The sequence below is a fragment of the Yeguia hominis genome, from assembly GCF_014384705.1.
In the GTDB taxonomy this organism is placed as follows: Bacteria; Bacillota; Clostridia; order Oscillospirales; family Acutalibacteraceae; genus Yeguia; species Yeguia hominis.
In genome coordinates, this window is sequence record NZ_JACRSN010000017.1 from 1 (window position 1) to 57,671 (window position 57,671).

The following is a 57,671-nucleotide window of genomic DNA, read 5'->3' on the forward strand; positions in this document are numbered from 1 at the left end:
GATCCCGGGGCACGGATATCTCCGCATCGCCGAAGCCGGTGCGCAGCGTTTTGCTGCTGTGCCCGTTCCGGCTGTTGCCCGTGTCCTTGGTTTTATAGCCGTACCTGCTGCAGCCCAGCTCGTCGTCCAGCTCCGCATCGAGGCCGTTTTCCATGAATTCGGCAATCGTCTCCTTGAACAGGCTTTGAATGTCGTCCATGCTGCCGATGTTCGCCATCTGCAGCAGCTCTCTGATCTTTTCCCTGCGGGCATTTTCTTCCGGGGTGCGTTCCTTTCTTGCCATTGTAAAACCTCCAATGTGGTGCTTCTATTATACACCACATTGGAGGTTTACACAAAGTATGGGATGGTCTCGCGAAACGCTCGATCACCCGGTATTTCAGCTTCACCTCCTCCCAGCTTCGGACAGAAAATTTCGCAGCAGCTCCACCTGCATCCGCAGCTCAATCAGTTCGTTGTTCCTTTTTTGTTCTTCGCTGAGCGCCTCTACTTTCGTATATCCTCTCAACATGACTGCACCTCCTGTTGTAGCTTCTATTCTTAGGGATGAGCAAAACGCAAGTTTTGCAAAGCCGAATCACAATATATAGGATTCAAGCAAGATAGATGGAACTATATATTGTTTGGACTTGTGAGTAAATCGGAGTTTTGCTCATCTCTAAGCTTCTATTCTACAACAGGAGGTGCTTTTTTCACGGTCCGTTTTCTTGGGTGCAGTCCACATCGGTTCGCATCTGAGGATTTTTTCATTGCAGCCCGAAAGCCGGTGCGTCTCTAGGCATTCAAGGCGCGCTTTACAAAAACTTTCGAATCTCTATCGTGAGTTCTTCTTCCAAATTGATGAGTCGTTTTGTAATGTCTTTGGAAACCTCATCTGCCGCCTCGTACTGATTTAAATACTTATTTAAGGATTTCACGCCCATATTGCATCCGTCTGTCATCAGATCCGCGATTGTCTGGTCAGAATGATCCATTTCCATCTTCATGTTTGTTTTCATCCAGGACATCCCTTTGGCAATCGGATTCGGCTCTTTTCCGTCATCATGATACTGATCCAGCAGCTTTTGAACCTCATTTTTCAGTTTCTCGTGTTCCTGTTTGCACTTGCTCAGCTTCTCCCGAAGGTCCTTGTTCTGCACCCGATCGAGAACATCGTCAATCGCTGCCGTCCCCATCTTAATTCCTGCGTCACATTCCCGCAGTAATCGGATGGTATCCTGTTCAATCATAAAAATCCCAGCCTCCTTCCAAAGATAACGGTAGTCTGTGCGGATTTCTATGAATTATTCTGGAAAGCATCATTCTGCAAAATACCGGTTTATTGTTCGCCGAAATATCATTTTTAAAATTTTAATCGGCAGTGATTTTGACGGCCAGAAAGCAAAAAAGCCGCCGGATAAACCGGCAGCTTCTGCAAATCAGGTCTTATTTTTGGGAATCGCGATGTCCTTCCGGAAGAAGATCCGTCATACTCTTTAAGCTGATTCCAAGGGTTGAAGCATTATGGAAAAGTGCCGAAGTGGTGGGCTGGATCACACCCGATACCCCCAGAAGAATCAGCATCAGATTAAACCCGACAATGAACCGGTAATTTCGGTCAATTCTGGACATCAGTGCAGACGCTAAACGCCGCAGTGCAACCAGACAGAACAGATCTTCCGACGAAACGGTAATATCCGCAATTTCTTTTGCGATCGCGGCTCCGGTATTGATGGCAACCCCGACGTCCGCTTCGGACAAAGCCGGCGTGTCATTTACCCCGTCGCCGATCATCATCACCGTGCGTCCCGCCGCGCGTTGCGCTCGGACAAATTCTGCCTTATCCTCGGGCAAAACGCCGGCATGGTATTCATCCACACAAACCGCTTCCGCCACTGCTTCCGCTGTTTTTTCGTTGTCACCGGTCATCATCACGATTTTGTCGATTCCGAGATCGTGCAAAGCCTGAATTGCCGCCTTGGCCTCCGCGCGCAGCGGATCATAGATGCAGATGACTGCGACAAGTACCCCGGATACCGCAAGATAGAGATGGGAATATTCCGGCTGGATAGAGGAAAATTTTTCCTCTTCCCCTGCAGGCACGACACAGTGTTCGTCCTCAAAGACAAAATGGTAGCTGCCAATAACGACCTTCTGGTTTTCTACCATACTGGAAATCCCGTGTGCGACCACGTACTCCACGCTGGAGTGATATTCTTCGTGACGCAGGCCTCTGCGCTTTGCTTCTTCTACCACCGCATTGGCGAGCGAATGCGGATAATGTTCCTCCAGACAAGCCGCTAAACGCAGCATGTCCGCTTCATTTTGGCCGCGGAATGCAACAATTTTGGCAACCTGCGGCGTGGCATAGGTCAGTGTTCCGGTTTTATCAAACACAACCGTGTCTGCTTTCGCGACAGCCTCTAAGAACCGGCCGCCTTTTACCGAAATTCCGTGCTGTCCGCCTTCGCGCATTGCGGAGAGAACCGCAATCGGCATCGCCAGTTTCAGCGCACAGGAGAAATCGACCATCAGCACAGCAAGCATTTTCGTAATATTTCGCGTCAGGAGATAAACAAGCGCCGTTGCACCAAGGGTATACGGAACAAGCTTGTCAGAAAGCTGTGAAGCCTTATTTTCAGCAGTGGATTTCAGCTTTTCTGATTCCTCAATCATTTTTACAATCCGGTCATACCGGCCGCCGCCCATTGCCTTCTCTACTGCGATTACACACTCGCCTTCCTCGACAACGGTCCCGGCATACGCATAGCTTCCGGAAATCTTCCGGACAGGCAAAGACTCTCCGGTCATGGAAGACTGATTGACGCTTGCTTCGCCTTCAACCACCTTGCCGTCGAGCGGGATCACATTTCCCGTGCGCACAACAATACGGTCGCCTTCTTGAACTTCGTTTACGCCGACCAGTGTCTCGCTGTCTCCGGTTTTCATCCATACTTTATCGACATGCAACGACATCACGCCCGCAAGGTCGTTGATGGACTTTTTGTGTGTCCAGTTTTCAAGCAGTTCACCGAGCCCAAGCATAAACATAATCGATCCTGCGGTATCGAAATCGCCGCGGATGATCGACACGCCAACTGCTGTTGCATCCAATACGGACACCGAGAGTTTTCCGTGGATCAGCGCGGAAAGTCCTGCTTTCAGATATTTGATAGAGCGTATGATTGCGAGTATAGAACGTACAGGGAACGGCAAAAACAGTTTTACTGCCATTCGCTGCAGCACCGAAAACACAAGCTTGTCCTCAAACTCCCGGTTGAGCGCTCTTCCGGTATGTTCCGGAACCAGCCCGAGAGCCTCGGCCTGTTCAAACGAAAATGCAGAAAGCGCGGAGAGAATTTCTTCCCGTTTGGCCGTATGATACAGAATGATAAGATCGCACGTCCGGTCATAGACTTTGACATCCGAAACCCCATCGAGCCGTTTCAGATAATACTCTGCCAGATCTGCCTGTTTTAATGTCATGCGGCGCATACAAAAATGCACGCGCATCCTGCCGCGTGATTCATGCAGCAAGCTACATTTCATAAAAAAAGACCCCCCATAAAAAGGCCGCGCTGCTTTCGCGGCGCGGCGCTTTGCTCTGTTATTCTGCTTCCGCTTCCGCGTTATCGCACGCACAGTCTTCGATCACTTCGGGTTCTGCCTCTGCTGCGCGTTTTTCGTTGATCTCTTTTGCGTCTGCCAGAACGTCACCCGCATTTTCTTTGACTGTGGTTACTGCCGTCATAATTCCGTCTTTTATGCGGAGCGCTGCCGCAGTCGCATGCGTATATATCTTTTTCGCGTCTTTACTGGAAAGCAATTTAATGCCTGCTGTTCCGAAAAGAACACCGCCAGCGAAAAGTCCTAATTTTCCAAATGCACATTTCATACTTAAGACCTCCTGTGATCATTTTTTGACATTATTTTACTACAATTTTACCGACAAGTCAAATCAAAACAAAACTTATTCGGTGGATTTTTCTTTGACGAAATACCAGCGTCAATCTGTCCGATCGCTGTCCGTTTCCCGCACGGTTCCAAAAGCAGAAGTGTAGAAACAAATCCTATCCGGTTCTCCGAGCTCCTTTCGAACCCGTACGCTACAGATGCTGTTACATTTCCGGGAGTCCTTTGTCAGAAGCGTTCTATAATCAGCCATAACTATAGACATGTGTTTGTGCTTTCCCGCACAGAAAAGGCGCTATGCGTGATATGTCTTGTTGCACGAAAGTCGCGCTGCGAAATCGTTTTGCGCATCTTTCAATTCTATCAAAACACAACCGCAGCCTTTCTTTGGAAAAAGAAAGGTCATCGCGAAATCCAATTTATTTTTTACAAAAAGTGAAAACAAAGCAAACGCTCCACTGATGCGTCTGCCTTTTAGAAATTGAGATGCGTTTGAACACTACCTCAAAAAAGCCGCAAAACAAAAACAGCAGCCGCAAATTGCTGACTGCTAGCTTTTGAAAGGACTATAAAAACAAGTTTTTTAAGATTCTTGCGAATCAGCAAAAGTTCCGCAGATAAAATGGGTCGTTCATGCAGGGAACCTGTTGCAAACGCGTTTTGGAACGAGTGCGCAACTGACACATACGATGTCACGAAATGGCGCGCGACGGCGTGGAGGACGCTGATTTCTTTCCAAAAATTCACCGCGGAAATGAGAAAAAATAAAATCGGCAAGCACCATACGGTACTTGCCGATTTTGGTCGAGGTGACAGGACTTGAACCTGCGACTTCTGCGTCCCGAACGCAGCGCTCTACCAAACTGAGCCACACCTCGAAAAATATAACCCCATTGGGGTTATATGGCTGCGGTGCTAGGATTTGAACCCAGACAAACAGAGTCAGAGTCTGCCGTGCTACCATTACACAACACCGCATCAGGAACGCTGTCATATGTCAGACAGCGTTATTTATTATACCGTATTTTCAAAAAATGTCAAGCCCTTTTTCAAAAAAAATTGGAAAAATATCGAACATCCTGTATTTTCTTCGGTTTGGCATCTACAGATGGTATGCATTGGCAAGCGCAGCAAACACTTTGGCGCATGGAGAACCTTCACTTGCAATCCGTTCATCCGCTAGTACCGTGATCGTATATTGCGGATTTTCCTTTGGGAAATAACCGGTGTACCACAGATCCAAAACCTCTTCCCCGCTGCGATATCGTCCGGTTTGTGCCGTGCCAGTTTTGGCGCCGGCGCCGCCGGACATCGGCTTTCCGTTTGCCGCCGTTCCGCTTTCGACCGCCTCCTCCATAAACGCCTGCAGCTGCGCCGCCGTATCGGCGCTCAGAATGCGTTTCGGACTCTTTTTCACTTCTGCTGCCGTCCAGGTCCCGTCAGCGTCTACAAACCCTTCTATCAGGGAAAGCTCCGTGCAAATTCCGCCAGATGCAATGATATTCGTCAACGACGCAATCTGTAATGGAGACGCCGTCAGTTCTCCCTGTCCGAATGAAAAATTTGCCAGCGCCCGCGAAATCTGCAGCTCTGATTTTTCCGGTAAAACACCGGGTGCAGATACCATTCCCTTTGCCAGCTGCATTTTTTGCCCAAACCCAAACGACTGGGCTGTTTTAAGGAACACTGGAACCGGAACGTCCTGCATCAAATCGATAAAATAGCCGTTGCAGGACGCAGCAATGGCGCCGCGCATATTGAGCGTTCCGTGGGCAATTCCATCAAAGCAGTGAAACACAGCGCCGGACACGGTAAGACCGCCTGTGCAGGTATATTCTCGCAAAGGGGAAATTCCGGATTCAAGCGCTGCAGCAGCGGACACCAGCTTGAACACAGACCCAACCGGGTAAGCCTCCAAAGCGCGGTTAAGAAGCGGTGCTGCCTCCTGATCTTCCAGCGCTGCTGCAACATTCTCCGGTGAAAAGTCCGGCAGACTGACCAGCGCGCGGAGCTTTCCTGTCGCAACCTCTGTCACCACAATCGCGCCGCTTTGCAGATGACGTTTTGCGATCCGTTCCGCCGTTCTCTGCAGATCTTGGTCGAGTGTCAGAACGACGCCGCCGCGGCTTTTGGAAAGCGTATCGGCGACAAGCCGGTCTTCCGGCGACAGGACATGACCGAGCGCGTCTACCGGATACTGCACGGTCGCCTTCCCGTCATACTCGCGCAGCACGTCGTCAAAAGCCATTTCAATTCCGGCAACCCCGATCCCGTCTGCGTCCAAATATCCAATGGTATGCACGGCAATCGGCTCTTCTCCATACCGATTGGGAACAGAAAAAAGATCGATTCCTGCTCCGGACAATGCGGTCTCCTTTGGAACCGTCAAAAGAAATGGTGTTCCAGCGGAGAGCATCGAATAAAATGAGGAACCTGTTTCCGAAGAAAACGCCGCGGTAATGGCATTTGCCGCATCCGGTGACGGCGCAACCGCCGCAACTGTTTGGGATGTTGCATTGATAAGCGGCTGCAAATTGGTATCATAAATAGTCCCGCGGGACACGCCGGCCGTAATGGTATAGGTACTCTGCTGCGTTGCTGCCTCTTGATACTGTCTGGATCCGGACGCCACATACAAACTGACAATTACCACCAGAATGCCCATCGCCAGAAACAAGAACACCGCTGCAATCCGTTTTTCACTGCACGTCGTTTTTTCGGCATCGTCTTCTTTTCCAAAAATCCGCAAAAAACCGCCTCCCGCACTTATTGTAGCCAAGGCGGAGGCGGTTTAGTCCTATTTTAGTTATATAAATCTTCCTCATCCATCAAACCGGCTTCCACCAGGTTCTCTCGATGCTCATAGAACGAAGAGGCGTAATAAGGCGTTCCCTCTGCATCGTGACAGAAATAGTAGTAGCTGGTATCGGCTGGATTCAGGACCGCTTCGATGGCGTCAAGACCGGGGTTGCAAATAGGTCCGCCCGGCAGTCCCTTCACGGTATAGGTGTTGTAATCGCTGAGATATCCCGCCTTGTCCGACGGAACATCCGCTTTCGTGCGGTATGGGTAGTACATAGTTGAGTCGAGATCTAGGGTGTAAATATCGTACTCTGCGCCATCTGCAAGACGGTTTTGAATAATCGAGGCGATATACTTCATGTCCTCCTTGTTCGACGCTTCTGCCTGCACCAAAGATGCCATGACGATCACCTCGTCGATCGACATCTCTTTCTCTTCCGCTTTTCTGCGGAGTTTCTTGGAAATTCGCGTGTCGCAGGTGTAAATCATTTTGGAAAGCGCGTCGACCGGGTCTTCGCCCTTATAGAACTCGTACGTATCCGGGAACAAATAGCCCTCGAGTTTATAATAGCGGCCTTTGGAAGGCGCTGCGGCAATCAGATCGTAATCATCGAAATCGGAAGAATTCGCCACAGCCAGAACATCTTTGGCCGAGCAAACTCCATTTTCTTCCAGACGCTGCGCAACTTCCAAAATGTTTCCGCCTTCCGGAAACATGATCTCTACCGTATCGATCCGGTTGCTGTTGGAAAGCAGATAGTTGATAATGCCTTCGTAGTCCATATTGGTCGGAATTTCAAATTCTCCGCGCCCAAACTGGTCGGCACTTGTCAGCGTACAGTAGAGTTTAAAGAATTGTTTGTCCCCGATCACCTTTCCGTCATAAAGGATGTTCGTCACATCGTCGAGCGTCGCTTTTTCCGGGATCGTGATATCGGCAGTCAGATTTTTGGTGCGGTCCATCGCAAAGACATCCCCGGCGCCTGCCGCAAGATATTCCCCGAGTGTCACCGCAATTAAAACTACCATCACAAGCCATACAGAAAAAAATACACGGCGGTTTCGTTTGGCTTTGATCCGGTTGCGGCGCTTGTATTCTTTTTTCTCAAGCTTGGCGCTCTTTTTTTTGTTGCGTTCCGCTTCGGCCGAGACAAAGCGATTTTCGGCAGAATGGCTGCGCATCTCGCGTTCGCCCAGTTCTGATGCCGGCGCTTCTTCCGGATCTTGGCCAAAGATCACATAGCCCGTATTTTCAATACTGCGCTGGACATAGCCCGGATATTCCGACAAATCCCGAAGCGGCCGGGTGTTGCCGTCAACATCATCTTCCGGAGCAGAAGATTTCATCTGATCGGAATGCGAGTAATATTCCTCGGTCGGCGCAATCCGTTCTCCGCGCCGGACATAGGAATATCCGCTGGAGCTGGAATCTGTATATCCGCCGTAAGAAGAAATCTCATTGCCGCTTTCTTCCGCGCCCTGCCCATAACTGTACCCCGCATCATCCGGCTGCTGCGCAAGGTCGTCCGGCTGTTGATCGCGCCGACTGTACGCATCGAGCCACGCGGCATAATTTCTGCGGTCGGTGTCGTAAGAATCCCAGCTGTTATTTGAATTGTTCGGAATGTCGTCACGCATCGCGATACCTCCCAAATCTTCACAAGGTGTACCGTTTACCGATGTAACCGGTGAATATATTTTTCCGTTACCATAATATCTGCACAGCGGTCAAAATAGCCATGCGGCAACACGTCAACCACAAAAGAAGTATAACAGATTCCGGCCGATGATCCGGAAAACGCCGATAAAAACCGGTCATAATACCCTTTTCCGTATCCGAGCCGATAGCCTTGCCGGTCAAAACAAAATCCCGGCAGAATACAAAGCCCGGAAGAAAGATCCGTTACTTTCTGACAGACCTCTGTCTTCGGCTCCAACAGGCCAAAACTGCCCGGGGCAAGATCATCGAGCGAGTGAATTTCGTAAAAATCCATGTAGGGCGTTCCGGGAATACAGTGCGGAACCGCCAAACGCCGCCCGGAAGAAAGTGTATGTTCCAAAATCGGAATCGTATTCACTTCAAATTCCTTTGAGACATAACAGAACACAGTGGAAGCCCGCTCATATTCCCGCAATGTCAGAAGTTTCTGAAGAATCATCCGATCCAGCTTTTTCTTTTTTTCCTGCGGAAATGCCTCCCGCAGCGCACGATATTCGCTGCGCAGCGCGGCTTTTTCCGCTTTGATGTTTTTATGTTTCAGCGACATTGAATTTCTTTACGGATACGCTCCGCTGTTTCCTTTCCTTTGAGCATCTCTGTCAGCGTCAGCGCAAATTCAAGCGCAACGCCTGCGCCTTTGGCCGTAAGAATCTGTCCGTCCCGGCAGACCGGCTGTGCGGAAAGGGTTGCACCGTGCAATTCCGATTCAAAGCCCGGATAGCAAATGGCTTCTTTGCCTTCCAGCAGGCCCCATTTTCCGAGGATATACGGCGCCGCGCAAATTGCAGCAACAGGCAGATTTTCCTGAACGCAATGAAAGACGCAATTGCGTACCAAGCCGGACTGCTCAAGATTTCTTGCGCCAGGCATTCCGCCCGGCAAAACCACTGCTTCGAGCGTTTCCGGACGAACCTCGCCGGCACGCAGGTCTGTCAGAACCTTCAGGCCATGGGTCGATGTAATGACCTCACCGCCAATTCCGACTGTTTTTACCGCACAGCCTGCGCGATGCAAAATATCGAGCGTTGTCAGCGCTTCGATCTCTTCAAATCCGTCTGCTAAAAATATCGATATCATAAAAGCCGCTTCCTTTCATGCTTGATGCGTTCATTTTAGACTGATTTTTCTATTCAAGCGCCAATCCAAGATAAGCACTGGCGCCCTTCGGAAACGGCGCCGTTCCCAAAGGTTTGAGCATGCCGTGGTGCCGAAGGTTCCCTTCGCCTCGGCTCAAGGCTTCCGGCAGATGGAACTGATACGTCTGCGCCGAAAAAGACGCACAGATTTTGGGGATCAGTGCATGTGCGGTCTTGCCTTCTTTTGCAAAGAGTTCCCGAACAAGCATCGTTCCGTTTTCTATCGGTTCACAAAATGCGTAGGCCTCTCCGTCCGTCCAGACTGATCCGCCATATACCCGATAAAAATGCTGCGCAAGCGCAACATGCGCCCGACTCCATAACACAACACCGTCTTTTGCACAGCACCATTCGATACCGGAACGGATTGCACAGATTTCATCTAAATCCGCCATGCGGAGAAGCCCTTCTCGGGATGGTTCCCGGGAAACCGTCTGTACGCGTTCAGAAAAGGCCGTCTGATAACCTTTTCCGGCATAAAATGCATAGAGACTCTCCTCGGAAGGCAGCAAAATGGAATACGCATCTCCGCGCTTTTCGCCGACACGCGCCGCAGCTTGTAAAAGAAGATCCATATATCCGCGCGAACGGTACGCAGGCGCTGTGGCTGCAGCGTAAATATAATGTGCCTGCTTTCTGGCGGTTCCATCAAAAAAGGTCGCAGGCAGCAAATAAAGCGCCGAAACAATCTGACCGTCCGCTGACAGGGTCAGCGTCTGGTCCGGGGAAAACACCGTGTCAAAAAAGAATTTGAGCGTCTCCGGCGAATCGCCGAATACCTCCGACCAAAGCCGGATGAGTGTATCGCGCGATTCCCACCGGGCAAATTCAGCCTGCGGCATCTGCTGCCTCCTCTTTCAGAACGGCGGCGTGCTTTTCGAGAAGCACAGCCGGATAATAGGAAAGCTTCGCCTTCCGGAGTCCTTCTGACCCCATATCTTCCTCACGGTTGATATACTGATATTTTCCAAGCAAATTGGCGGCAAATTCCTGGTTGATTGCGGCATAAAGCCCTTCATAACCGCTGAGCGCTTTTTCAAAATGAAGATCAATGGTATCCGGATTCAGCGCTTCTCCAATCACAAACGAAACCGGTGCGCCGTCGATCCGGATCAGTCCGCCCTCCAGATGCAAGGCATCAAATTCGCGAAGCGCCTTTGCAATCGCACAGTTTTCCATTCGCAGCTCTTCCCCGCATCCGTTTTCACAGCACCACTGCCGGGCGACCGGCAGACAGTCTGCAAGATTGCCTGCGTGAAGCAGCTCAAACGTATAAGAAGGATACATCTTCCGGAAGCGCGCCAAATGGTTTCGCTTGCTGTGATATTTCCGTCCTTTCAGTTCCGCGAGATCTTCTGTGCGGTATACATAGTCAAAGTGATCCCGTTCCGGATAATAGAAAAATCTTCCCGGTTCCGACGCTTCTACCAGCGGCATTTCCGCGTCGGTAATCCCCCAGAGCCGGTACTTTTTGCCGTGCGCCTGGGCGTCTGCAATTGTCGCTTCGATCATCTCGTGCAGATCTCCATCCCCAACCGGCACATCATAGGCATAGGTTTCTTCGTCGCTGTAACGGATAATCAGAGAATTTCGATATCGGCAGATTTGGGTATCATAGGTGCTGCTCCAAAGATACAGGGTGCCAAATCCCATTTCGCTCGGAGCAGGTCCGCCGGACTGCATGGTTTGCAGTACCGCTCGTGCCCACTGCGCGTCCTCCAGCGTTGGACGCCTAAAGTCTAACATATCGGATTCAAAACCTCCTGTGTTTTTTTCAAGATCATTTGGTGGACTTCTTCGATTGGCAGCGGAGCATCCCCGTCAAAACACGGAATCAACGTCCATCCGCATGCTTTTGCCGCGCCGGCAGCACACATCCGGCATGCAGCAAGATATTGGGAATCTTTTTCGTGGATGTCCTTCTTTTGGCTGTCTCCGCCATAGCGTTTTAAAAGAAGCTGCTGCGAAATCTCCGGAAGCATATCAAGATAAAAGACCGCATCCGGCTTGGGCAGCTGAAATTTGTCAAACTCCAAATCAGAAAGCCACCGGTAGAACGCATTTCTGGATTCTTCCGGCAGTTTTTCCGCCTGGTAGATCATATTGGAAGTCGTATAGCGGTCGGCAAGAATCACCTCTCCGGCCTGATAGGCGTCCTTCCAAAACCGCTGATAGCTTGCAAACCGGTCAACCGCATAAAATGCGGAAGCAGCATAGGGGCTGACCTGTGCAGGGTCTTCTCCAAACGCACCGTCCAGATACATCCGCACAAGCGCAGAAGAGGGCTCGCGATAATCCGGAAACGAAATTTTCCGAACCGAATATCCCTGCTTTATTAGGGCTTCAAAGAGCAGCGCCGTCTGCGTGCCCTTTCCGCTTCCGTCAAGGCCCTCGAGAACGATCAAACTCACAGGACCGCCTCCTCGTCCGTACCGAGAAATTCTTTCCGCAGCTGCGCCGCCTTTCCGCAGGACATCTTGCCTTCCGGACAGGCACCGCGCAAACAGGCTGGACCGGCGCTATGAAACAGATGCGGCGCCTGCTCTTTGACAAGCCGCAGCATCTCACAGGCAACCTCGCGAATTTCCCACTGCGCCCGGCTGCAGCAGCGCAATGCAAAAAAGTTCATCAGCGATCTTGCATTAAACGTGCAGATTATTTTCGTTTCGCAGGCATTCGGCAGCACGAATCTGGCGTCTTCAATCGCCTTCTTTTCCGCCGCGCGAGCCGCCGCCTTCTCTTCCATGCCGTTTGCAAGGAAGGTTTCGAGATGGCGTTTTTTGAGAACCGCCGTTAGCGATTCATAGTGGAGCTGGTCTTCCTGCATCGCACGGAGATATTCTTCCTTTGCCTCCGGAATGGCGGCAATCTCCGGCGGAACCACATAGGAAAACTGCTTTTCCACCACGTACCGCTGGCTCTGCACGCTGAAGGACGCAATCCGGTGACGTGTAATCTGTGCAAGCAGCGCCCGGGAAACCCCTTCAATACCAAAGGTAAAGGAAACGTGCTCAATCGGGCTTTGATGGCCGATTTCTGTCAGCATATCGATAAAACGATCGGTTTTTTCCGACGTCAGGCCGTCCATCACCGTGTTAATTGAGGCGGGAGAATAACAAAGCTTTGCAGCGGAGGCAATCAATTTTTCCGGCATCTCCGTACAGGCTAACAGGGTCACTTTGGGCATCATACCACCTCATTTTACAAATTCTATTTTATTATAACAAACTTCCGCCTCTTTTGCAAATCTATCCGAAGTGGAAAGCTTTAATATTTTCTTAGAATTTGCGCTTTTTCATTGCATATCCCAAGCCGGTTCTTTCGTATAGTAGTTACCGGACGATTCTTTTTTGAATTTTGGTGTGCCGGAAAGGACAGATGCAGATGGAAACCTATCCGTTTGAAGTAAAACCGCTTCCCTACCCGATTCACGCATTAGAACCGCAGCTTGACGCCAGAACCATGACCCTGCACCACGATAAACATTATGCGTCTTATGTGGACACCTTAAACCATACGCTGCAAAAATTTCCGCGTTATCAGGGTTTTAGTCTGACACAGCTGCTCAGCTGCTGCCTCAAGCTGCCGCAGGAGGCGCAAAGAGCCGTCCGGCGCAGCGCCGGCGGGGTCTATAATCACGAACTCTATTTCGCAGGAATGGCGCCGCACTCGAACCGAAACGCATTTTGCGCACTTTCTATCGCAATCGACCAGTGCTTTGGCAGCTTTGAGCGGTTTCACAAACAATTTACCGAAGCCGGAAAAGCTGTGTTCGGATCCGGTTGGGTCAGTCTTTCTGCCGCACAAAACGGACGGCTTTTTTTAGAACAGCTGCCGAATCAGGATACCAGCGCCGCGCACAGGGCAACGTCCATTTTGCTTTTAGACTGTTGGGAGCATGCGTATTATTTAGAGTACCAAAACCGGCGCGCGGAATACATCGAAGCCTGGTTTTCGATCATTTCTTGGGAACAGGCTGAACGCCGCTATCTTGCTGCAAGAATTTATCCGGGCCAGGAAGCCGACCGGCCTTAACTGCCTGCGGCGCCACAGGCACTGTTCAGCACCGCGAAAAATTTTCCGGCTTGCAAAAATCAAACGGCTTGCCGCCTGTTTTTACAGATGGCAAGCCGTTTTGTATATTGTATTTTAGGGCAGTTTTTCTGATGGCGCCAGATTTCTCATACGAACTGGTTTTCATCGCATGCATAGCCGGTATTTTCTGATCCTGCAAAACGGAGACCACGGTTTCACCCCTTTCAAAAAGCCAAACCGTATTTTGCAAAACAAGTCTTATTCCGTCAAAATCCGAACCCCAAACGGCGGCAACGTCAGCTTGGAAACCGGCTCTCCGGTCATGACATCCCGCATTTCGCTCGGCAGCACCATCGAAGCTTCGCTGTCATTGTAATTCTCCACAAAAACAAGATCCTGTTCTCCGGTCCGCCGGTGCGCCGTCACGCCATAAGGCAGGTCAATTGCAAGCGCACGGGAAAGCTTGAGCTTATCCGCCAGGAACGAATAGAACGAACGATAGAAGCTCGATTCCAGACGCGCCGCAATATAATAAGCGCGCCCCTTTCCATAGTGGTTGAGCGTAAATGCCGGCGATCCTTTATAATAATCGTCTCCGTAAACGGCGAGCGCCTTTGCACCGTTGAGATGGACAACATCGCAAAGCTCTGTGACCTCATAGCTTTTTTGCAGCATGAAGTCGTTGCTGGTCACCATAAAGTTTTTCTGGCCGTCATAAAGCGCATCGGTCTCTTCAATCACCAGTCCAAACACATCGCTCATACCGTCGCCGGGCGTTTTCCCGAGGTAACAAAGATCCGTATCATTGACGATACCGCTCCAGTAGGTTCCGACCAGTGTTCCGCCGTTTTCGACAAACTGTTTGAGTTTTTCTGCAATGGACCCGCGGTAGAGATAAAGCATCGGGGCAACAATCAGCCGATACTGAGAAAGATCCGCATCCATATCCGGCAAATCGACCTGAATACCCTGTTCCCAGAATGCGCGGTGATGTTTGACGACTGTTTCCAGATAATGGATTCCGCAATTGCGCGGCCCGCGGGATTCTTCGATCGCCCAGCGGTTTTCCCAGTCGTACAGCACCGCGACTTCCGGCATTACTTCCGTTTTAAGAACCAGCGGATCGAGCTTTTCCAGATAAGAGCCAACCTGTGTAACCTCTCGGAAGACACGCGTATCCGCAGTTCCGTCATGACCGACGACTGCGCCGTGGAATTTTTCAAAAGAGCCGCGGCTTTTTCTCCACTGGAAGTACATCACAGAGTCTGCGCCGTGCGCTACCGCCTGCATGGAAGACAAAAGATGCATACCCGGGCGTTTCTGCTTGGAGACATCGGTCCAGTTCATCACGCTCGGCGAGCTTTCCATCAGCAAAAACGGCTGCCGCTTAATGGACCGCATCAGATCGTGGCTGCACGCCGCAAAGGACGCAACACCGATCGGGTCGTTGTTGTGCCAGAGCGGATAGTTATCCCAGGAAACAATATCGAGTGCATCGGCAAATTTATGATAGTCAAGGCCGTCGTAAAATCCCATCAGATTCGTCGTTACCGGAAGATCCGGTTCGACCGACTTGACGGCGTCGATTTCGCCCTTCATAAAATTGACCGTCTGATGCGTTACAAAGCGTTTCCAGTCCAGAACCAGTCCGTGAACACTCATTTCTCCGTTCGGAACCGGTGCATGGATCTGTTCCCAGTCGGTATACTGATGGCTCCAGAAATACGTCCACCAGGCATGGTTGAGGTTCTCAAGGGAACCGTATTTTTTCTTCAGCCATTTCCGGAATGCCGCCTGACAGAGCGGACAGTAGCACTCCCCGCCGTATTCGTTGGAAATGTGCCAGAGGATTACACCCGGATGCGCTGCATAACGCTGCGCAAGCATCCGGTCGAGTTTCTGCACCTTCTCGCGGTAAACCGGCGAGGTATAGCAGTGATTGTGCCGCTCGCCGCTCAAATCGCGAACCAGATTTTTCGAAACCCGGCGGACTTCCGGATATTTTTCGCTCAGCCAAAGCGGTTTGGCGCCGCTCGGCGTAGCGAGATTTACCCGAATTCCGGCATAATACAGCCGGTCGATCGTCTCGTCCATCCACTGAAAATCATATTCGCCCTCCTTGGGCTCCAGTGCTGCCCAGGAAAAAATCCCCAACGAAACGCAGTTGATGCCGGCTTTCTGCATCAGCTCGATATCCTCTTTTTGGACAATATCCGGATACCGAAGCCACTGCTCCGGATTATAATCTGCGCCGTGCAGCAGATGCGGAAATTTGGAAATCACAGAATGGTTCATAAATACAGTCCTCCTAACGGTTCCATATGATTATAAAAGCTGCCGGTGCAGCTCCGTATAGGTTAGAATTCCATTCCGGCGTTCAGAGCACATCAGGCTGTACGAAGAAACCGGAATCTCCATCGGCGGCAAGAGGTCTGCGCACGCTGAAAATGCAGCGTCCGTAAGCCGCATGCCGCGGCCAAGCGTCAGGTGCGGCCGAAATGCACGGGATTCGATTGGAAATCCGGAAGCGCGCAACGCTTTGCAAAGCATGGCTCGCAGCTTTTGCAGTTCCGGATTCGGCATGACACCAGCCCAATAAAGATCTCCCTGCGGCCGGCGAAAGCGTCCGATAGACGCCGCAGTAAGCGAAAATCCAGACGCCGAATGCATGGCACTTTGGATTGCCGGAACCCGATCCGGCGGAACCTCTCCCAAAAAGACCAGCGTCAAATGAAAATTCTCCCGCCGGGTTATGCTGCCGCTGCCAGCCATTTCCCGCAGCGCACAGGCAGCAGAAAAAAGCCGGTCTTTGACTGTCTCAGGAAAATTAATTGCTAAAAACAGACGCATTGCTCATTCCTCTTCTTTGGGAAAAGTCTCGAAAATAACGGCGTCATAAAACGCAGGAACTGCCGCCCGTTCTTTGTCGCCGCGTGCTGTCCAGGCCACAAGAATCGGCCGGAAAAATGTCCGGCAAAACCAGAATCCAAACGTATCGGCTTTAAAATCAAATGCGATAAAGTCGGGTCTTCCGAGACAATTCACCAGAAGATTACGCAGTGCAAACGCTTCATACCCCTTTAGGCCTTCTTCTCCTTTGCGTGCATTGGCCGACAGCTGTCCGCGCAAATTTGCGGGACGGTTTTTCCGAAACCAGCGCACCGCAAACGGAGAAAACGATTCGTAGCACACGTTTCCGGGATAACGGTCAAACTGCTCTGCGGTTTTCTGACAAAGCAGCGGCAGATCTTTTCCGGCATAAGGCTTGATCTCACAGACAACCGGAAGATCTCCCAAAACTGGAAGCACTTCCTCGAGCAGCGGAATCCGCTCGCTGGTCCCGGCAAGAGAACAGGTACGCACTTCTTCATACGTACACGCTGCCACCGGACGGTCTACGCCGCACATCCGCAGAAGCGTACGGTCATGAAAGACCACCAATTTTCCGTCCTTTGTAAACTGCACATCGAGCTCCACCCCGACGCCTTTTTCGCGTGCTGCCCGAAATGCGGCCAACGAATTCTCAGGAATTTCGCCGCCATGCAGTCCGCGGTGGGCAAATTCCCGCACCCATCCGGCCTCGCGCCTTGCGCCCGGATGAATCAGATAAAGCAGCAGGATCAGACATCCTACGAGTACATCAAACAGGATCCACAAAATCCACACGGTTTATTCCTCCACATCCAGCATCTCAAGCTTATCCTTAGGCAAAACCGGCCTGCTGTCTCCGTGCCGGACACCGCACATCGTGCAAAAGGCAATCGTGACAAATAAAACCGCATACGGGAACAGCGTCCAATAGCCGACATATTGCAGCAAAAATCCCGAAAGAATCGGCGTTAAAATCTGCGCCGCCATAGAAAACGCGTAGTAATATCCCGTATATCTGCCGACATCCGACCCTTTTGCCATTTCCACTACCATCGGATAAGAGTTGACGTTGATCGAGGCCCAGCCGATTCCGGTTAAAATAAAGAGCACAATCATAAACCAGTGGTACCGCGTAAATGCAAAAGCAGCGCCAAACGAGACAAACAACAGCGCAACACCGATGAGAATCGTCTTTTTCCGGCCAATTCGGGTTGCAAGGAATCCGACCGGCAAATACGAGAGTACCGCCGCAACCGTTGCGACCATCATCAGCGAAGCAAAACCGCCGCCTTCAATCTGCAGATAATCCTGCGCATATTTTGAAAACGACGTCGTGACCGCATTATATCCCATGTACCACATGGTAACGGATATGAGAATTAAGATGAGACTTTTCCGCACGTCGCGCGGCATTTTTTCATCAGACTCTGCAGCTGGTTCGTCGGAAGACTCCAAAGCTTCCATTGCAGCCACTTCACCGGCGAGTTTCTTTTCGCGGATCGTCAGCACCAGCACCAACACAGATAGCAGCATCAGTCCGGCAACAATCGCATAAATTGGAAAATAATCCGGTTTTTCGGATTTGGGAACCAAAACGGCAATCAATGCAAGAGAAATCACGCTGCCAACTGCGCCCATCAGATTGATCACCGCATTCGCCTTTGAGCGGAGCGGCTTCGGCGTAAGATCCGGCATCAGCGCAACCGCCGGAGAACGATAGGTGCTCATGAAGAGCAGCGTTGCCATCAGCGCAAGGAAAAAGAGAATTGGCCGGACAAGATGATCCGCCACCGGGATCAGCAGCATGAAAATCACCGCACCGATGGTTCCAAAAAGGATATATGGCGTCCGTCGGCCAAGGCGCGTATTGGTTTTATCGGAGAGCGTTCCAAACAGCGGCAGCAAGAACAGCGCAAGCACATTGTCAAGCGCCATAATCACGCCCGACCAGGTATGGTCAATCTGAAACGTATTCTTTAGAATCAATGGAATGATGCTGTCATAAAGCTGCCAGAATGCACAGATCGAAAGAAACGCCAGTCCGACAAAAAACGTCCGCTTATAATTCAGCTTCATCACACCTTCCTCCAACAGACAAAATCAGTTTAAAAAATATTTCATTTTCCGCGCCTTCGTTTTCCGTGCCATAGAAGGCTTTCTTGCAGATTTTGGAAAAATACGGTATCATAAATACAAGATACAAACCTGTGTTTTTACACATTATGCATTCACGCATTCTGAAAATAAAAAAACATCTAGCCTTGGATCTCTTCCGTACCAAACAGAACCCATTCATCGGGTTTTGGCTTTCCGTACAACATTCGATTCGGCACGACCCGTATGTCGATATATCGCCTTTCTGTACCGTTTGCGGCGCTGCTGTCAAATCTGGGGGTTTTTATATTATTAACCAGACTGTGCAAAGCGGTCTCCGGGCCTTGCAAAAGCGGTTCCGAACCTGTATCATGCAACATTTAACCGCATCTGTCAGGCACATACAGCGTTCTGTGCGCTTTATTAGGAGAATCCGCCACAATCTCAGGGGTATTATAGCACAATTCCATAGGAATTTCCATAAAAACTTTAGTAAATCCAGGAAAAATCCATCCGCAACGCAGGACGGCAAACGGTAGTGTCAAATGTTCCGCGATTGTTTTCCCGCACTTCCAGTCTATTGGGGTTGGATTTTATCGCATAAGTCCTTCTAATTTTCAAGCCTTTTCAAGCCGGAAATTTCGGCCAAATGTTTGGACATTCCCGATTCCTATTTTATTCTCAGACCGATTGGCACTCCGTCATGACAACAAACAAGGAGAGATTTTGATGAACACAACCGTTTCGATGATTCTGGCTTCTGCTTCGCCGCGGCGGAAAGAGTTGCTGCGCTATCTGGTGCCGCATTTTGAGGTGATGCCCGCCGATATCGATGAAGAAACGCTTCCAACAACATGCTCGCTTTTTGAGCAGCCGCTCTATCTTGCTGAAAAGAAAGCAGCGGCACTTGCCACCCAGCACCCGGATGCCCTGATTCTCGGCTGCGACACCGCTGTTTTTGCCAGCGGCGTGATCCTTGGAAAGCCAAAATCCGAGCGCGATGCCTTCCGGATGCTGCGGATGCTCTCCGGAAAAACGCACACAGTAGTAACCGGATGTTGTCTGCAGCAAAACAACCGCAAACGTGTGTTTTGTGAAAAAACAGCCGTGACTTTTTATCCGCTTACAGATACCGAAATAGACGCCTATCTTGCAACCGGAGAACCGTTTGATAAGGCCGGCGCATACGGAATTCAGGGGTATGGGCGCTGTCTGGTCCGGGAAATTCACGGATGTTATGATAACGTGGTCGGACTGCCTGTCGCGCGTTTAAAGCGGGAACTCGAGGCGTTTCTCTCTTCGATTGATGTAAATTTTTAAACGTCAGCCGTCTTCACACGCGGGTTGCGCCTGCTCTGAACGGCCCGGTTCCTCCGTCCGGTTTCGCGATGCTTTTCTACACTCTTGCGTGTTTGTCCCTCCGGCTGTCCAATGTCCGGTGCCAGTTCGTGTAAAAATCCGCTTTGTAAAGTAACAACCCGTCAATTCAAATAGAACGCCGATTTCACGTCTGGTCTGTCTGGAAGTCTTTCGCCGGAAAACTGCCTCGCTGCACATTTCGGGGGATATGCTCTAAATCTGACGGCGCCTTCTGTTGCGATTTTCATGCTGCAACAGGAGGCGCTTTTTTCACGTTTCTCCGAAATCCTTCATTGCTTCTGCAGAACGGCTTTTTTCGTGCATTCCCTTTTGGCATATTTTATGAAAGCGGCCGGCAACCTTTGCTGCAGAAATGCAAGTTCACTGTCTCCTGCCATTTGCACTACACTTTTCCGGTTTCATCCAATCATATGATGCGAGGGACCATGCCAAAAAAGGCTGTATTTTCTAGGAGATATTTTAACGATACAAAAATTTTTAAAACGCAGCAGAATATGGATTCCGGATAGGAACCGTCCATTCACAACACGGTTTTGATGCGTTGAAACACGCCCATCCCCCATGCGGCCTCTTGGCAATATCGGCGGAATGCTCTGCGGTCTTTTCCTGGCATTTCCGGCAAAATTGCGCGCACCTGTCGGCGACAAATTTTCGAATAATAATGTCTTTCGGATGCAGGCTTACTGGTACAAGCAAAGGCGAAAAGGACAACTATCCGCCGGCGCCCAAATGGGCGTGTTGGTCCTTAGAAACAGTACCGCACAGTGGGATCCTGCCGCTTTGCGCCGATCGATCTTTCCAAAAAAGATCACATCGTTTTAGATCGGAGTTGCAGGCCAGGATCATCCTGAGAATCCGTCCGAAACCCAAAAAGCAAAAAGCAGGACCGCCTCCGGTGCGTACCGGGGACGATCCTGCTAAAAAATATCATTCCGTATAAAGTTTTTCGCTGTAATGGTGCGCCTGCTCCAACATCATATCCTTAACCTTCATCAAGCGAATCTGCGTACTCCGCTCGTTTTCATCGAGCTTCATCGTAATATACTTGATGTTCTTCTGGGTTTCCGGGATAATCACATGCTCAAGCGCATTGACGCGCCGGCGCGTTTTTTCAATTTCACTCGCCATCAGCTGGCAGGACTTTTCACACTCTGCCAGGCGCAGCATATCCGGCAGGATATCGGCAAGCGACTTGACCGCACCGTCGAGGTCACCGGAGGTAAACGCAAAACCGTAGGAATAAATATCGTTGCTGTCGGCTGTCCGGGTTTTGTATTCAAACACGGGGATATCGACACTCATGATATTTTTCGTATCGGTATTCAGGAAAACCTCCTGCTTCGGCGCCATCAGCGCAACATTGAGAATTTCCTCAGACATTCCGGCCTTGGCAATGACAAAGTTTTTGTTTGCCGAACGGATGCCTGCTTCTACTTTTTCGCGAAGCGCCATATTTTCCCGGACAAGATCCAGAAATTGACGCATCAGCTCGTCGCGCTTATCCTTCAAAAGCTTGTGTCCGCGGACAGCGGTTGCCAGCTTCTTTTTCAGACGCGTCAGTTCCATCCGGGTAGGATTTACCTGTGTGGACGCCAAATGGGATCACTCCTTTCCGCATTGATTTGCCGAATCGGTCTTATTTGCCGTAATACAGATCGAGGTACTTGTCGTCGATACGCTTGAGTTCCCCGCGCGGCAAAATGGAAAGCAGTTTCCAACCAATGTTCAGCGTTTCTTCGATATCGCGGTTGGTGGTGTAACCCTGCGAGACATATTCTTTTTCGAATGCATCCGCAAATTTGGCGTAGATCAGGTCGGTATCCGAAAGCGCAGCTTCACCCAGGATGACCATGAGTTCCTTCGCTTCTTTTCCGCGTGCATAGGCGGCAAAGAGCTGGTTGAGGGTGTTAGCATGATCCGCACGGGTTTTTCCCTCGCCGATTCCCTTATCTTTCAGACGCGAAAGCGACGGAAGAACGTCGATCGGCGGTGTAATGCCCTTGCGGTAAAGCTCACGGCTTAAGATAATCTGACCCTCTGTGATATACCCGGTCAAGTCCGGAATCGGGTGCGTCTTGTCATCTTCCGGCATGGTCAGGATCGGAATCATCGTAATGCTGCCGCTCTTGCCCTTCTGCCGACCGGCACGCTCATAGAGCGTCGCAAGGTCCGTATAGAGATAACCCGGATATCCGCGGCGGCCCGGAACTTCTTTCCGCGCAGCCGAAACTTCACGCAGTGCATCGGCGTAGTTCGTAATATCCGTCAAGATTACGAGAACATGCATGCCTTTTTCGAAAGCAAGATACTCCGCAGCCGTCAGCGCCATACGCGGCGTCGCGATACGCTCAACAGCGGGGTCGTTTGCGAGGTTGATAAAGAGCACGGTCCGGTCGATGGCGCCGGTTTCCTTAAAGCTCTCGATAAAGAAGTTCGACTCTTCGAACGTGATACCCATTGCTGCAAAAACAACGGCGAACGGCTCATCGGTTCCGCGAACCTTTGCCTGTCTTGCAATCTGCGCGCCCAGGTTGGCATGCGGCAGACCGGAAGCCGAGAAAATCGGCAGCTTCTGGCCACGAACCAGCGTATTTAGGCCGTCAATCGCAGAAATACCGGTCTGGATAAATTCCTCCGGATAGCTGCGCGCGGCCGGATTCATCGGAAGGCCATTGATGTCCCGACGCTCTTCCGGCAGGATTTCCGGACCGTTATCAATCGGACGGCCCAGTCCGTCGAAAACGCGGCCGAGCATATCCTCGGAAACGCCGAGCTCCATGGTGCGTCCCAGGAAGCGAACCTTACTGTTGGAAAGGTTAATTCCGGTGGAGTTTTCAAAGAGCTGAACCAGCGCGTTGCCGCCGTCAATTTCGAGAACCTTGCAGCGGCGGGTCTCGCCGGAAGCAAGTTCAATTTCGCCGAGTTCATCATAGGTGACATTTTCAACACCCTTGACAAGCATAAGAGGGCCGGCGACCTCCTGAATAGTACGATACTCTTTTGGCATTAGAAGTCCTCCTTCCCTACGACCTCAGCGATTTCAGAAGCCAATTCCTTATTGATTGCCTCATAAGCGCTCTCAATTTCATCGTTTACCGTGTATTTGTAACGGCCGATCTTCTCGCGGACAGGCAGCTTAATGAGATCTTCCACCTGTGCGCCCTTGGAAAGCGCTTCGACAGAGAGATCATAATAAGCCAGAACCAGACGCATCATAAAGAGCTGCTTTTCGAGGGAAGTGTAGGTATCAATCTCATGGAAGGAGTTCTGATGCAGGAAGTCCTCACGAATCGAGCGGGCAGCCTCCATTTTGAGACGATCCGGCGCAGAAAGCGCATCCATACCGACCATCTTGACGATTTCTTCGAGTTCCGCTTCGTTCTGCAGGAGGGTCATCAGGTGCTGCCGCAGCTGCATCCAGTCCTCGGAAACGTTCTCCGTAAACCAGTTGGCCATATTATCGACATAGAGCGAATAGCTGTTGAGCCAGTTGATGGCCGGGAAATGACGCTTATACGCAAGCGCGGAATCCAGTCCCCAGAACACCTTGACAATTCGCAGGGTTGCCTGCGAAACCGGCTCGGAAATATCGCCGCCCGGAGGCGACACAGCGCCGATTACGGAAAGTGCGCCAATGCGGCCGTCTTTGCCGAGCGAAACCACGCGGCCCGCGCGCTCATAGAACTGCGCCAGACGGGAACCGAGGTATGCAGGATAGCCTTCTTCACCGGGCATCTCTTCGAGCCGGCCGGACATTTCACGCAGCGCCTCTGCCCAGCGGGAAGTCGAGTCTGCCATCAGCGCGACAGAATATCCCATATCACGGAAATATTCCGCAATGGTGATACCGGTATAAATGGACGCTTCGCGCGCCGCAACCGGCATATCCGAAGTATTGGCAATCAAAACGGTCCGTTCCATCAGAGATTCACCGGTTTTCGGGTCTTTCAGTTCCGGGAACTCGTTGAGAACGTCCGTCATTTCGTTTCCGCGCTCACCGCAGCCAATATAAACCACGATATCTGCCTCAGCCCATTTTGCAAGCTGATGCTGAATAACAGTTTTGCCGGAACCGAACGGACCGGGAACGGCAGCCACACCGCCTTTGGCAATCGGGAACAATGCGTCAATCACGCGCTGGCCGGTAATCAGCGGCATTGCGGGCGGCAGCTTCTCCTGGTACGGGCGTCCGCGGCGAACCGGCCACTTCTGCATCAGCGTCAGCGGGCGGTCACCGGTTTCGGTTTCGATCACCGCAACGGTTTCCTCAACAGTAAACTCGCCGGCAGTAATCTCCTTCACCGTACCTTTTACGCCATACGGCACCATGATTCGCTGCTCGACAATCACGGTTTCCTGTACCGTTCCGATGATGTCTCCGGCTTCCACCGAATCCCCCACCTTCACGGTCGGTACAAATTTCCACTTGATATCGCGCTTGAGAGAAGGAACCTCAACACCGCGTTTGAGGTTATTTCCGGAAGCTTTCATAATATCGTCCAGCGGACGCTGGATGCCGTCGTAAATGCTGGAAATCAGGCCCGGCCCGAGTTCCACAGAGAGCGGCATATCCATCGATTCCACCGGTTCGCCCGGTCCAAGGCCGGAGGTCTCTTCATAAACCTGCACAGAAGCCTCATCGCCATGAATCTCAATAATTTCCCCGATCAGGCGCTGGCTGCTGACGCGGACGACGTCGTACATATTGGCATCGCGCATTCCCTCGGCAATAACGAGCGGACCCGCGACTTTTTTAATAACACCTTTGCTCATGGGACGAATCACCCACCTTTCTTAATGATTGCTGAAAAGAATATCAGAACCGACTGCCTGTTCAACGGAGCGTTTCACGCCGGCAACGCCCTCCCCGGTATTGCCGGAAACGCCCGGAATCAGAATCACAGCGGGCAGGACCTGTCCCTGATATTGTTTCATTTTTTCCCCGATTGCCGCAGCGGCTGCTTCCGTCACATAAATCACGGCGTAGTCGCTTCCGGCAAGCCGGTGCAACAGTTTGGCAGACTCCTCCGGTTCCGATACGGGAAAGATATCCAGCCCAAGCACTGCAAAACCGTAAATGCTGTCGTAGTCGCCAAGCACTGCGATCTTATACATACATATCCCTTACCCTTTCCCGGATGGAAGCCTCCGGCATCTCATTGAGCTTGCCGGTAAGAATAATCCGAACTGTTTTAATTTCATTTTCCCGTGCAAGCAGATACGCAAACAGCGGTCCCACGGAAAACGAATTGTATTTTTGCGGTGCGATTGTCCGGATGATCCGGTTGTCGCACCAGCGCTCAAAAGCAGAGGGAGACTGCGCCATTGCCTGGGCGCCCTCTGCGTAATCGGTTCCGGAAAGATAATCCCGGAGCGCTGCGTCGCCGCTCACTGCAGCACGGGCCAGCGAATCCACAGAAAGGGTTTCGCACGGCGCCATCGCGCGTTTCATAAACTCCAGGGATTTTCCCGTCTTTTGCGCGCGGACTGCAATTTTAATATCGGCGATGGCAACGGTGGATTCCGCATACTCGCGAATAATCGCATCATCGGCATCTTTTCCGGCAGCCAGGATGGCTTCGAGCGCTGCGCGGTCCAAAATGACATCGCAAAGCTGTCCGTCCCGGGTATGCAGAAGCGTGGTATAAGCCTCTTCCGCAGCGGCCGCCATGCTCTCCGGCAAATCGCCAAAGGCTTTTTCCCGAATCAGTTCCAGAAGCGCTCCCCGTTTCAGGGAGGCATCCTCATAATAGAGATTCGCCGTCAACGCTTTTTCGGTGGAGCAGGCCTCTTTGATTGCCGCTTTCAGATTATGAAATTCTTTCGAATAGGAAAGAACGTCAAACACGGAAAGATCCGGCGCCAATTCCCGGATGATTTCCCAGGTTTTTTCCCGTTCTGCAGCCAGAAGCGACTCTGCAGTTTCGTCTGCCTCTGCGCTTCCCCATCCTTTTTCTTTCAAGAACCGGATGGCTTCTTCATAGCTCTTGCAGCCCAAAAGCTGCTCAATCACCGCGCCGGAAAACAGCGTCGTCTCTTTTGCCCGGATCCGCGCAACCGCGTAGGTATATTCCATACTATTAGACATGCTATCCCTCTCTTTCGCGGAAACAGGCGTCACTGAAACAACAGTGCATAGATTTTATCCTGGAGGTCGTCCTTTTGTGCGCGGAAAATCGCTTCAAAAGAGCAGTTTTCTTCTACGCCGCCATAAACAAGGACAAACCCGCCGTCAATGGATTTCGGTTCTTTTGAAAGCTGTAAAGAACCGCCTTTTTCTTCGGCAATTGCGTTTGCTTTTTCAACAAATCCAGCCGGAAGCCGCGCAAGATCCTTTTGCGAAAGGCAAAGTTCTCCTGCCATCGGCAGAGAAAACTTCTGCATCATTTTTTCCAGCATGGCAAAATAGGCGTCATCGTCCAGCGAAACAGCTGCCCGATAGGCCTTTGTAAGCGTTTCAGAAAGAATTTCCTGCTTGGCTTTGAGCAGGGCTTTCCGTTTTAAGAGATCCGCAGAAGACGCCGTGCGATCCAGGTAATTCTGAACCTCCAGTTCCGATTTCCGCGCGACATTGTCGCAGAGCGACTGCGTCTGCGCAAGAGAATCCGCCTTGATCTTCTCTGCTTCTTCCCTCGCTTCCTGTAAATTCTGATCCGCCGTCTGTTTGGCATCTTCCAAAATCCGGCCGACCATCTTTTCAAGTCCGGTCATATCTCCGCTCTCCTTCTGTTTGATAGGGGCGTAATACCCAGATTAAAGCTTAATCGCCGTTACAGCAAGGATCGAGATCAGCAATGCCAGAATCGCATAGGTTTCAACCATTGCCGGGAACAGCATTGCTTTACCGAACTGCTCCGGTTTCTTTGCAACGATTCCAATACTTGCAACAGAGGTTTTGCCCTGGTGCATTGCAGAAACCAGACCGACAATGCCGATCGGCAGGCAGGCAGCCAGAATCATCAGACCGTTTGCAAGAGAGATCTCCTTCGGCGCACCGCTGAGCAAACCCGTGTTCGAGAGGGTAATAAATGCAACCAGCAGGCCATAGATGCCCTGCGTACCAGGCAGAAGCTGCAGCAGCAGAACCTTCGCAAACTTACTCGGATCCTCTGTTACCACACCGGCAGCCGCACGACCGGCGATTCCGACACCGTAAGCAGATCCGATACCCGCCAAAATCACTGCCAGCGCAGCACCCAACAATGCAAAAACAGTTCCCATCTCACTCATGATTTGATTTCCTCCTTAATATTTGTATATTTGGTATTGGTACGGAACGGGTTGAAGGCTCTTCCCCCGCCCTCATAAAACTTGCCGAAAAATTCGACAAACTGCAACCGGTTTGTATGGACATAAGCGCCAAGCATATTGATCGCAAGGTTGAGCGTATGTCCAAGAATAAAGATGATGATAAACGCCACGATCCCAAAGAAGTTGTTCCCGATCATGCTGCCCATCTGGTTGATAACAGAAGCGATAACGCCTGTTGCCAGACCGAGCGCCAGAAGACGGGAATAGGACAGCACGTCGCTGAGCCATCCGGTAATGTTGTAAAGATCATAGGCGCCGAGCGCGATTCGTTTGCCCCAATTGCGGTTGGCGCGTCCGGACATCAGACAGATGCCTACTGCACCGCCGATGGCAAGAACCTTGCCGAGCGTGTTGACAAACGCCGGGAATACGATTTCCATCTGTGCGATCGAAGCGAACAGGCTGCTGGGAAGCAGCATGATCAGCAGACCGATCAGGAGACAGAACCAGAGGACCACGTCACAGAAGAAGTCCACAATTTTCCGGTCGCGCAGCAGCATATACCCTTTCATACCCAATCCGGTAAACAGGTGGATCGTTCCGAAGAGCAGCGAATACAGCAGCATCCGCATCGGTTCTTCGAGCGGAATGAACCACACCGGCGGGACAGAAACCGGATGTCCAAAGAACGTCGTGGACACGACATCCACCACATCGCCGAAGTAGCTGGAGAACATCACGCCCCAGAACATCGTCGAAATTCCGCAATACATAAACATCCGAAGGGATTTCTGCATGCTGATTTCCATGTTCTTAAATTTCTTAAGCAGGATAAAGCACGCAAGGAAAATTACAAATCCATACGCCGCATCGGAAAGCATCAGGCCGAAAAAGGCATAATAGAAAATGGACATGACGCTCGTCGGATCCATATCGCCTTTTCCGGGAAGGCCGTAGGATTCCACAACCCCTTCGACCGCAGCCGGCACTTTTGCATTTTGCAGCAAAACCGGCGGCTCCTCTTCCTCGCTGGGTGCATAGCATTCCACAGAAAGGTCAAATTTGCTCTCAAGCTCCGATTTCAGCGCTCCGGCGTTTCTTTCCGGAATATATCCGGTCAAAACAAAGGTCTTTTTTGACTGTAAAAGACCGCCGAGAACCCGGTACTTTTCTGCACGGGTCTGATAATAATCCGAAACGAGACGCAAATCTTCCCGGCTATCTTTGAATCCGGCAATTTCTGTTTCCAGATTCCGGATTTCTTTTTCGGTTTCAGAAAGCTTCGTCCGGAGACGCTCCAGCCGTTCTGCCGGAACCTCCCGAATGTTCTGCGCAGGCCGGGAAAATCCGGATTCACGCAGCGCTTCTTCCATTTTCGCCTGCTCCTGCCGCAGGCAAGTTACAAAGAGGCAAGTCTGGTTGGCATCCTGCGAGAGGATCTCTGCGGTAAAGGCCTCGAGATCCGGCGCGATTGCCGCCAGACGCTGATAAAATGCCTCAAGCGTCATAGATTCTCCAATGGAACCAATAAATGCAGCCGTCTGCTCCGTTCCGGAAAAATTCATCGGAACATCGAGCGAAAGCCACGGGGTCAGCGCTTCAATTTTCGTTTCAGTTTTCAGCAGGGACGCTTTGTCCTCGGCAATTTGTTTTGTCAAGGCAAGAATCTGCTTGGCAACGTCGATCACCGCATCGTGACGCTTGGCAATTTCATCATAACGCTCAAGAGAAATCTGCTCTTTCCCGTTAAGAGAAGCAAGCATCGAGGTTTTTTCCGGCGCATATTCCTGCAAAACTTCCAACGCGTAGTCAGCGGTCAGGGCGTTTTTGGTAAAGATTGTTTGTGAGGCGGACACATCAGCTTTATGAAAAACGTCGTCTTCTGCAAGATCATCGGAGATCTCTACGACGCCGCGCCGCTGCAAAAGCTCCAGAATTGCCTTCCGGTCTTTTTTCAGTGCGCAGATCGCAATGTGCTGCATCTGCAATACCGCCATGGGCGTAACCCTCCTTTTTCTATGGATTCGGCTTCTGACTCAGTTAAATCAGCTCAGACAGAATCAAACGAACGGCTTCCTCTTCCTTTGCTGCAGCATGCTGCCGAAGCGCAGAAATTTCTGCTTTTACAGCAGTTTCCGCAGCGGAAGTCTGCATTTCGCCGTCAGCTTTTGCCTTTTCCATTGCAGCAAGCGCTTCTTTAGAGGCCATTTCAAGCGCCTTTTCGCGCTGCTGGGCGGCTGCCGCACGTGCTTCGGAAATTTGTTTTTTTCCGCTTGCCTGTGCATCTGCTAAAATTTGTGCAGCCCGGCTTTCCGCTTCCTTAACAGTTTTGATCGTCTCCTGAACCACCTTATCACCACCTTTACACAATTATTTCTATCATACAACAAATAAATCGTTTCGTCAATTTTTTATACACGTTTTTCTTGTAAGATTCTTGCTTTTTTTCTTGTGAAAAAAGGAGAAAAACCATACAGAATAAAACTTTTTATTTTGTTTCCGAACATACAAAAAAGCCCTCCGGAAACACCGGAGGGCTTACCATCGCAACGGAACTTTATGCAAACTTATGCAAAAAACATGATCGCGTTAATAACGATTACCAGGACAAAAAATCCAATTGCAATGAATTTTGTCCATCTCGAGAGAAACGCATCAATCGACCGCGCTTTGTTTTTGGAAAGGAACGTATCCGCGCCGCCTGTAATCGCACCAAGATTCTGCTGATGTCCTTCCTGAAGCAGGACAACAAAAACAATCCCGACCGAAAACAGTAAAAGGATTACTCCGAAGATAATTTGTAACGCTGACATCTTTTGCCTCCTAATTCAAGAAAGTGACTTATAGTATAATAGCACAATCCGTTTCGATATGCAAGCGGTTTTCGAAAAAACCTACAATATCTTGTCTTTTTATCGCTGCTGCACAAGAAACCGGCTGAATTTAGGAGAAGATCATCCAGCGGTCACCACCGTTCCGCCCGCCGAGTCTTCTTTATTCTTCTGTTTTGACAACCGGCGCGTCATGCAGCCCGGCTGTCATTGCAACCGGCAACGAAAACACAAAGGCTTTCTCCTGCATCAGGGCCTTCATAATCCCGTTGCGCTTTTCGGTTTCTGTAATAATATAAAGCAGCTCTTTCTCTTCCGCAATAGAAACGCCGAAAAACTTTTGTGCATATTCGGTTGCAATTTCTTTTGCGTGAATCACCGTTCCGCCGGTCGCACCCGCAACGCGCGCAGCATCCATTGCAGTTTGCGCCGTTCCGTTTTTCAAAATTGCAACAATCAGTTCCCGCGATTGCGCTGCTGTTTCCATGTTGTCTTCCCCGCTTTCCGTATCCAAGCATCGATAGGTAAAATTCCGAAGCAGTGAACTGCCGCCGATACTATGCACCGGGATAGCCGCCGCAATTCCATGGTTCGGAAGATTCATTTTGAGATCTTCCGTAAACCGCCGCATCAGCCTCCGCGCGGTTGCAGAGGAGGCGACCGTAAAAAATGCGGTTTTTTCGGTCTCCTCCAGTCCCCATAAATCCAATGTTTTCCGTTTTGCGGTCCCCCTGCACGGGACGCCAAACAGCATGGACATTCCGTTTTCCCTGCATAATTCGATATAATTCTCACTGTCACTGCGTTTTACAATCAACATCAGAAAACAGATTTCTATCATAGACTTGTCTCCTCCGAAAGCTCGATGATCTCTTCCTCTTCGCGTGCTTCCGCTTCCATAACCGGTTCTTCCTTTTTCAGACGGATCCGGTAAATCAGTCCCAGTACCTGAATGGTGATGAGCGGCGTCATCGCAACCATCGCCACGATTCCAAACGCATCCGTCACAATGTTGCCGCCAATCGCTTCGCAGGCACCCATAGAAAACGCGAGCAAAAAAGTTGCCGTCATAGGCCCGGAGGCAACGCCGCCGGAGTCAAATGCAATCGAAGTAAAGATATCCGGCACAAAAAAAGTCAGACAAAGGGCAAGCAGGTATCCCGGAACCAAAAACCAGAAAATCGGAAGACCAGTATACACCCTTACCATAGAAAGTGCAACAGAAATTGCAACGCCGACAGACAAACTGACCTCCATGGCCTTTTTGGGGATCAGTCCGGAGGTTACTTCCTCGACCTGCTTTGTGAGAACATATACCGCAGGCTCCGCTGTGACGATAAAATACCCAAGCGCAGCCCCGATCGGGATCATAATCCAGCTGTACGGAAGTTCCCCGATCAGTTTGCCGATCTGATTGCCGACCGGCATGAATCCGACATTTGCGCCGGTTAAAAAGAGAACCAGACCGACATAGGTATACAGCACGCCGATGAGCATTTTTCCGAGCTGCCGCATACGCAGATGCAGCGCGACAAACTGATAAATCAGGAAAAATATCACAATTGGTGCAAGCGCAATGGCGATTTCCTTCACGTAGCGCGGGAATTCATTGGCAAACAGCGCCCAAAGCTCCTTGGAGTTCTGAATATTGATATCCGCAAACGACGTGTACAGACTCTCTCCGGGCGTAAAGAGAACACCCAAAATCAGCACCGCGAGGATCGGCCCAATCGAACAAAGGGCAACAAGTCCAAAGCTGTCACTCTCTGCATTTTTATCGCTTCGAATCGAGGAAACGCCGATTCCGAGCGCCATAATAAACGGAACGGTCATCGGACCGGTTGTCACACCGCCGGAATCAAAGGAAACAGCAATAAATTCCGGCGAAACAAATGCGGCAATTAAAAAAATCGCAGCATAAAATCCGATCAGCAAAAAGGAAAGCCGAATCCGGAACAGAATTCGAAGCATCGCCAAAACCAGAAACAGCCCGACTCCAACCGCCACGCAGAGAATGAGCGTCATATTGGGAATATTGGGAACTTGCTCTGCGAGAACCTGCAGATCCGGCTCGGAGATCGTAATCATAATTCCAACGAAAAGAGAAACCGCAATGACGACCCAAAGCTTCTTGGTACGCGTCATGTGCGAACCGACAGCCTCCCCCATCGGCGTCATAGCAATTTCCGCACCAAGCGTAAAAAAGCCCATCCCAAGAATCAGTAAAACGGCGCCCATCACAAAAGCCATGAGCGTGCCGTTCGGGATTGGGGTAATCGTGAAGCAAAGCAACAGAACGATTCCTGTTACCGGAATGACAGACAACAGGGATTCTTTAATTTTTTCTTTCAGGATCGTTCTGTTTTTTCTCAATTGCAGCTACCTCGATATCTTTCGTTTTTGCATCATCAAATAAGCCTTTACAAAATATGTATTCGCCAAAAAAGATATTCCGAAAACAGGGAAACACAAGGATCAGGAACTTCACATTATACCATCATTATACCATAAATCTGCCCGCATGAGGTTGCCGAAAAACAAAAAAACTCTGAACGGTTTGTAAACAGGATCCGCAAACCGTTTAGTCTCCCTCAATCATCCGGTACCCTACGCCGACTTCTGTAAAAATATATTCCGGTTCAGCCGGATTTTTTTCGATTTTCCGGCGTATATTCGCCATATTAACGCGCAGGATCTGATTGTCACATTTGGCGCTTGGTCCCCAAATTGCTTTGATGATAAAATCGTACGTCAATACTTTGCCTGCGTATTTTCCCAAAAGGGCGACAATTTTATATTCGTTTTGCGTCAGGCGTGCATTTTCCCCGCGAATCAGAACATGCAGTTTGTCGTAGTCGATTGTCATATCACCAGCCTGAAACTTTCCGGTCTGGATCACATTCGTATTTGCCCCGTTTGTTCCGGAATGCCGCAGCGCAGTCCGGATCCGGGCAAGAAGCTCTGAGGTTCCAAACGGCTTTGAAATATAATCATCCGCCCCAAGATCCAGCGCCTCCACCTTGTCCCGTTCATGCGTCCGGGCGGACACGACAATGATCGGAATTTGTGACCATTCCCGTACCGTTTTGATAATCTTCAGCCCATCCATGTCGGGCAGTCCGAGATCGAGCAAAACAAGATCCGGACAATGCGAAGTAATCATAGAAAAGGCAGATGCGCCGTTGGACGCCTTGATGACGTTATATTGATTGGCCGTGAGAATGGTCGTCATAAAATTGCTGATGTTGTTTTCATCTTCCACAATCAGAACCGTCTGCTTGATTCCCAAACGCTCACTCCTCCTCTTCTAACGGCAGCGTAAACCGAAATAATGCGCCGCCCTCCGATAAATTTTTTGCCTCCATAATGCCGCCGTGCGCCTTCACAATCGACATGCATACAGAAAGTCCTATTCCCATATTCCGTTTATTATCGGTATTTTGCTCATCGTGCTGACGGAAATATCCGTCAAACAGATGTGGAAACGCGGCCTCTGGAATCCCGACGCCGTTATCGCGCACCTCAACGACCGCTTCGGCATTTGTTCGATGAACCGAGAGTTCGATTTTGGTAACGGTCTTGCCGTGCAGCACCGCATTTTCCAAAAGATTGATGATGACCTGCTCCACAAGAATCGCATCCATGGGAATCATCAAAAGCTCATCCGGAACCGAGACGGAAACCGGCTGCTCTGGAAAGCGTTTTTTGAATTTCCGAACCGACTCCGCGACGATTTCTTCGGCGGCCTCCTGCTCTTTTTTGATTTTGGCAGCTTCCCCGCCGATCCGGGTGATCGAAAGGAGATTCTCCACCATTCGAATCAGCCACTCTGCATCTTCTTTGACTTCTGATAAGAGTTCTTTGCGTTCTGCCGGCGTGAGCACCTCGTCATTTTCGATCATCGCCGAAGTTGCCCCGACAATCGAAGTCAGCGGCGTCCGCAGATCATGCGAGACTGCCCGCAGAAGATTCCCACGCATTTTCTCTTTTTCAGTATCCGCTCTAATTTTCTCCTGCTGCTTGATCTGTGTAGTCATCGCGCTGGTAATCACAGCGACCGCCGCCATACTGATAAAGGTAATCGGATAACCGGAGATACTGAAATTAAATGCAAAATATGGATATGTAAAAACATAGTTGATGCCAAATACGCCAACAACTGCTGCCAAAATTCCGTAGAAGTATCCATCGGTCATTCTGGAAATTACGAGCACTGCTAAAAGAAAAATCATAGAAACGTAGACGTCGCTGTCATCGATTAACCGCAGCAAAAAGCATAGAAGAGCCGCCGCCAGGATCGCCACCAGAAAGATAGCCGTATCCCGCCAGGAAAAACAACAAATACGGTTTAATTTTTTCCAGATTTTTCGGATTCGCATGTGTACCGTACCTTTGCTAGGATTTCGAAAAGTTCAGCAATGCCCGCTGACCGTACCACCGCATCATCTAAAACAAAATCGGAACACTCCCGCAAGCACACGCAAAACACCAAAGATGGCCGCTAAACCGGAATTTCCCGTCCAGCCCCGCTTTGGTTACGCGATTGCACAGGATAGGGAGGCATGGGGTTCCGCTGTCCATGTTATTGTCCCCGTCAAAGTGCTGGTGTGCTTTTCAGCAAAGCGTCGTGCATTTTGAGAAAATGTCAGCTTTTTCTCTAGTGCGGTTCGCGCCGCCGGTCTGCAACGCAGAACGGTTTTAAGGTTATTATGCTTTTTAAGCAAAATGTTCTTAAAAATAAGAGAAAGCGTCAGCTTTTTCTCCGGCGCGGTTCGCGCCGCCGGTCTGCAACGCAGAACGGTTTTAAGGTTATTATGCTTTTTAAGCAAAATGTTCTTAAAAATAAGAGAAAGCGTCAGCTTTTTCTCCGGCGCGGTTCGCGCCGCCGGTCTGCAACGCAGAACGGTTTTAAGGTTATTATGCTTTTTAAGCAAAATGTTCTTAAAAATAAGAGAAAGCGTCAGCTTTTTCTCCGGCGCGGTTCGCGCCGCCGGTCTGCAACGCAGAACGGTTTTAAGGTTATTATAGCACAATCCTTTCCTCTTGGACACACGGAACCCCATAAAAAAAGAAATTGTCTTGTTTTGTCTCGCATTTATCGAAAGTGCTGTACGCTCTTTCGGATATGCGTATGTGCAAGTAATCTCTAATCGTTTTCCCGAAATCAGACCCGTTTAAAGGAATGAATCCGGATCCCAGAAGCATCGGTTCCCAGTTCCTCGGCAATTGCTGCAGAAACAGCCGCAATCAATTCTTCGCGATTTTCAATCACTGCAGGTGCAGGAGCAGTCTCTGTCTGTGCCGGTGCAGCGGCCTGTTCTGCACGCTTTCCGCAGCAAAGACGCAGCAGATAGCAAATGAATACCAGGCAAATCAGCCCAATAAACACAACGCCCATTCCCATCAGACAGACAAACCCGTTTGAAATTTCGACGCCCATGACCAAAACCCCTTTTGCAAATTTTAAATGAACCGTTTGAATGGCAAAACGCCAAGATTCGATTTGTTCATTTCATCATTTATCATACCTATGAATCAAAACGCTGGCAACCGAAATTTATGCTCTTTAGCGGCTCCTTATCGCAAATCAATTTTTCTTTACGGAATCTTAACAGCACATCCGCATAATCTGGCTTTTTTCGGGCATTGCAAAGCTGCAGGAACACAAGCGCCATTCAATTAAGCGCCCGTCCCTCTACAAGAGTCCTCAAAAGTCTTCTAAAGAATATGGGATCTTTCACGCCAACATAACCGAAACACTTTGACAGGGCATTTTTGGGTGTTGCAAGGAGATCCGGGCTGCAAGTCTATTTACAATTCCATATCAAAAAAGGCCCGCAGTGCATGGCGCATTGCGGGTCTTTCGGCAAGTATTCTGCTTTATTTTAACTCTGTGCGGCGGATCTTTCCGCTGATCGTTTTAGGCAATTCATCGCGGAATTCAACGATCCTGGGATATTTATACGGCGCAGTATGTTTTTTCACATACATCTGCAGTTCTTTTTTCAGGTCTTCGCTCTTTTCCGTGCCCCTCGTGAGAACGACAACCGCCTTAACAACCTGTCCGCGAACCGGATCCGGCGCCGGAACCACCGCGCATTCCAGAACATAGGGAAGTTCCATGATCACGCTTTCGATCTCAAACGGCCCAATCCGGTAGCCGGAAGACTTGATCAAATCATCTGTCCGGCCAACATACCAATAATAGCCGTCCTCATCACGCCAAGCAGTGTCGCCGGTGTGATACAATCCATCGTGCCACGCTTCCTTTGTTTTTTCAAGGTCACGATAATATTCGCGGAAAAGGCCGCACGGAATGCCTTTATCGGTCCGGATGACAATTTCGCCGGTTTCACCCACTCGGGTGCTGGTGCCATCCGGTAAAACAACGTCCACGTCAAACAGCGGGCTCGGCTTGCCCATCGAGCCAGGCTTTGGCTCCGTTCCATAAGGATTGTAGATCGCCAGCGTGGTCTCCGTCTGTCCGAAGCCTTCCATGAGCTTAAGGCCTGTCGCCTTCTTCCACTGCTCAAACACCTCCGGATTGAGCGCTTCACCGGCAATTGTCGAATGCTCGATGCTGGAAAGGTCATACTTTGTGATATCTTCCTTAATAAAGAACCGATACATCGTCGGCGGCGCGCAGAACGTTGTGATATGATACCGCGCAAACATCGGCAGAATATCATGCGGCTCAAATTTGTCAAAATCATAGGTAAAGACGCCGGCTTCACAGAGCCACTGCCCGTAAAGCTTTCCCCAAAGTGCTTTCCCCCATCCGGTATCGGAAATGGTAAAATGTAAACCGTTCGGGTTGACATGGTGCCAATACTTCGCCGTGATATAATGGCCGAGCGGATATTTATGGGAATGCAGTACAATTTTGGGATACCCGGTCGTGCCGGACGTAAAGAACATCAGCATCGGATCGTCGCCGCAAGCTGCATCTTCCGCGCGCGGAAACACGTCGCTGCAGGCTTCCATCTCGCTGTTAAAATCATGCCAGCCTTCACGTTTGGTGTCGCTGACCAAAATTTTTAATTTCAGGCTGTCGCACTGCGGCGCAGCAAGATCCACCTGCTGTGCAACTTCGCCGTCTCCTGTGCAGACAATCGCCTTTACACCAGCGGCTTTAAACCGATAATCAAAATCGTGTTCCATCAGCAAATTGGTCGCCGGAATGACGATTGCGCCGAGTTTATGCAGCGCAAGAATCGAAAACCAGAACTGATAATGGCGCTTTAAAACCAGCATCACGCGATCGCCGCGCGCAATGCCGAGCGAGCGAAAATAATTCGCTGTTTTGGAAGAATACCGGCTCATGTCCGCAAATGTCAGGCGGCGCTCTTCAAATGTCCGGGAAACGTGCAGCATCGCGGTTTTGTCCGGGCATTTTTTGGCGAGTTCATCAACGATGTCATACGCAAAATTGAACCGGTCAGCATTGTGAAATGTAATCTTTTCCAGAATCTCTTTGTCGTTCAGAAAGGTTTCAATAAAGTTTGCCGCAGGCCCCGTAACGGTCCCGTCTTTGTGAAGAACTGCTGTCATGTTGAAATCCCCCTATTGTATCAAAGTTTTACCGGAATTGAGGCGCAAAAAAGCCGTCTCAAAGAATTCTCCTTGAGACGGGTAAAATCCCGCGGTACCACTCAAATTGCGATAAACGCCACCTCACAGGCTCCGACAAGCCCTTGCTTCTAACGCGGCAACTGACGGAAGATACTTACTGACGGAACCCCGCGTTCGGTTCTTCAGCTCGGAAGGGATAGGCATCTGAAAGCCAACCGTACCGGTTCACAGCATTACCGGCTCTCTGAAACTTCGGACTTTCTGCCGTCTTCGTCATCGCTTTTCTGATATTACTTATTTTTATACACCCCTTTGCATCCTTTGTCAATCCCTGTTGCGCCGAAAAAACACGAATTTTGCAAAATCGGTACTTCCGACAAAAAAACTTCGAATTTCTTTGCGTTTATGCGAATTTGTGTAAACCCTGCAACACAAACGCACGTTTCATTCACGACGCATTGGATTCGCTCAAATACGAATTCACTCAAATTCGAAAAGAATACCGTTGACAGCATGCATTGTCCGCGACCGCATCCATACCGGCATACACAGAAAGCGCCGCCGCGATTTCTCGCTGCGACGCTTTCCATTTCAGAAGCACTCTTCTATTTTAGAGTAGATTAAAGTCCTCTTTTCACATAGGTGGTGTGGAGGATCTCATGCGCCTTATGGCTGCCCGGAGCTTCGAGATACGTATCATAGATCTCTTTGACAACCGGGTTTTCATGACTCTTACGCAGCGACATTGCGGCATCCTCACTGTAAAGCGCCTTTGCACGCTCAGCGCGAAGATCCATAAAGTTGCGGACAGACGCCGGCTGATGCGGCTGGCCGCCGCCGTTGACACAGCCGCCCGGACAGGCCATCACTTCGATGAAGTGATAATCAGCCTCGCCAGCCTTGACTTTGTCAAGCAGCATCGAAGCATTCTTCAGGCCGGAGGTTACCGCAACGCGGACCTTTGTTCCGGCGAGATCATACTCTGCCTCTTTCACGTCGTCAATTCCGCGAACATCCTGGAACTCGACGTTCTCAAGCGGCTTGCCGGTTACGATTTCTGCAACCGTACGGAGAGCAGCCTCCATAACGCCGCCCGTTGCGCCGAAGATATGGCCAGCACCGGAAGCCACACCGAAGACCGGATCGAATTCCTCGTCCGGAAGATCTGTGAACATCAGGCCGGCTTTCTTAATCATCGCAGCAAGTTCGCGAGTCGTCAGGGAAACATCAATGTCCGGATAACCGGAAGCATTCTGATTGTCACGGCTGATCTCAAATTTCTTCGCTGTGCAGGGCATAATGCTGACGACGAAGATATCCTTCGGATCAAGGCCTTCCTTCTCCGCATAATACGTCTTCATCAGCGCGCCGTACATCTGTTGCGGCGATTTGCAGGAAGAGAGATTATCGAGGAATTCCGGATAATAGTGCTCGCAGAATTTGATCCATCCGGGCGAGCAGGAAGTGATGAGCGGAAGCTTGCCGCCGTTCTTCAGACGATCGAGGAACTCAGTGCCTTCTTCCATAATGGTTACGTCAGCAGCCGTGTCGACATCGAACACACGGTCAAAACCGAGACGGCGCAGCGCTGCAACCATCTTGCCTTCAACGTTGGTGCCGATCGGCATGCCGAAGCATTCGCCCAGCTGTGCACGGACAGACGGAGCCGGTCCGACGACCACGTGCTTGGACGGGTCTGCAAGCGCTTCCCAAACCTTTTCGGTATCGTCGCGCTCTGTGAGTGCGCCGGTCGGACAAACCGCGATGCACTGGCCGCAGTTGACACAGGAAGTCTCTGCGAGCGGCAGCTCAAACGCACTTGCAATATGTGTGGCGAAACCACGGTTGTTCGGTCCGATGACCGCAACGCGCTGATTCTGCTTGCACACAGCGACGCAGCGGCGGCAAAGGATGCATTTGGAGTTATCACGCACCAGATGCGGCGCGGAATCTTCAATATCCGGGCTCAAATCTTCCGAACCCATGAAGCGTTTCTGGTCGACGCCGTATTCCTGCGCGAGGTTCTGCAGTTCGCAGGTACCGCCGCTGCGCGAGCAGGAGAGGCAATCCATTCTGTGGTTGGAGAGAATCAGTTCCAACGTCATCTTGCGGTATTCCCGCAGTTTCGGCGTATTGGTAAAGACCTCCATGCCCTCGTTTACCGGGTAAACGCAGGCAGCCGCCAGCGCGCGCGCGCCTTTGACTTCGACAACGCAGATCCGGCAGGCGCCGATTGCGTTAATTTCTTTCATATAGCAGAGAGTCGGAATCCGAATCCCGGCGATACGAGCAGCCTCCAGAATTGTGGAATTCTTCGGCGCTTCGACTTCAATTCCGTTAATTTTCAGCTTTACGGTATCCATCTCACTGGGCCCTCCTTACTTCTTGATGATCGCACCGAAGCGGCATTTTTCAATGCAGGCTCCGCACTTGATGCACTTGGACTGGTCGATTACATGCGCTTCCTTAACCTTGCCGCTGATCGCACCAACCGGGCAGTTTCTTGCGCAGGCCGTGCAGCCTTTGCACTTATCGGCAACTACTTCGAAGGAGAGCAGGTGTTTGCAAACGCCTGCAGGACAGCGTTTGTCTACAACGTGTGCAATATACTCGTCGCGGAAATACCGCAGCGTGGACAGAACCGGGTTCGGAGCTGTCTGGCCGAGGCCGCACAGCGAGTTTGCCTTGATATAGGTTGCGAGCTCCTCGAGTTTATCCAGATCTTCAAGGGTTCCCTGTCCTCTTGTGATCTTTTCGAGGATTTCATACATCCGGCGCGTACCGATCCGGCAAGGCGTACATTTTCCGCAGGACTCATCAACCGTAAAGCCGAGGAAGAACTTCGCGATATCGACCATGCAGTTGTCTTCGTCCATAACGATCAGTCCGCCGGAACCCATCATCGAACCGATGGAGATCAGGTTGTCATAATCGATCGGAATATCAAAGTGTTCTGCCGGGATACATCCGCCGGAAGGTCCGCCGGTCTGGGCAGCCTTAAACTTTTTGCCGTTCGGGATGCCGCCGCCGATTTCTTCAATGACTTCGCGCAGCGTCGTGCCCATCGGGATTTCCACAAGGCCGGTGTTCTTGATCTTTCCGCCGAGCGCAAAGACTTTGGTGCCCTTGGATTTTTCTGTACCCATGGAAGCAAACCACTCTGCGCCGCGCAGGATGATCTGCGGAATATTCGCATAGGTTTCCACGTTGTTGAGAACAGAGGGTTTGCCGAACAGACCCTTTACAGCCGGGAACGGCGGACGGGGACGCGGCTCACCGCGGTGGCCTTCGATGGAGGTCATCAGCGCGGTTTCCTCACCGCAGACGAACGCACCTGCGCCGAGACGGATATCGACGTCGAAGTCAAATCCGGTGCCGAGAATGTTTTTGCCGAGCAGTCCGGTCTCTCTCGCCTGTTCGATGGCGATGCGCAGACGCTGAACCGCGATCGGATACTCCGCACGGACATAGATGTAACCCTGGGAAGCGCCGATTGCATAACCGGCGATTGCCATCGCTTCGATGACAACATGCGGGTCTCCTTCCAGAACGGAACGATCCATGAACGCACCGGGGTCGCCTTCGTCCGCGTTGCAGCAGACGTATTTCTCCGGGCCGGGCTGTGCAGCCGCAAAGGACCATTTCACACCGGTCGGGAAGCCGGCGCCGCCTCTTCCGCGAAGTCCGGAATCTTTGAGCACCTGGATAACATCTTCCGGCTTCATCTCTGTGAGGACCTTGCCGAGAGCCTGATATCCGTCGTATGCGATATATTCATTGATGTTTTCCGGATCGATGACGCCGCAGTTGCGCAGCGCAACACGCTTCTGCTTTTTGTAGAAGTCGGTCTCATCGAGAGATTTGATATCGTTATTTTCATGAACGGAATCTTCATAAAGAAGGCGGGTAACCAGACGGCCCTTGAGCAGGTGCTCGCTGACGATCTCCGCGATATCGTCGGCGGAAACTCTCGAATAGAATGCGCCTTCCGGATATACGATCATAACAGGGCCGTTGGCGCACAGGCCAAAGCAGCCGGTTTTGACAATTTTCACTTCATCAGTCAGGTTATTCGCAGCAAGCTCTTTTTCAAGCGCTTTGATAACCATCTCGCTGCCGGACGACGTACAACCGGTACCGCCGCAGACAAGGACATGGGAACGATACATTGCTTATTTCCTCCTTAACTTCCTTATTTGATACTGGCACCGATGGTGTATTCCGTTACCGGATTCTGGTTGACAAGATGATCAACAACTACACGCACTGCTTTTTCCGGCGTCATTTTGACGTAGGTTACTTTCTCTTTACCGGGTACAAAAACCTCGACAACCGGCTCATACTGACAGATTCCGATGCATCCGGTCTGTGCGACGGTAATATTCTGCAGGCCGCGTTTGGCTACCTCTTCGGTAAAGGCGGCGAGAACCGGACGGGCGCCGGCTGCGATTCCGCAGGTCGCCATACCGACCACTACACGGATATTATCCGGCGCGTCGGCACGAATGCCCATCTGCCCCTTTGCTTTATCTCTCAAAGCCTGAAGTTCTGCTAAGCTTTTCATTGATGTATGGCACCTCCATTATTCTTCATCAGCGGACGCGCCATTTTCCAGCGCATCCATATGTTCCTGCAAAAATTCGTTGATAAACTGCATGACCTGCGGATTGCTCAGCGGCACACCGTCGAGCACTGCTTTCAGCTCTGCTGAAGAAACCGTAAAGACCTTTTCATTGAACTGATAGGTATAAACAAAATTGATCGCTTCATTCATACACATCAGACAGCAGATCGTCTGCGGCATATCGCCAAGCGGCATCCGGTCAATATGCGAACGCTGGAACGTCGCCGTAACGGTCGTTCCGGTTCCGGGCTGCGACACAATCGAAAACGTCCCGCCGGCCATCTCCGCCGCCATTTTGAAAAACGGCACGCCGAGTCCGACCTTTCTGGTGGTGCGGGTCGTATAAAACGGATCGGTCACACGTCTGACCTGTTCCGGCGTCATCCCGCATCCATTGTCGGCAATCACAATTGTCAGCAGATCCCGGATCAGATTCTCCGAGACGGTAATCTGAATTTCCGTCGCTTCCGCGCGGACAGCATTCTGTGCAATATCCAGCACATTCAACGATAATTCCTGCATGAATCAGGCATCCTGATATTTCTCAAGGATCTTATCGATGTCGTCCGGAACCAGACGTCCGTAAACTTCATCGTTGATGGTGAGAACCGGCGCAAGACCGCAAGCACCGATGCAGCGGCAGGCTTCAAGGGAAAATCTTCCGTCAGCCGTGCACTCGCCGCCCTCAATGCCGAGGCGCTTCGCGAGGCGCGCATAAACTTCTCCGGACCCTTTGACATAGCAGGCGGTACCAAGACATACGGAGACCTTGTACTTGCCCTTCGGGTTCAGGGAGAACTGCGAATAGAAGGTTGCGACACCGTAGACTTCTTCGAGGGAAATGTTAAGGCCGGATGCGATGATTTTCTGCACTTCGATCGGCAGATAACCGTAGATCTCCTGCGCCTCCTGCAGGATCGGCATCAACGCGCCTCTTTGTTCCTTCAGTCTGTCGATGACCGCGAGCAGCTGCTGTTCCTGTTCAGCAGTGCCGTGGAACGGGACTTTCGTAATGGCGTTTTGCATGCTTGACTTCCTCTCTTCCTCTTTGAGAAATGCTTCTGAAACTTTCTCAAAAATTCTGTGTTGTCCGCGCCTTTCCGTTTTTTCGGGTTTGCTTAATTTTTAACAATCCGGTTTCCCAAAAAGGCGCAGAAGTGTTCTGACATATTATTATATCAAAATATGCATATATATTATATCAAAGCACATATATAAAATCTATGGGTGCTTACGCATAATTTGAGTGCAATAAATTGTATAATTGTTACAGTTCTTGTGCTTTTTGACGACATAATGTCCTAACAAGTTTTGCATGGTTGATTTTCACCAAATTTCGGTGTATACTATAAATGATTTTTAGATGTAAAATTCCGGAGACCGGCGGACTTTTTCTGACATCTTCATAAACCGTATCAAAAGAAGGAGGCGAAAGGCATCGATGTGCGGCAGGCCGGTCCGAACATGCCCTGCGAGCGGACATCGTGCTGCTGATATGACTGTCAACGATGTGAAAATCATTTTAAATGCAAAGGTTTGGTGTTGTGAAAGCAAGCTTTCTGCAGAGGTGCACTCCGCCTGCGGAAGCGACATGATGAGTGATGTCCTTGCTTTTGTCAAGGATCAATCTGTGCTGCTGAGCGGCCTTATCAATCCGCAGGTCATCCGCACAGCGGAAATGATGGACATGCTCTGCGTGATTTTTGTCCGCGGAAAACAGCCGGATGAAACGATTCTCGCGCTTGCAAAAGAAAAAGAAATCTGCATCATAACGACTGCCCACCCGATGTTTACAGCCTGCGGGCTGCTCTATCAGCATGGGCTTAAAGGCGGGTGCAGTGCAGAATGAACTCCTCTCTGACCCTGGAATATACCGTTCCCGGGGATGATTTCACCCGTGCAGGGGAGGCCTCCGGCAGCGTCAAAAAGACGCTCAAACAGCTTGGATTTCCTGCCGATGTGATCCGCAAGGTTGCAATCGCGCTCTATGAAGGGGAAATCAATATGGTGATCCACGCCGGCGGCGGCAACATTGTCGTAACGATTTTCCCGGAAAAGATCGACATGCTTCTGACCGATCATGGTCCGGGCATCGCCGACATCGCGCTTGCCATGCGCGCAGGGTATTCGACCGCGCCTGATCAGGTGCGCGATCTCGGGTTCGGCGCCGGAATGGGGCTGCCCAATATGGAAAAATACAGTGACCGGTTCCAGATTGACAGCATCGTCGGATCCGGCACAACCGTACATATGCAGGTTGACAATCTGAAATAAAGCCGGATTCCGGCAATCTACTGAACAACAAAAGGACTGCGTTTTTTTATGGAAAAAAAGTTTTTTCATTCTGTCACGCTGAACAAAGACAGCTGTAAGGGCTGCACCAACTGCATCAAACGCTGCCCGACGGAAGCCATCCGCGTCCAAAACGGAAAGGCAAAAATTCTTTCTGACCGCTGTATCGACTGCGGAGAATGCATCCGTGTCTGTCCGCATCACGCAAAACAGGCGACATCCGACAAACTTGAGGTCGTTTTAAATCAGTTTTCCTATGCCATTGCGCTTCCTGCGCCTTCCCTATACGGCCAGTTTAATCATCTGGACAGCATAGATCCGGTGCTGAACGGCCTTATCGCCATGGGCTTCGATGAAGTGTTTGAAGTTTCCCGCGCCGCGGAACTGGTTTCAGACGCCACAAGACGGTTTCTTGGGTGCGGAACGATTCGAAAGCCGGTCATCAGCTCCGCCTGTCCGACAATTACGCGCCTGATCCGCGTGCGGTTTCCGGATCTGCTCGATCATATTCTCCCCCTTCTTGCTCCGGCCGAGCTCGCCGCGCGCCTTGCAAAGCAGGACGCTTCCCGCAAAACCGGCCTTGCACCAGATCAAATCGGAACCGTATTTCTCTCTCCGTGTCCGGCAAAGGTCACCAGCACAAAAATGACGCTCGGAACCCGCAAAAGCGAAATTGACGCTGTTGTTGCAATCAAGGATGTCTACCCGCGCCTTTTAAGCCATATGAAGCACCAGGAGATACAGGCGGAGCTTTCCAGCTCCGGCAGAATCGGAATCGGCTGGGGCAGCTCCGGCGGAGAAGCCGCCGCCATGTTCAACGAGCGCTATCTTGCGGCCGACGGAATCGAAAACTGCATCCGCGTGCTGGAGGATCTCGAAGATGACAAACTCGGGGAACTCGATTTTGTAGAACTCAATTCCTGTCCGGGCGGCTGTGTCGGCGGGGTGCTGACCGTAGAAAACCCCTATATCGCCAAAGTCAAGCTCAAGCATCTGCGGCAGTTTTTACCGGTCTCCTGCAACCGCTTTACCGATGAGGTTCCGGCCTTTGCACAGTGGGATCTTCCGGTGGAATATGAGCCCGTCATGGAGCTCGACGCCGATCTCGGCACCGCCATGGAAAAGATGGCCAAAATCGACGAAATTACCGACTGTCTGCCGGGGCTTGACTGCGGATCGTGCGGTTCGCCTTCCTGTCGTTCGCTTGCAGAAGACATTGTCCGCGGATACACCACGAAAGACGCGTGCATCTTTATTTTAAAGGAATCCATGCTCAGTATTGCCGAATCCTTGGCGCGGCTCGGACGGCAGGATTTTCATTTTCATCACGACGAAGAAAGCGAGGGGCATTCATCATGACTGTCGCAGAAACCGCAAAACAAGCCGGATTTGAAATCCTTTCCGGAGAAGCCGCGCTTTCCCGGGAAATTAAAAGTGTCTTTTGCTGCGATCTTTTGAGTTTCGTCATGGGCCGTGCGCCGCAGGATTCCGCCTGGGTGACAGTAATGGGCAATGTCAATGCCGTCGCAGTCGCTTCCCTTGCGGATACCGCCTGCCTGATTCTGGCAGAAAACGCAGAGATGGACAGCACTGCGCGAATGCGCGCCAAAGAACAGGATATTGCGGTTCTCAGGACTGCTCTTCCGGTTTATGAAGCAGCCAGAGCGGTCGACCGGATCGCCTGCAATCGGCCGGAGTAGCGCCATGTATTACGATCTGCATATCCATTCCTGCCTCTCCCCTTGCGGAGACCGCGATATGACGGTCAACAACATCGTCCACATGGCTGCGCTCAAAGGATTAGAACTGATTGCGCTGACCGATCACAACACTGCAAAAAACTGCCCCGCCTTTTTACAGGTGGCGGCTGCGGCCGGAATTCGCGCACTGCCGGGAATGGAGCTCAACACCTCGGAGGAAATCCACACGGTCTGTCTCTTCCGGAAACTGGAAAATGCCCTTGCCTTTGACCGCTATGTCTACGACCGCCTTCCCGCAATTGCAAACCGGCCGGAAATTTTCGGGGAACAGCTGCTCTGCGACGAAACGGACGCCGTCACCGGAACGGTTTCCAAGCTGCTTCTCAGCGCCGCCGCCATTTCGTTTGCGCAGCTCGACAGCCTGATGGAAACCTTTGGCGGGATCTATTTCCCCTCCCATATCGACCGGACATCCTACAGCCTGCTTTCCAGCCTCGGCTTTGTCCCGGAAGAAAACCGGTTTCCGGCCTTTGAGTTGTCCGAAATGACATGTTATGCGGAACTTGTTTCCCGGAACCCGTATCTTGCCGGGATTCCATGCGTCCATAATTCCGACGCCCATTACCTTTGGGATATTTCCGAAGCAGAATATTCGCTGGATCAGCGGCTTTTAGAACTTCTCCTATGAGAAGTTTCAACGTTTTCAAAAATGGTCTTGACTTCAAGTGCACATGATGTTTTATGATAAACATATCTGGAATTTTAAAGGAGGAATTTGATGGATAATTTCACATTTTGGTCGCCGACCCTGTTTGAGTTTGGGAAAGGCAGCGAAGAAAAAACAGGAGAACTGATCCGCCTGTTTGGCGGAAGCAAGGTACTCGTCCATTTTGGAGGCGGATCGGTCAAACGAAACGGCGTTCTTGCGCGTGTGGAAGATTCCCTCTGCAAGGCTGGTCTTCCGTTTGTAGAACTTGGCGGTGTAAAGCCCAATCCGCGCAGCGGACTTGTCTACGAAGGTATTGCGCTTTGCCGGAAAGAAAATGTCGATTTCATTCTTGCTGTCGGTGGCGGCAGCGTGATCGACTCTGCAAAGGCAATTGCCATCGGCGTCCCCTATACCGGAGATTTCTGGGACTTCTATTCCGGAAAAGCCGCTGTAAAATCCAGCTTGCCGATCGGAACAGTTCTGACCATTGCCGCAGCCGGAAGCGAGGGGTCTGCTGGCAGCGTCATCACACAGGAGGAGACGAATCTAAAGCGCGCGGCCGGAAATGAGTGCATGCGTCCGAAATTTTCTGTACTGAATCCGGCGTTCACCTGCACTCTTCCGGCATACCAGACCGCCTGCGGCATCACCGATATCATGGCGCATGTTTGCGAGCGGTATTTCACGAACACCCGGCATGTTGAGACAACAGATCGGCTTTGCGAAGCTGTCCTGAAGGCGGTCATCGAAGAGGCTCCGAAGGTTCTTGCAAACCCGAACGACTATGAAGCGCGCGCCAATATCCTGTGGGCCGGCACGATCGCGCACAATGACCTCTGCGGTGTCGGCCGCACACAGGACTGGAACAGCCACGACATCGAGCATGAACTTTCCGGGCTCTACGATGTTGCGCACGGTGCCGGGCTTTCTGTCATCATGCCGGCATGGATGCAGCATGTCTACCAGCACGATATCCCGCGGTTTGCGCAGTTTGCCGTTCGGGTTTGGGGGTGCGACATGCATTTCGATGATCCCGAAGCCACCGCAAAAGAAGGAATTGCACGCTTCCGCGCATTTCTCACCGCAATCGGCATGCCTGCGACTTTTTCGGACATCGGCGCCAAAGCGGAAGACATTCCGATCTTGGTGAAAAACCTCGGCGTAACCGAAGAAAAGCCTCGCGCCGGATTCATGCAGCTTGCCCCGCACGATGTTGAAGCCATTTACCGACTCGCCCTGTAACAGCAAATTCATCCAAACAAGCAAGCGGCTCCGTCCGGCATTTCTGCCCGGCGGAACCGCTGTTCTTTTTTTTAGAAGATCATGCTCGTTTCTGGACGTCAAACAGCTGTGCGGCATTTTACAAACGTTTTACGCCCGCACAAAACACGGTGCATCGGATTCTATGAAACCATGCATTGCTTTCTGGGTATCCCTGATTTCTTACAAAAAATTTCTCCTAAAAAGCAGACGCAGGCATTTGCCGCACCTCTACCCGCAAATCGGCTTCTTTAGCTAATGGTCCGTCTCCGATGCAAACATCCATTTCTCAGGACTTCCGGCGGTTTTGCCGGTCGAACTCCGGATTGAACGCATAGAAGTTTTTCGAATCCAGATGGTCCGTAATAATCCGCAGCCCTTCGCCGAACCGCTGATAATGCACGACTTCGCGCTGACGGAGGAATTTGATGGGATCCCGGACATCGGGATCGTCGCAGAAGCGCAGGATATTGTCGTACGTGGTCCGCGCTTTCTGTTCTGCCGCCATGTCTTCGTGAATATCGGTAATGGCGTCCCCGGCGACCGAAAACGTCGAGGCGCTGAACGGAACGCCGTTTGCGTCAGTCGGATAAATCCCCGTTGTATGGTCGACAAAATACGGTGCGAATCCGGATTTCTGGATTTCTTCTTCTGTCAGGTTCCGCGTTAATTGATAGACAATCGCACTGACCATTTCGAGGTGCGCCAACTCTTCGGTGCCCAGAGAAGCATCGGAAATGTTCCAATGTATCAAATATGAGGACAAGCGTGAGGTCTTTGGCTTAAAGATACATAGCTTTTCGACACTCGACAGAATTAAAAAATATGACGACTCTGACAACGAGGAAAATGCCGAAAAGCCTTATTCTATCAAGGTTGGCGAAACAAAGCGGACGATAAATCTATACGCCATCGCTACTACAAAATTTCAAATTGCTGTCTAAATCAATGCTAAACCGTGTGCGCCATTTGTGGACAAGCAGGTGTTTGTAACCACACCATTTTATAATTTGAATGGTGTGGTTTACTACACATTTGACTTGGCAATACGAGCTAAATATAATGGGCTAAAACAACCTAACGAGATGTTTTTACAGCACAATTTGGTGCAGAGGTAAGAGTATGGTTTCAATAAAAGACAGGAAAATTCTTAGGCAGATGTTCTCGCATTATGATTATGTAATGACCACGGCTCAGTTGAGCAAAGAAAAACTATATTACAGGGATATTCAAAGAATGTTGGGAGCTGGCTTGATAGAAAAAGTCAAGCGTGGCTACTATCATTGGACTATGGGGTCTGGCAAAGGCGATGTGGTGATAATCAGCCGTTTATTCCCCGATGGTATTCTATGTATGGAAACAGCTTTATTCTATTATGGGTACAGCGATAGAAATCCTGCGGAGTGGAACATTGCTATTGATAAAAACACTTCCAGACAACGCACGAGAATAGATTACCCATCTGTAAAGGCTTATCGGATAGAGCCAACCATCCTCTCTATCGGAGCAACCAGAGGAGAAATAAATTTTACCGATGTTCGCATTTATGACCGTGACCGTACCATCTGCGATGTTTTGCGTAATATGAACAAGATGGACAAGGAACTCTTCAACAAAGCAATTCAAGGCTATGTAAACGACCCTCAAAAGAATGTTCCTAACCTTATCGAATATGCGAAAGCGCTAAGAGTATGGAATAAAGTAAAGAACTTAATCGGAGTGTGGCTGTAATGCCGAATATCGCTGCTCCACTCTGGAAAACAAACACCTACGGTACAATATAAACGCAAGGAGGTCGAGCGTATGAAAGACAAAACCACTCATCTATATGTAGACGGTCACGAAAGAACGCTGATATTACATAGCCTTGTGGAGCTGAAAAATGCTCTTATACGGCAAGGCAGATATACGGACTGCATTGACGAACTCATTTTCAAGGTAGCCAATGCACCAGTCAAGAAAATGAAAATCGAATATGTTTAAGGCAATTCAAGAGTGAGCCGCTTATTCTTTTCCATAAGAGTAAGCGGCTTTTTTGCGTCCTCTGTACGATTTACATAGCCGCCTTGACAAAGCGGCTAAATCTATGCGAAAGGAGGACGCAGCTATGTCAAATTGCAAAGTGATTGCTCTGACCAACCAGAAAGGCGGTGTTGGCAAGACCACAACAGCGGTCAATCTGGGTGTGGGTCTGGCGAAGCAAGGAAAAAGAGTGCTGTTGATTGATGCCGATGCACAGGCAAATCTCACAATGGCTCTGGGTTACAGCCGACCAGACGATTTACCCATTACGCTCTCCACAATAATGCAGAACATCATAGACGATAAATCTTTTGATGTTTCGCAAGGGATTTTATCCCACAGCGAGGGCGTTGACCTGCTTCCGTCAAACATTGAGTTATCGGGCTTTGAAGTAAGGCTAATCAATGCGATGAGCCGTGAGCGTGTTCTGAAAACCTATGTGAATGAGGTTAAGAAAAACTACGATTATGTGCTTATCGACTGTATGCCGAGCTTGGGGATGATAACCATTAACGCTCTGGCGGCGGCTGACAGCGTGGTTATCCCAACACAGCCCCACTATCTTTCTGCAAAAGGCTTAGAGCTGTTGCTTCGCTCCGTGTCAATGGTCAAGCGGCAAATCAATCCCAAACTCAGAATTGACGGTATCTTAATGACAATGGTTATGCCCCGTACCAACATTTCAAAAGAAATTACGGCGACGGTCAAGAGCGCCTACGGTCAGAAAATCAAGGTGTTTGACACCGAGATACCTCATTCTATCCGTGCGGTGGAAGCAACCGCAGAGGGTAAAAGCATTTTCGCCTACGACAAAGGCGGCAAGGTTGCCGCAGCGTATGAACAGTTCTCAAAGGAGGTGGCAGAGCTTGGCGAGAAACAGAGAAACCAAAATCGAGCTGACCGCTTACGATGACCTGTTCCAGACAGACGAAAGCCGTGCGGAAGCAGCTTTAAGCAAGATACGGGATATTCCCCTGTCGGAGATTGATGAGTTTCCAGACCACCCGTTCAAGGTTTTAATGGACGAGGATATGGAGCAGCTTGTCGAGAGCATTAAGCGGAACGGCGTGATGACTCCTGCGACCGTGCGTTTGAAAGAGAACGGGCGGTATGAGCTTATCAGCGGTCACAGGCGCAAAAAGGCATGTGAACTTGCGGGACTTGAAACCCTTAAATGCGAGGTAAAAGACCTTACCCGTGATGAAGCCATTATCATTATGGTGGAAAGCAATCTGCAAAGGTCTGTCATTCTGCCGAGTGAAAAAGCCTTTGCTTATAAAATGCGGCTTGAAGCAATGGACAGACAAGGAAAACGCAATGATTTAACTTCGACACCATTGGTGTCGAAGTCAAGGTCTAACGAAGAACTTGCCGACAAAGTTGGCGAAAGTCGTGAGCAAATACGCCGTTTTATCCGCTTGACCGAGCTTGTACCCGAAATTCTCCAGATGGTAGATGAAAAGCAGATTGCTTTCCGTCCTGCGGTGGAGATTTCCTATCTTGCCGAGGAGCAGCAATACACCTTGCTTGAAGCGATGAGCTATAACGACGCTACTCCCTCATTGGCGCAGGCTATCAAAATGAAAAAGTTTAACCAAGACGGAAAACTGACGGACGAGGTTATCCAATCCATTATGGAGGAAGAAAAGCCAAACCAAAAGGAAAAGCCTGTTTTCCGTGATGAACGGATAACCAAGCTCATTCCGAAAACCGTTCCCAAAGGACAGGAAGCGGATTTTGTTGTCAAAGCGTTGGAGTTTTACAACCGACACCTGCAACGGAACAAAGCGCACGAAAGATAGCCGCACACCGAGGGCAAGGTCTGCCTGTTTGCGTGAATAGCCGCATTTTGCGCTTCCCCCTCTCCACACCTCACCCCCTAACTACTGCCAAGACTATCCGAGAAAAGAATAGCTGCAATATCTCGCAAATCGGTTTGTACCTTTGAGAGCTTCCGCTGTTTTTCATATAATGAAGCCGTAAAGGAGGTCGAAATGATGAGAAAATCAATATTTGCAGCGCTTCTTGTGCTGATAATGCTGCTTGGCGGCTGCTCCGATGTTTCAACAGCCCCCACCCGAAATGATGAAAGTGAGCTTGTGACGGAAACCGAAGCTGCTGCCAAAGCCGAAAGCACCAAGAGCATTTATTCCTCGGAGAGTAATGAGAGCAAAGTTCCAGAAGCGGTTGCGGCGCTTGAAACTGCCGCAGAGGTAACGGAGCGTGAGCCTGTTCAGAGCGAAACGGTAAGGCAAACCGAGCCTGTCAAGCAGAGTGAAGCGGAAACACCTGCAACAAAACCCACTACGGAAAATAATAATCCGCCGCCTGCGGAAACACCGACACAAACCGCTTCCGAAAATACAAAGACAGCCTATGATTTTGAGTTCGATATGGAAGCGATAAAGGCGGATTGTATCAGTATCGGGCAGTCAATGGGGCTTCGTTTGGATACCTCTCTCACTCCGAGCAACGCAAGCTGGTGGAACCCCGTAACAGCATCACGGAGCAATCAAGGCGAAGCCTTAAAGCAGAGTCTTGAAGGCTATATCAAGTTTCATACCGCTGAAAATCTCAGCGCATACGGAATTGATGAAATCTCAGATTTTAATATCTGCTGCGAAGCAAAAGGAAACGGCGAATATCTGATTTACTTCCTTTTTGCATAAGCGGCAGCAAGGCTTATCCCTCTGTTTCAAAAACAGGGGGATTTTTTATACCCAAAATCAAGAAAGGACGGTTTAACAGTCTATGAAAACAAAGTTTAAGAAGAACGGAAGGCGGCTTCTGGCAGCTATCCTCTGCCTTGTTATGGCGGTTATGGCATTGCCGATGTCCGCCTTTGCGTGGACGAGCGAGGAAGGCGTTAGCTGCACTTCCTCATTTGGGGACTACTATGTCGGCTCTGACGGAGGATACTACCGCAGCAAATCCTCTTATTCGTTCATCGTGTACGACAGCGACGGCAACACCTCTGTAAGAACAATCAGCGCAGGCAACGCCAAGCGTAAATACTTGATGACCGACGGCAGCGGAACGCACCAAGTTTACTGCGTAGAGTCTGGTATTGACTTTAATACGGGAAACAGCTATGTATCCCAGAACGGCAAAAACAGCTCTTATTTCCGTAAGCTGCCTACCGAAGCACAGTTCGGCGTGATGATGGCTCTGATGTACGGTTGGCACGAGGGAAAATCCTCGCCCGTTGCAGGCACGAACACAGATGATTATGCGTTTGCGACCCAAACGATTATCTGGGAATATCAGCAGCAGCTCCGCACAAGCCCGTCCGACCTGCACAGCGCAAACGGCATTGATGCGGACACTTACTGCTATTCCCTAAAGGGCAGACCTGCCGAGAAGTGTTATGACTGGATTTTGTCGCAGATGGCAAGCCACTATACCATTCCGAGCTTTGCCGCAAGAAATCAGAACAAGGCAGACACCTATACGCTCAAATATAATCCCGACAAGCAGAATTACAGCTTGACCCTTACCGACACAAACAACACCCTCGCCAATCTAAGCCTTTCGGCAAGCGGCATTAAGGTATCCAGAAGCGGAAATCAGTACACCTTTACAAGCGACAATATGATTACCTCGCCGATTACGGTATCCGCACAGAAAGCCGTCAATCTGGATTGCGACGAAATGCTTATCTGGGGCTGCGTAGGCAAGCAAACAATGGTTTCGGGAGCTTCCGACCCTGTATATTTCTATTTCAAGCTTGATACCGAAACCTACGGAACGGGTCTTATCAAAAAGACCTCGGAGGACGGTGTTGTATCTGGCATCAAATTCAACATTTCTGGCAACGGCGTAAATCAAACCGTCGTGACCAAAGCAGACGGCACGGTAGATATTTCTTTGATGCCGGGGGTCTACACCGTCACAGAACAGCCGATTGACCGATATGAGCCGCAGAGCGTTCAGAGAATTACTATCGTAAGCGGTCACACCTCTACCGTGACCTTCAGCAATACGCTGAAGCGTGGCAGTCTGGAGATTATCAAAAGCTCCGAGGACGATATGGTGGAAGGCGTGAAATTCCATCTTTACGGCACATCTTTAAGCGGTCTGCCCGTTGATGAATACGCCGTGACCGACGCAAACGGTGTTGCACGGTTTGAAAATGTGCTTATCAGCGGCGCTGACCCCTACACCGTAGAGGAAATTGACACGGCGGTGCGCTATGTCATTCCCGCTTCTCAGACAGCGCCTATCGAATGGGAAAAGGTAACGAGCCGCAGCTTTACAAACATTCTCAAAAAATTCAATGTGACCGTAACGAAATCCGATGCGGAGATGGGTACGGCACAGGGCGACGCTTCTCTTGCAGGTGCAGTCTACGGCATTTATAAGGACGAAGAACTCATTGACACCTACACCACCGATAAAAACGGTCAGTTTACAACGAAATATTATGTGTGCGGCAACGATTGGACTGTCCGAGAACTCAGCCCGTCCGAGGGATATTTGCTCGACAGAACAATCCACAAGGTCGGCGCAGAGCCAGAGCTTTACACCGTGGAGTTTAACTCTACCGCAAATGATGTGACCGAGCAGGTCATCAAGGGCAATATCGCCATTATCAAGCATACCGACAACGGCGAAACGCAGATTGAAACGCCCGAAACAGGCGCAGCCTTTGAAGTATTCCGCAAGGCGGCAGGCAGCTTTGACGCCGCAAAGGAAACCGAGCGAGATATTCTCACTTGTGATGAAAACGGCTTTGCCCAGACAAAGGATATGCCTTACGGTATCTACACCGTTCGCCAGACCTCTGGTTGGGAGGGGCGTGAGCTGATGAAGCCTTTTGATGTGTTTATCAGCAAAGACGGTCAGACCTACCGCTATCTTATCAACAACGCAAACTTTGAAAGCTATATCAAGGTCGTGAAGAAAGATGCGGAAACGGGCAACACCATTCCGTATGCAGGCGCAGGCTTCCAGATTTACGACCCGAACGGAAACCTTGTGACAATGACCTTCACCTATCCCGAAGTGACGACCATTGATACCTTTTATACCACAGCCGATGGCGAGCTTATTACGCCGCAGACCTTGGAATATGGCAAGGGCTATTCTCTGGTTGAGGTACAAGCGCCGTATGGCTATGTGCTAAACTCCGAGCCTGTCTATTTTGATGTGATGCAGGAGAACTCCGAGGTTGACAGCGGCATTACCGTCATTGAGGTGGTACGTTCCAATATGGCACAGAAAGGCACTATTACCGTATCCAAATCGGACGAAGTGTTCAGCTCCGTCAATGAAGCAGGCGGCTTGTATCAGCCCGTCTATGCGGTGCGTGGGCTTGAGGGCGCAGTCTATGAGATTACCGCCGCCGAGGATATTTACACTCTGGACGGTACGCTCAGAGCGTCTAAGGGCGAAGTGGTCGATACCGTTACCACAGGTGCAGACGGCACGGCGGTAAGCAAGGAACTCTATCTCGGAAAATACGAGGTCAAGGAAATCACAGCACCGTTTGGAATGGTGCTGAACGAGGAAATTCACGCCGTTGAGCTTGTATATGCGGGTCAGAATGTCGCTGTTACCGAAACCGCCGCTTCTTTCTATAACGAAAGGCAGCGTGTAGAAATCGACCTTATCAAGCGCCTTATGACGGACGAAGCCTACGGCATCGGCAAGAACGGCGAAATCTTTGATGTGACCTTTGGCTTGTATGCGGAAAAGGAACTGACTGCGGCAGACGGCACGGTTATCCCTGCCGACGGGCTGATTGAGATTATCTCTCTTGACGGGAACGGAAGCGGTAAGGTCAAAACAGACCTGCCTATCGGAAGCTACTATGTAAAAGAGCTTGCGACCAATTTCGCATATATCTTGAACGGGCAGAAATATTCCGTTGCTTTCGAGTATGCGGGACAGGAAACGGCTACCGTTCACATCACAGCTAACGACGGCGAAGCCATTGAGAACGACATCATTTACGGCTCAGTAAGCGGTAAGAAATCCGATGAGGACGGAAATGCTCTCGGCGGTGCGGTTATCGGCATTTTCAAGACAGGCACAGAAAAATTCACAACCGAAAACGCTATCCAGACTACCGTTACGGCTGCTGACGGTAGCTTTTCTTTTGAAAAAGTGCCGTATGGAACTTGGGTAATCCGTGAAATCGAAAGCCCGACAGGTTTTGTACTCTCCGAGGAAGAAATCACGGTCGCAATCGGTGCGGTTGATGAGGTCGTGGAAATCGAGCTTGTCAACTACTTCATTAAGGGCAATATCGAATTGACTAAGGTTGATAAGGACTACCCCGATAACAAGCTCACAGGTGCAGAGTTTGAGGTCTATGCCGATACCAACGGTGACGGCAAGCTGGACAACGGCGACAAACTGCTCGGAACGATGACCGAGCTTGACGACGGCGTTTATCAGATGAAGGAGCTTCGCTACGGAAAGTACCTTGTCCGTGAGAAAACTGCTCCGACAGGCTTTGAGCTTGACGAGAATGTGTATTCCGTATCCATCGAGGAAAACGGCAAGACCTATATCGTTGAAAACGAGGCAGGCGTGGGCTTTGTCAATGCGGCGCAGAAAGGCTCTCTTAAAATCGTAAAGACTTCCTCTGACGGTAAAGTTGAGGGCTTCTCATTCCGTGTGACGGGTGCTGACGGCTATGACCAGACCTTTAAGACCGACAAAAACGGCGAGATTTTTATTGAGGGTCTGCGAATTGGCGAATACACCGTATCCGAGGTAAACGACAGCGTTTCCGCAGAATATATCCTGCCTGCCGACAAGCAGGCTGCGGTCAAAGTCGGTGCTACCACTATCGTTGAGATGCACAACGAGCTTCGGGACACCCCGAAAACGGGCGATGACTTTAATATTGCTTTGTGGGTAAGCCTTGCGGCTGCTTCCGTTCTGGGCGCAGGCGTTCTCGGCTTCGTAGGCTTTAAGAAAAAGAAAAAGAAAAAGGAGGACTGATTTATGGAGGCAAAGACCATTATTGCAATCGTGCTTGTGGTGTTTATCGTAGGCGCTGCGGTATGGCTGAATATCCGTAACAGAAAGAAGTAACAGGCGTGGGGCGGCTGAAAAAGCCGCCCCTTTGCTGTTTATGGAGGTAAATCTATGAGAAATCTCAAAACCATTGAGGGCAAGGTCAGAGCCGTTCTGCAAAAGGACAAGGAAGCACGAAACGACGATATGCTGCTGTATTTGAAAGTCTGCAACGGCTGTCTAAAAGATACAGGGGCTATGCCCTTTGCCGAGGTAATGGCTCAGTATAAATATCTGGGACTGCCGAGCTTTGAGAGTGTCGGCAGGACACGCCGCAAATTACAGGCACAATATCCAGAGCTTATGGGAAACGCCCGTGTAAGGCGGCTTCGTGCCGCAGGCGAAAAGGCGTATCGCAAATACGCAAAGGAATGAGGTGCAAAATGGAGGAAAAACGGATAAACAGCGGTTATGAAATCATAGAAAGCCATACTATCGGGAGTAATGAGCTT

57 protein-coding genes and 2 tRNA genes (1 of these 59 running past the window's edge) are annotated in these 57,671 nt (G+C 50.5%); 18 read left to right on the forward strand and 41 right to left on the reverse strand.

Features of this window, described 5'->3' with window-relative positions; genetic code table 11:
- From IAG03_RS10555 to thyX, 15 genes are all read right to left on the reverse strand, one after another.
- Nucleotides 1–283: transposase (locus tag IAG03_RS10555; protein ID WP_249319998.1), on the reverse strand; the 283-nt coding region annotated here is incomplete at its 3' end.
- 102 nt (nt 284–385) lie between these two features.
- A complete protein-coding gene (locus IAG03_RS14275; protein ID WP_283243123.1) occupies nt 386–511 on the reverse strand; it encodes a hypothetical protein in 126 nt (41 codons plus the stop codon).
- A gap of 283 nt (nt 512–794) precedes the next feature.
- Nucleotides 795–1,229, reverse strand: coding sequence for a hypothetical protein (locus IAG03_RS10560; protein WP_249319999.1), 435 nt, complete (start codon nt 1,227–1,229; stop codon nt 795–797).
- A gap of 196 nt (nt 1,230–1,425) precedes the next feature.
- Entirely contained in the window at nt 1,426–3,528 is a 2,103-nt protein-coding gene (locus tag IAG03_RS10565) for a heavy metal translocating P-type ATPase (protein WP_249320000.1), read from the reverse strand.
- Between the two features lie 58 nt (nt 3,529–3,586).
- Entirely contained in the window at nt 3,587–3,874 is a 288-nt protein-coding gene (locus IAG03_RS10570; protein ID WP_249320001.1) for a DUF6110 family protein, read from the reverse strand.
- 818 nt (nt 3,875–4,692) lie between these two features.
- A tRNA-Pro gene (locus IAG03_RS10575) sits at nt 4,693–4,769 on the reverse strand.
- 26 nt (nt 4,770–4,795) lie between these two features.
- Nucleotides 4,796–4,869, reverse strand: a tRNA-Gln gene (locus IAG03_RS10580).
- A 124-nt stretch (nt 4,870–4,993) separates the two neighbouring features.
- Nucleotides 4,994–6,640, reverse strand: coding sequence for a peptidoglycan D,D-transpeptidase FtsI family protein (locus IAG03_RS10585; RefSeq protein ID WP_249320002.1), 1,647 nt, complete (start codon nt 6,638–6,640; stop codon nt 4,994–4,996).
- Nucleotides 6,641–6,693: 53 nt separating this feature from the next.
- Nucleotides 6,694–8,331: an endolytic transglycosylase MltG gene (mltG, locus tag IAG03_RS10590; protein ID WP_249320003.1), complete on the reverse strand. Its 1,638-nt coding sequence runs from the start codon at nt 8,329–8,331 to the stop codon at nt 6,694–6,696.
- A gap of 35 nt (nt 8,332–8,366) precedes the next feature.
- Nucleotides 8,367–8,960, reverse strand: coding sequence for a 5-formyltetrahydrofolate cyclo-ligase (locus IAG03_RS10595; RefSeq protein WP_249320004.1), 594 nt, complete (start codon nt 8,958–8,960; stop codon nt 8,367–8,369).
- Nucleotides 8,951–9,490 carry a DJ-1 family glyoxalase III gene (locus IAG03_RS10600; protein WP_249320005.1) on the reverse strand — a complete coding sequence of 180 codons (540 nt, stop codon included), beginning with the start codon at nt 9,488–9,490 and terminating at the stop codon, nt 8,951–8,953. Before IAG03_RS10600 ends, IAG03_RS10595 begins: the two co-directional genes overlap by 10 nt.
- A gap of 49 nt (nt 9,491–9,539) precedes the next feature.
- Nucleotides 9,540–10,391 carry a GNAT family N-acetyltransferase gene (locus IAG03_RS10605; protein ID WP_249320006.1) on the reverse strand — a complete coding sequence of 284 codons (852 nt, stop codon included), beginning with the start codon at nt 10,389–10,391 and terminating at the stop codon, nt 9,540–9,542.
- Complete coding sequence (locus IAG03_RS10610; protein WP_249320007.1) at nt 10,378–11,295, reverse strand: DUF2156 domain-containing protein; 918 nt, start codon at nt 11,293–11,295, stop codon at nt 10,378–10,380. Before IAG03_RS10610 ends, IAG03_RS10605 begins: the two co-directional genes overlap by 14 nt.
- Entirely contained in the window at nt 11,289–11,960 is a 672-nt protein-coding gene (locus IAG03_RS10615; protein ID WP_249320008.1) for a thymidylate kinase, read from the reverse strand. Before IAG03_RS10615 ends, IAG03_RS10610 begins: the two co-directional genes overlap by 7 nt.
- Nucleotides 11,957–12,736: an FAD-dependent thymidylate synthase gene (thyX, locus tag IAG03_RS10620; protein WP_249320009.1), complete on the reverse strand. Its 780-nt coding sequence runs from the start codon at nt 12,734–12,736 to the stop codon at nt 11,957–11,959. Before thyX ends, IAG03_RS10615 begins: the two co-directional genes overlap by 4 nt.
- A 197-nt stretch (nt 12,737–12,933) precedes the next feature.
- Between thyX and IAG03_RS10625 the strand changes: the two genes are divergently transcribed.
- Nucleotides 12,934–13,584: a superoxide dismutase gene (locus tag IAG03_RS10625; protein WP_249320010.1), complete on the forward strand. Its 651-nt coding sequence runs from the start codon at nt 12,934–12,936 to the stop codon at nt 13,582–13,584.
- Nucleotides 13,585–13,842: 258 nt separating this feature from the next.
- On the opposite strand, the gene IAG03_RS10630 is transcribed toward IAG03_RS10625, so the two are convergent.
- From IAG03_RS10630 to IAG03_RS10645, 4 genes are read right to left on the reverse strand one after another with little or no spacing between them, the layout of a single operon-like run.
- Entirely contained in the window at nt 13,843–15,879 is a 2,037-nt protein-coding gene (locus IAG03_RS10630) for a beta-galactosidase (RefSeq protein WP_249320011.1), read from the reverse strand.
- A gap of 30 nt (nt 15,880–15,909) precedes the next feature.
- Nucleotides 15,910–16,434: an RNA 2',3'-cyclic phosphodiesterase gene (thpR, locus tag IAG03_RS10635; protein ID WP_249320012.1), complete on the reverse strand. Its 525-nt coding sequence runs from the start codon at nt 16,432–16,434 to the stop codon at nt 15,910–15,912.
- 3 nt (nt 16,435–16,437) lie between these two features.
- The gene (locus IAG03_RS10640; protein ID WP_249320013.1) at nt 16,438–17,250 is read right to left on the reverse strand and encodes a glycerophosphodiester phosphodiesterase family protein; all 813 of its coding nucleotides are present in this window, start codon (nt 17,248–17,250) and stop codon (nt 16,438–16,440) included.
- Nucleotides 17,251–17,253: 3 nt separating this feature from the next.
- Nucleotides 17,254–18,531 (reverse strand): MFS transporter, encoded by a 1,278-nt coding sequence (locus tag IAG03_RS10645; protein WP_249320014.1) that lies wholly within the window; start codon nt 18,529–18,531, stop codon nt 17,254–17,256.
- Nucleotides 18,532–19,278: 747 nt separating this feature from the next.
- Here IAG03_RS10645 and IAG03_RS10650 point away from each other — a divergent pair.
- On the forward strand, nt 19,279–19,869 hold the full coding sequence (locus tag IAG03_RS10650; protein ID WP_249320015.1) for a Maf family protein: 591 nt from the start codon (nt 19,279–19,281) through the stop codon (nt 19,867–19,869).
- A 987-nt stretch (nt 19,870–20,856) separates the two neighbouring features.
- On the opposite strand, the gene IAG03_RS10655 is transcribed toward IAG03_RS10650, so the two are convergent.
- The 14 genes from IAG03_RS10655 to IAG03_RS10720 form a co-directional block, all read right to left on the reverse strand.
- Nucleotides 20,857–21,525, reverse strand: coding sequence for a V-type ATP synthase subunit D (locus tag IAG03_RS10655; RefSeq protein WP_249320016.1), 669 nt, complete (start codon nt 21,523–21,525; stop codon nt 20,857–20,859).
- Between the two features lie 40 nt (nt 21,526–21,565).
- Entirely contained in the window at nt 21,566–22,936 is a 1,371-nt protein-coding gene (locus tag IAG03_RS10660; protein WP_249320017.1) for a V-type ATP synthase subunit B, read from the reverse strand.
- Entirely contained in the window at nt 22,936–24,702 is a 1,767-nt protein-coding gene (locus IAG03_RS10665) for a V-type ATP synthase subunit A (RefSeq protein ID WP_249320018.1), read from the reverse strand. Before IAG03_RS10665 ends, IAG03_RS10660 begins: the two co-directional genes overlap by 1 nt.
- Before the next feature lie 21 nt (nt 24,703–24,723).
- Nucleotides 24,724–25,044 carry a V-type ATP synthase subunit F gene (locus IAG03_RS10670; protein ID WP_249320019.1) on the reverse strand — a complete coding sequence of 107 codons (321 nt, stop codon included), beginning with the start codon at nt 25,042–25,044 and terminating at the stop codon, nt 24,724–24,726.
- Nucleotides 25,037–26,017 carry a V0D/AC39 family V-type ATPase subunit gene (locus IAG03_RS10675; RefSeq protein ID WP_249320020.1) on the reverse strand — a complete coding sequence of 327 codons (981 nt, stop codon included), beginning with the start codon at nt 26,015–26,017 and terminating at the stop codon, nt 25,037–25,039. The genes IAG03_RS10670 and IAG03_RS10675 overlap by 8 nt, the downstream gene beginning before the upstream one ends.
- A gap of 29 nt (nt 26,018–26,046) precedes the next feature.
- Nucleotides 26,047–26,640: a V-type ATP synthase subunit E gene (locus IAG03_RS10680; protein ID WP_249320021.1), complete on the reverse strand. Its 594-nt coding sequence runs from the start codon at nt 26,638–26,640 to the stop codon at nt 26,047–26,049.
- Between the two features lie 42 nt (nt 26,641–26,682).
- Nucleotides 26,683–27,159 carry a V-type ATP synthase subunit K gene (locus IAG03_RS10685; protein ID WP_249320022.1) on the reverse strand — a complete coding sequence of 159 codons (477 nt, stop codon included), beginning with the start codon at nt 27,157–27,159 and terminating at the stop codon, nt 26,683–26,685.
- On the reverse strand, nt 27,156–29,177 hold the full coding sequence (locus IAG03_RS10690; RefSeq protein ID WP_249320023.1) for a V-type ATP synthase subunit I: 2,022 nt from the start codon (nt 29,175–29,177) through the stop codon (nt 27,156–27,158). Before IAG03_RS10690 ends, IAG03_RS10685 begins: the two co-directional genes overlap by 4 nt.
- A 43-nt stretch (nt 29,178–29,220) precedes the next feature.
- A complete protein-coding gene (locus IAG03_RS10695) occupies nt 29,221–29,529 on the reverse strand; it encodes a hypothetical protein (RefSeq protein ID WP_249320024.1) in 309 nt (102 codons plus the stop codon).
- Between the two features lie 218 nt (nt 29,530–29,747).
- Nucleotides 29,748–29,993, reverse strand: coding sequence for a preprotein translocase subunit SecG (gene secG / locus IAG03_RS10700; protein WP_249320025.1), 246 nt, complete (start codon nt 29,991–29,993; stop codon nt 29,748–29,750).
- Nucleotides 29,994–30,174: 181 nt separating this feature from the next.
- Nucleotides 30,175–30,852 (reverse strand): P-II family nitrogen regulator, encoded by a 678-nt coding sequence (locus tag IAG03_RS10705; RefSeq protein WP_249320026.1) that lies wholly within the window; start codon nt 30,850–30,852, stop codon nt 30,175–30,177.
- Complete coding sequence (locus IAG03_RS10710; protein ID WP_249320027.1) at nt 30,849–32,384, reverse strand: DUF1538 domain-containing protein; 1,536 nt, start codon at nt 32,382–32,384, stop codon at nt 30,849–30,851. The genes IAG03_RS10705 and IAG03_RS10710 overlap by 4 nt, the downstream gene beginning before the upstream one ends.
- A gap of 208 nt (nt 32,385–32,592) precedes the next feature.
- Nucleotides 32,593–33,300 carry a response regulator gene (locus IAG03_RS10715; RefSeq protein WP_249320028.1) on the reverse strand — a complete coding sequence of 236 codons (708 nt, stop codon included), beginning with the start codon at nt 33,298–33,300 and terminating at the stop codon, nt 32,593–32,595.
- 4 nt (nt 33,301–33,304) lie between these two features.
- On the reverse strand, nt 33,305–34,390 hold the full coding sequence (locus tag IAG03_RS10720) for a sensor histidine kinase (RefSeq protein WP_283243124.1): 1,086 nt from the start codon (nt 34,388–34,390) through the stop codon (nt 33,305–33,307).
- Between the two features lie 346 nt (nt 34,391–34,736).
- On the opposite strand from IAG03_RS10720, the gene IAG03_RS10725 reads away from it, so the two are divergent.
- Nucleotides 34,737–35,039: a hypothetical protein gene (locus tag IAG03_RS10725; protein ID WP_249320030.1), complete on the forward strand. Its 303-nt coding sequence runs from the start codon at nt 34,737–34,739 to the stop codon at nt 35,037–35,039.
- 136 nt (nt 35,040–35,175) lie between these two features.
- On the opposite strand, the gene IAG03_RS10730 is transcribed toward IAG03_RS10725, so the two are convergent.
- The 7 genes from IAG03_RS10730 to nuoE form a co-directional block, all read right to left on the reverse strand.
- Nucleotides 35,176–35,451 (reverse strand): OadG family protein, encoded by a 276-nt coding sequence (locus IAG03_RS10730; protein ID WP_249320031.1) that lies wholly within the window; start codon nt 35,449–35,451, stop codon nt 35,176–35,178.
- 440 nt (nt 35,452–35,891) lie between these two features.
- A complete protein-coding gene (locus tag IAG03_RS10735) occupies nt 35,892–37,562 on the reverse strand; it encodes an AMP-binding protein (protein WP_249320032.1) in 1,671 nt (556 codons plus the stop codon).
- Between the two features lie 641 nt (nt 37,563–38,203).
- Nucleotides 38,204–39,946: an NADH-dependent [FeFe] hydrogenase, group A6 gene (locus IAG03_RS10740; protein WP_249320033.1), complete on the reverse strand. Its 1,743-nt coding sequence runs from the start codon at nt 39,944–39,946 to the stop codon at nt 38,204–38,206.
- Nucleotides 39,947–39,961: 15 nt separating this feature from the next.
- The gene (nuoF, locus tag IAG03_RS10745) at nt 39,962–41,752 is read right to left on the reverse strand and encodes an NADH-quinone oxidoreductase subunit NuoF (RefSeq protein ID WP_249320034.1); all 1,791 of its coding nucleotides are present in this window, start codon (nt 41,750–41,752) and stop codon (nt 39,962–39,964) included.
- Between the two features lie 23 nt (nt 41,753–41,775).
- Nucleotides 41,776–42,147, reverse strand: coding sequence for a (2Fe-2S) ferredoxin domain-containing protein (locus IAG03_RS10750; protein ID WP_249320035.1), 372 nt, complete (start codon nt 42,145–42,147; stop codon nt 41,776–41,778).
- Between the two features lie 18 nt (nt 42,148–42,165).
- Complete coding sequence (locus IAG03_RS10755; protein ID WP_249320036.1) at nt 42,166–42,729, reverse strand: ATP-binding protein; 564 nt, start codon at nt 42,727–42,729, stop codon at nt 42,166–42,168.
- Nucleotides 42,730–42,732: 3 nt separating this feature from the next.
- Entirely contained in the window at nt 42,733–43,233 is a 501-nt protein-coding gene (nuoE, locus tag IAG03_RS10760; protein WP_249320037.1) for an NADH-quinone oxidoreductase subunit NuoE, read from the reverse strand.
- Between the two features lie 469 nt (nt 43,234–43,702).
- Between nuoE and IAG03_RS10765 the strand changes: the two genes are divergently transcribed.
- From IAG03_RS10765 to IAG03_RS10790, 6 genes are all read left to right on the forward strand, one after another.
- Nucleotides 43,703–44,056 (forward strand): DRTGG domain-containing protein, encoded by a 354-nt coding sequence (locus tag IAG03_RS10765; RefSeq protein WP_249320038.1) that lies wholly within the window; start codon nt 43,703–43,705, stop codon nt 44,054–44,056.
- The gene (locus IAG03_RS10770) at nt 44,053–44,481 is read left to right on the forward strand and encodes an ATP-binding protein (RefSeq protein ID WP_249320039.1); all 429 of its coding nucleotides are present in this window, start codon (nt 44,053–44,055) and stop codon (nt 44,479–44,481) included. Before IAG03_RS10765 ends, IAG03_RS10770 begins: the two co-directional genes overlap by 4 nt.
- 48 nt (nt 44,482–44,529) lie before the next feature.
- Nucleotides 44,530–45,858, forward strand: a complete 1,329-nt coding sequence (locus IAG03_RS10775) for a [Fe-Fe] hydrogenase large subunit C-terminal domain-containing protein (protein WP_249320040.1) — start codon at nt 44,530–44,532, stop codon at nt 45,856–45,858.
- Complete coding sequence (locus IAG03_RS10780) at nt 45,855–46,199, forward strand: DRTGG domain-containing protein (protein ID WP_249320041.1); 345 nt, start codon at nt 45,855–45,857, stop codon at nt 46,197–46,199. The genes IAG03_RS10775 and IAG03_RS10780 overlap by 4 nt, the downstream gene beginning before the upstream one ends.
- Before the next feature lie 4 nt (nt 46,200–46,203).
- A complete protein-coding gene (locus IAG03_RS10785) occupies nt 46,204–46,887 on the forward strand; it encodes a PHP domain-containing protein (RefSeq protein WP_249320042.1) in 684 nt (227 codons plus the stop codon).
- A 90-nt stretch (nt 46,888–46,977) separates the two neighbouring features.
- Nucleotides 46,978–48,150, forward strand: coding sequence for an iron-containing alcohol dehydrogenase (locus IAG03_RS10790; RefSeq protein ID WP_249320043.1), 1,173 nt, complete (start codon nt 46,978–46,980; stop codon nt 48,148–48,150).
- Nucleotides 48,151–48,457: 307 nt separating this feature from the next.
- Here IAG03_RS10790 and IAG03_RS10795 read toward each other — a convergent pair whose 3' ends face one another.
- Nucleotides 48,458–48,934, reverse strand: coding sequence for a manganese catalase family protein (locus IAG03_RS10795; RefSeq protein WP_249320044.1), 477 nt, complete (start codon nt 48,932–48,934; stop codon nt 48,458–48,460).
- Here IAG03_RS10795 and IAG03_RS10800 point away from each other — a divergent pair.
- The 9 genes from IAG03_RS10800 to IAG03_RS10840 all read left to right on the forward strand — a co-directional run.
- Entirely contained in the window at nt 48,906–49,112 is a 207-nt protein-coding gene (locus IAG03_RS10800) for a hypothetical protein (protein ID WP_022281823.1), read from the forward strand. The genes IAG03_RS10795 and IAG03_RS10800 overlap by 29 nt on opposite strands.
- A 178-nt stretch (nt 49,113–49,290) precedes the next feature.
- The gene (locus IAG03_RS10805) at nt 49,291–49,899 is read left to right on the forward strand and encodes a type IV toxin-antitoxin system AbiEi family antitoxin domain-containing protein (protein WP_249320045.1); all 609 of its coding nucleotides are present in this window, start codon (nt 49,291–49,293) and stop codon (nt 49,897–49,899) included.
- A 72-nt stretch (nt 49,900–49,971) separates the two neighbouring features.
- On the forward strand, nt 49,972–50,151 hold the full coding sequence (locus IAG03_RS10810) for a hypothetical protein (protein ID WP_249320046.1): 180 nt from the start codon (nt 49,972–49,974) through the stop codon (nt 50,149–50,151).
- Between the two features lie 124 nt (nt 50,152–50,275).
- The gene (locus IAG03_RS10815; protein WP_177512145.1) at nt 50,276–51,103 is read left to right on the forward strand and encodes a ParA family protein; all 828 of its coding nucleotides are present in this window, start codon (nt 50,276–50,278) and stop codon (nt 51,101–51,103) included.
- A complete protein-coding gene (locus IAG03_RS10820) occupies nt 51,027–51,992 on the forward strand; it encodes a ParB/RepB/Spo0J family partition protein (RefSeq protein WP_430472456.1) in 966 nt (321 codons plus the stop codon). The genes IAG03_RS10815 and IAG03_RS10820 overlap by 77 nt, the downstream gene beginning before the upstream one ends.
- 195 nt (nt 51,993–52,187) lie before the next feature.
- Nucleotides 52,188–52,859, forward strand: coding sequence for a dihydrolipoyllysine-residue succinyltransferase component of 2-oxoglutarate dehydrogenase complex (locus IAG03_RS10825; protein ID WP_249320048.1), 672 nt, complete (start codon nt 52,188–52,190; stop codon nt 52,857–52,859).
- Nucleotides 52,860–52,941: 82 nt separating this feature from the next.
- The gene (locus tag IAG03_RS10830) at nt 52,942–57,144 is read left to right on the forward strand and encodes a SpaA isopeptide-forming pilin-related protein (protein ID WP_249320049.1); all 4,203 of its coding nucleotides are present in this window, start codon (nt 52,942–52,944) and stop codon (nt 57,142–57,144) included.
- 147 nt (nt 57,145–57,291) lie between these two features.
- Nucleotides 57,292–57,594, forward strand: coding sequence for a hypothetical protein (locus tag IAG03_RS10835; RefSeq protein WP_249320050.1), 303 nt, complete (start codon nt 57,292–57,294; stop codon nt 57,592–57,594).
- 8 nt (nt 57,595–57,602) lie between these two features.
- Nucleotides 57,603–57,671: the start of a hypothetical protein gene (locus IAG03_RS10840; protein WP_249320051.1), read on the forward strand. It continues 201 nt past the right edge of the window; only the first 69 of its 270 coding nucleotides appear in the window; its start codon is at nt 57,603–57,605; its stop codon lies off the right edge, out of view.

Coding starts and splice junctions, on each gene's coding strand:
- IAG03_RS14275 (WP_283243123.1), bottom strand. CDS start 511: ATGTTGAGAGGATATACGAAAGTAGAGGCGCTCAGCGAAGAACAAAAA.
- IAG03_RS10560 (WP_249319999.1), bottom strand. CDS start 1,229: ATGATTGAACAGGATACCATCCGATTACTGCGGGAATGTGACGCAGGA.
- IAG03_RS10565 (WP_249320000.1), bottom strand. CDS start 3,528: ATGAAATGTAGCTTGCTGCATGAATCACGCGGCAGGATGCGCGTGCAT.
- IAG03_RS10570 (WP_249320001.1), bottom strand. CDS start 3,874: ATGAAATGTGCATTTGGAAAATTAGGACTTTTCGCTGGCGGTGTTCTT.
- mltG (WP_249320003.1), bottom strand. CDS start 8,331: ATGCGTGACGACATTCCGAACAATTCAAATAACAGCTGGGATTCTTAC.
- IAG03_RS10595 (WP_249320004.1), bottom strand. CDS start 8,960: ATGTCGCTGAAACATAAAAACATCAAAGCGGAAAAAGCCGCGCTGCGC.
- IAG03_RS10600 (WP_249320005.1), bottom strand. CDS start 9,490: ATGATATCGATATTTTTAGCAGACGGATTTGAAGAGATCGAAGCGCTG.
- IAG03_RS10605 (WP_249320006.1), bottom strand. CDS start 10,391: ATGCCGCAGGCTGAATTTGCCCGGTGGGAATCGCGCGATACACTCATC.
- IAG03_RS10610 (WP_249320007.1), bottom strand. CDS start 11,295: ATGTTAGACTTTAGGCGTCCAACGCTGGAGGACGCGCAGTGGGCACGA.
- thyX (WP_249320009.1), bottom strand. CDS start 12,736: ATGCCCAAAGTGACCCTGTTAGCCTGTACGGAGATGCCGGAAAAATTG.
- IAG03_RS10625 (WP_249320010.1), top strand. CDS start 12,934: ATGGAAACCTATCCGTTTGAAGTAAAACCGCTTCCCTACCCGATTCAC.
- IAG03_RS10630 (WP_249320011.1), bottom strand. CDS start 15,879: ATGAACCATTCTGTGATTTCCAAATTTCCGCATCTGCTGCACGGCGCA.
- thpR (WP_249320012.1), bottom strand. CDS start 16,434: ATGCGTCTGTTTTTAGCAATTAATTTTCCTGAGACAGTCAAAGACCGG.
- IAG03_RS10645 (WP_249320014.1), bottom strand. CDS start 18,531: ATGAAGCTGAATTATAAGCGGACGTTTTTTGTCGGACTGGCGTTTCTT.
- IAG03_RS10650 (WP_249320015.1), top strand. CDS start 19,279: ATGAACACAACCGTTTCGATGATTCTGGCTTCTGCTTCGCCGCGGCGG.
- IAG03_RS10660 (WP_249320017.1), bottom strand. CDS start 22,936: ATGCCAAAAGAGTATCGTACTATTCAGGAGGTCGCCGGCCCTCTTATG.
- IAG03_RS10665 (WP_249320018.1), bottom strand. CDS start 24,702: ATGAGCAAAGGTGTTATTAAAAAAGTCGCGGGTCCGCTCGTTATTGCC.
- IAG03_RS10670 (WP_249320019.1), bottom strand. CDS start 25,044: ATGTATAAGATCGCAGTGCTTGGCGACTACGACAGCATTTACGGTTTT.
- IAG03_RS10675 (WP_249320020.1), bottom strand. CDS start 26,017: ATGTCTAATAGTATGGAATATACCTACGCGGTTGCGCGGATCCGGGCA.
- IAG03_RS10680 (WP_249320021.1), bottom strand. CDS start 26,640: ATGACCGGACTTGAAAAGATGGTCGGCCGGATTTTGGAAGATGCCAAA.
- IAG03_RS10685 (WP_249320022.1), bottom strand. CDS start 27,159: ATGAGTGAGATGGGAACTGTTTTTGCATTGTTGGGTGCTGCGCTGGCA.
- IAG03_RS10690 (WP_249320023.1), bottom strand. CDS start 29,177: ATGGCGGTATTGCAGATGCAGCACATTGCGATCTGCGCACTGAAAAAA.
- secG (WP_249320025.1), bottom strand. CDS start 29,993: ATGTCAGCGTTACAAATTATCTTCGGAGTAATCCTTTTACTGTTTTCG.
- IAG03_RS10705 (WP_249320026.1), bottom strand. CDS start 30,852: ATGATAGAAATCTGTTTTCTGATGTTGATTGTAAAACGCAGTGACAGT.
- IAG03_RS10720 (WP_283243124.1), bottom strand. CDS start 34,390: ATGCGAATCCGAAAAATCTGGAAAAAATTAAACCGTATTTGTTGTTTT.
- IAG03_RS10725 (WP_249320030.1), top strand. CDS start 34,737: ATGTTCTTAAAAATAAGAGAAAGCGTCAGCTTTTTCTCCGGCGCGGTT.
- IAG03_RS10730 (WP_249320031.1), bottom strand. CDS start 35,451: ATGGGCGTCGAAATTTCAAACGGGTTTGTCTGTCTGATGGGAATGGGC.
- IAG03_RS10735 (WP_249320032.1), bottom strand. CDS start 37,562: ATGACAGCAGTTCTTCACAAAGACGGGACCGTTACGGGGCCTGCGGCA.
- IAG03_RS10740 (WP_249320033.1), bottom strand. CDS start 39,946: ATGGATACCGTAAAGCTGAAAATTAACGGAATTGAAGTCGAAGCGCCG.
- nuoF (WP_249320034.1), bottom strand. CDS start 41,752: ATGTATCGTTCCCATGTCCTTGTCTGCGGCGGTACCGGTTGTACGTCG.
- IAG03_RS10750 (WP_249320035.1), bottom strand. CDS start 42,147: ATGAAAAGCTTAGCAGAACTTCAGGCTTTGAGAGATAAAGCAAAGGGG.
- IAG03_RS10755 (WP_249320036.1), bottom strand. CDS start 42,729: ATGCAGGAATTATCGTTGAATGTGCTGGATATTGCACAGAATGCTGTC.
- nuoE (WP_249320037.1), bottom strand. CDS start 43,233: ATGCAAAACGCCATTACGAAAGTCCCGTTCCACGGCACTGCTGAACAG.
- IAG03_RS10765 (WP_249320038.1), top strand. CDS start 43,703: ATGACTGTCAACGATGTGAAAATCATTTTAAATGCAAAGGTTTGGTGT.
- IAG03_RS10770 (WP_249320039.1), top strand. CDS start 44,053: ATGAACTCCTCTCTGACCCTGGAATATACCGTTCCCGGGGATGATTTC.
- IAG03_RS10775 (WP_249320040.1), top strand. CDS start 44,530: ATGGAAAAAAAGTTTTTTCATTCTGTCACGCTGAACAAAGACAGCTGT.
- IAG03_RS10780 (WP_249320041.1), top strand. CDS start 45,855: ATGACTGTCGCAGAAACCGCAAAACAAGCCGGATTTGAAATCCTTTCC.
- IAG03_RS10785 (WP_249320042.1), top strand. CDS start 46,204: ATGTATTACGATCTGCATATCCATTCCTGCCTCTCCCCTTGCGGAGAC.
- IAG03_RS10790 (WP_249320043.1), top strand. CDS start 46,978: ATGGATAATTTCACATTTTGGTCGCCGACCCTGTTTGAGTTTGGGAAA.
- IAG03_RS10800 (WP_022281823.1), top strand. CDS start 48,906: ATGTTCCAATGTATCAAATATGAGGACAAGCGTGAGGTCTTTGGCTTA.
- IAG03_RS10805 (WP_249320045.1), top strand. CDS start 49,291: ATGGTTTCAATAAAAGACAGGAAAATTCTTAGGCAGATGTTCTCGCAT.
- IAG03_RS10810 (WP_249320046.1), top strand. CDS start 49,972: ATGAAAGACAAAACCACTCATCTATATGTAGACGGTCACGAAAGAACG.
- IAG03_RS10815 (WP_177512145.1), top strand. CDS start 50,276: ATGTCAAATTGCAAAGTGATTGCTCTGACCAACCAGAAAGGCGGTGTT.
- IAG03_RS10820 (WP_430472456.1), top strand. CDS start 51,027: ATGAACAGTTCTCAAAGGAGGTGGCAGAGCTTGGCGAGAAACAGAGAA.
- IAG03_RS10825 (WP_249320048.1), top strand. CDS start 52,188: ATGAGAAAATCAATATTTGCAGCGCTTCTTGTGCTGATAATGCTGCTT.
- IAG03_RS10830 (WP_249320049.1), top strand. CDS start 52,942: ATGAAAACAAAGTTTAAGAAGAACGGAAGGCGGCTTCTGGCAGCTATC.
- IAG03_RS10835 (WP_249320050.1), top strand. CDS start 57,292: ATGAGAAATCTCAAAACCATTGAGGGCAAGGTCAGAGCCGTTCTGCAA.